The sequence below is a fragment of the Pseudomonas sp. IT-P4 genome, from assembly GCF_949767755.1.
Taxonomy (GTDB): domain Bacteria; phylum Pseudomonadota; class Gammaproteobacteria; order Pseudomonadales; family Pseudomonadaceae; genus Aquipseudomonas; species Aquipseudomonas monachiensis.
Map to the genome: position 1 here is coordinate 110,689 of NZ_CATKPX010000056.1, position 56,590 is coordinate 167,278.

General features: G+C 59.0%; 51 protein-coding genes (2 of these 51 running past the window's edge). 29 read left to right on the forward strand and 22 right to left on the reverse strand.

Annotated features, from left to right (window positions below; all coding sequences use genetic code 11):
• Positions 1 to 971, reverse strand: the 5' portion of a protein-coding gene (locus tag ACM6IT_RS21830) for a bifunctional DedA family/phosphatase PAP2 family protein (RefSeq protein WP_056728871.1). It extends 346 nt beyond the left edge of the window; only the first 971 of its 1,317 coding nucleotides appear in the window; the start codon lies at positions 969 to 971; its stop codon lies off the left edge, out of view.
• 158 nt (positions 972 to 1,129) lie between these two features.
• Positions 1,130 to 1,828 (reverse strand): DNA-3-methyladenine glycosylase, encoded by a 699-nt coding sequence (locus ACM6IT_RS21835; RefSeq protein WP_414918659.1) that lies wholly within the window; start codon positions 1,826 to 1,828, stop codon positions 1,130 to 1,132.
• A gap of 189 nt (positions 1,829 to 2,017) precedes the next feature.
• On the opposite strand from ACM6IT_RS21835, the gene ACM6IT_RS21840 reads away from it, so the two are divergent.
• From ACM6IT_RS21840 to ACM6IT_RS21900, 13 genes are all read left to right on the forward strand, one after another.
• The gene (locus ACM6IT_RS21840) at positions 2,018 to 3,289 is read left to right on the forward strand and encodes a glutamate-5-semialdehyde dehydrogenase (RefSeq protein ID WP_414914822.1); all 1,272 of its coding nucleotides are present in this window, start codon (positions 2,018 to 2,020) and stop codon (positions 3,287 to 3,289) included.
• A gap of 1 nt (position 3,290) precedes the next feature.
• Positions 3,291 to 3,980 carry a nicotinate-nucleotide adenylyltransferase gene (gene nadD, locus ACM6IT_RS21845; RefSeq protein WP_056728867.1) on the forward strand — a complete coding sequence of 230 codons (690 nt, stop codon included), beginning with the start codon at positions 3,291 to 3,293 and terminating at the stop codon, positions 3,978 to 3,980.
• 73 nt (positions 3,981 to 4,053) lie between these two features.
• Positions 4,054 to 4,548 carry a ribosome silencing factor gene (gene rsfS / locus ACM6IT_RS21850; protein ID WP_007975896.1) on the forward strand — a complete coding sequence of 165 codons (495 nt, stop codon included), beginning with the start codon at positions 4,054 to 4,056 and terminating at the stop codon, positions 4,546 to 4,548.
• 9 nt (positions 4,549 to 4,557) lie between these two features.
• The gene (gene rlmH / locus ACM6IT_RS21855; protein WP_008052376.1) at positions 4,558 to 5,025 is read left to right on the forward strand and encodes a 23S rRNA (pseudouridine(1915)-N(3))-methyltransferase RlmH; all 468 of its coding nucleotides are present in this window, start codon (positions 4,558 to 4,560) and stop codon (positions 5,023 to 5,025) included.
• A 10-nt stretch (positions 5,026 to 5,035) separates the two neighbouring features.
• On the forward strand, positions 5,036 to 6,931 hold the full coding sequence (mrdA, locus tag ACM6IT_RS21860) for a penicillin-binding protein 2 (protein ID WP_056728865.1): 1,896 nt from the start codon (positions 5,036 to 5,038) through the stop codon (positions 6,929 to 6,931).
• Between the two features lie 31 nt (positions 6,932 to 6,962).
• Positions 6,963 to 8,066, forward strand: a complete 1,104-nt coding sequence (gene rodA / locus ACM6IT_RS21865) for a rod shape-determining protein RodA (protein WP_056728863.1) — start codon at positions 6,963 to 6,965, stop codon at positions 8,064 to 8,066.
• 17 nt (positions 8,067 to 8,083) lie between these two features.
• Positions 8,084 to 9,094, forward strand: coding sequence for a lytic murein transglycosylase B (mltB, locus tag ACM6IT_RS21870; RefSeq protein ID WP_414918660.1), 1,011 nt, complete (start codon positions 8,084 to 8,086; stop codon positions 9,092 to 9,094).
• Positions 9,094 to 10,104, forward strand: a complete 1,011-nt coding sequence (locus ACM6IT_RS21875; RefSeq protein WP_414918661.1) for a septal ring lytic transglycosylase RlpA family protein — start codon at positions 9,094 to 9,096, stop codon at positions 10,102 to 10,104. The genes mltB and ACM6IT_RS21875 overlap by 1 nt, the downstream gene beginning before the upstream one ends.
• 185 nt (positions 10,105 to 10,289) lie before the next feature.
• Positions 10,290 to 11,447 (forward strand): D-alanyl-D-alanine carboxypeptidase family protein, encoded by a 1,158-nt coding sequence (locus ACM6IT_RS21880; protein ID WP_056728857.1) that lies wholly within the window; start codon positions 10,290 to 10,292, stop codon positions 11,445 to 11,447.
• Between the two features lie 83 nt (positions 11,448 to 11,530).
• Positions 11,531 to 11,806, forward strand: a complete 276-nt coding sequence (locus ACM6IT_RS21885) for a DUF493 domain-containing protein (RefSeq protein WP_056728855.1) — start codon at positions 11,531 to 11,533, stop codon at positions 11,804 to 11,806.
• Complete coding sequence (gene lipB, locus ACM6IT_RS21890; RefSeq protein WP_414918662.1) at positions 11,806 to 12,453, forward strand: lipoyl(octanoyl) transferase LipB; 648 nt, start codon at positions 11,806 to 11,808, stop codon at positions 12,451 to 12,453. The genes ACM6IT_RS21885 and lipB overlap by 1 nt, the downstream gene beginning before the upstream one ends.
• A gap of 25 nt (positions 12,454 to 12,478) precedes the next feature.
• A complete protein-coding gene (gene lipA / locus ACM6IT_RS21895; RefSeq protein ID WP_162130451.1) occupies positions 12,479 to 13,477 on the forward strand; it encodes a lipoyl synthase in 999 nt (332 codons plus the stop codon).
• Between the two features lie 174 nt (positions 13,478 to 13,651).
• On the forward strand, positions 13,652 to 14,602 hold the full coding sequence (locus ACM6IT_RS21900; protein WP_414918663.1) for a S66 peptidase family protein: 951 nt from the start codon (positions 13,652 to 13,654) through the stop codon (positions 14,600 to 14,602).
• A gap of 136 nt (positions 14,603 to 14,738) precedes the next feature.
• On the opposite strand, the gene ACM6IT_RS21905 is transcribed toward ACM6IT_RS21900, so the two are convergent.
• The 5 genes from ACM6IT_RS21905 to leuS form a co-directional block, all read right to left on the reverse strand.
• Entirely contained in the window at positions 14,739 to 16,061 is a 1,323-nt protein-coding gene (locus tag ACM6IT_RS21905) for a lytic murein transglycosylase (RefSeq protein ID WP_056728849.1), read from the reverse strand.
• Between the two features lie 61 nt (positions 16,062 to 16,122).
• On the reverse strand, positions 16,123 to 16,287 hold the full coding sequence (gene arfA, locus ACM6IT_RS21910; protein ID WP_056728848.1) for an alternative ribosome rescue factor ArfA: 165 nt from the start codon (positions 16,285 to 16,287) through the stop codon (positions 16,123 to 16,125).
• 130 nt (positions 16,288 to 16,417) lie between these two features.
• Entirely contained in the window at positions 16,418 to 17,455 is a 1,038-nt protein-coding gene (holA, locus tag ACM6IT_RS21915; RefSeq protein ID WP_223542018.1) for a DNA polymerase III subunit delta, read from the reverse strand.
• A gap of 39 nt (positions 17,456 to 17,494) precedes the next feature.
• Positions 17,495 to 18,100: an LPS assembly lipoprotein LptE gene (gene lptE / locus ACM6IT_RS21920; RefSeq protein ID WP_056728844.1), complete on the reverse strand. Its 606-nt coding sequence runs from the start codon at positions 18,098 to 18,100 to the stop codon at positions 17,495 to 17,497.
• A gap of 87 nt (positions 18,101 to 18,187) precedes the next feature.
• Entirely contained in the window at positions 18,188 to 20,794 is a 2,607-nt protein-coding gene (gene leuS, locus ACM6IT_RS21925; RefSeq protein WP_056728842.1) for a leucine--tRNA ligase, read from the reverse strand.
• 281 nt (positions 20,795 to 21,075) lie between these two features.
• On the opposite strand from leuS, the gene ACM6IT_RS21930 reads away from it, so the two are divergent.
• Positions 21,076 to 21,396: a hypothetical protein gene (locus ACM6IT_RS21930; protein WP_008052397.1), complete on the forward strand. Its 321-nt coding sequence runs from the start codon at positions 21,076 to 21,078 to the stop codon at positions 21,394 to 21,396.
• 105 nt (positions 21,397 to 21,501) lie between these two features.
• Positions 21,502 to 22,263, forward strand: coding sequence for a YdcF family protein (locus ACM6IT_RS21935; protein ID WP_056728841.1), 762 nt, complete (start codon positions 21,502 to 21,504; stop codon positions 22,261 to 22,263).
• A gap of 283 nt (positions 22,264 to 22,546) precedes the next feature.
• Here the strand turns inward: ACM6IT_RS21935 and ACM6IT_RS21940 are convergent, their stop codons facing one another.
• From ACM6IT_RS21940 to miaB, 6 genes are all read right to left on the reverse strand, one after another.
• Positions 22,547 to 23,575 (reverse strand): IS110 family transposase, encoded by a 1,029-nt coding sequence (locus ACM6IT_RS21940; protein WP_414918664.1) that lies wholly within the window; start codon positions 23,573 to 23,575, stop codon positions 22,547 to 22,549.
• 124 nt (positions 23,576 to 23,699) lie between these two features.
• Complete coding sequence (lnt, locus tag ACM6IT_RS21945) at positions 23,700 to 25,223, reverse strand: apolipoprotein N-acyltransferase (RefSeq protein ID WP_414918665.1); 1,524 nt, start codon at positions 25,221 to 25,223, stop codon at positions 23,700 to 23,702.
• 8 nt (positions 25,224 to 25,231) lie between these two features.
• Positions 25,232 to 26,071 (reverse strand): HlyC/CorC family transporter, encoded by an 840-nt coding sequence (locus ACM6IT_RS21950; RefSeq protein WP_027924283.1) that lies wholly within the window; start codon positions 26,069 to 26,071, stop codon positions 25,232 to 25,234.
• A gap of 5 nt (positions 26,072 to 26,076) precedes the next feature.
• The gene (gene ybeY, locus ACM6IT_RS21955; RefSeq protein WP_414914829.1) at positions 26,077 to 26,571 is read right to left on the reverse strand and encodes an rRNA maturation RNase YbeY; all 495 of its coding nucleotides are present in this window, start codon (positions 26,569 to 26,571) and stop codon (positions 26,077 to 26,079) included.
• A complete protein-coding gene (locus tag ACM6IT_RS21960; protein WP_056728837.1) occupies positions 26,564 to 27,571 on the reverse strand; it encodes a PhoH family protein in 1,008 nt (335 codons plus the stop codon). The genes ybeY and ACM6IT_RS21960 overlap by 8 nt, the downstream gene beginning before the upstream one ends.
• A gap of 215 nt (positions 27,572 to 27,786) precedes the next feature.
• Positions 27,787 to 29,115: a tRNA (N6-isopentenyl adenosine(37)-C2)-methylthiotransferase MiaB gene (gene miaB / locus ACM6IT_RS21965; RefSeq protein ID WP_414918666.1), complete on the reverse strand. Its 1,329-nt coding sequence runs from the start codon at positions 29,113 to 29,115 to the stop codon at positions 27,787 to 27,789.
• A gap of 136 nt (positions 29,116 to 29,251) precedes the next feature.
• Between miaB and ACM6IT_RS21970 the strand changes: the two genes are divergently transcribed.
• Complete coding sequence (locus tag ACM6IT_RS21970; RefSeq protein WP_056728833.1) at positions 29,252 to 29,581, forward strand: DUF1820 family protein; 330 nt, start codon at positions 29,252 to 29,254, stop codon at positions 29,579 to 29,581.
• Between the two features lie 198 nt (positions 29,582 to 29,779).
• On the opposite strand, the gene ACM6IT_RS21975 is transcribed toward ACM6IT_RS21970, so the two are convergent.
• The 4 genes from ACM6IT_RS21975 to ACM6IT_RS21990 form a co-directional block, all read right to left on the reverse strand.
• On the reverse strand, positions 29,780 to 30,334 hold the full coding sequence (locus ACM6IT_RS21975) for a tetratricopeptide repeat protein (protein WP_056728831.1): 555 nt from the start codon (positions 30,332 to 30,334) through the stop codon (positions 29,780 to 29,782).
• Between the two features lie 225 nt (positions 30,335 to 30,559).
• On the reverse strand, positions 30,560 to 31,843 hold the full coding sequence (gene hemL, locus ACM6IT_RS21980) for a glutamate-1-semialdehyde 2,1-aminomutase (RefSeq protein WP_056728829.1): 1,284 nt from the start codon (positions 31,841 to 31,843) through the stop codon (positions 30,560 to 30,562).
• A gap of 28 nt (positions 31,844 to 31,871) precedes the next feature.
• Positions 31,872 to 32,495 (reverse strand): thiamine phosphate synthase, encoded by a 624-nt coding sequence (gene thiE / locus ACM6IT_RS21985; protein ID WP_150726971.1) that lies wholly within the window; start codon positions 32,493 to 32,495, stop codon positions 31,872 to 31,874.
• 30 nt (positions 32,496 to 32,525) lie between these two features.
• Positions 32,526 to 33,323, reverse strand: coding sequence for a hydroxymethylpyrimidine/phosphomethylpyrimidine kinase (locus tag ACM6IT_RS21990; RefSeq protein ID WP_414918667.1), 798 nt, complete (start codon positions 33,321 to 33,323; stop codon positions 32,526 to 32,528).
• Between the two features lie 304 nt (positions 33,324 to 33,627).
• Between ACM6IT_RS21990 and ACM6IT_RS21995 the strand changes: the two genes are divergently transcribed.
• From ACM6IT_RS21995 to ACM6IT_RS22010, 4 genes are all read left to right on the forward strand, one after another.
• Entirely contained in the window at positions 33,628 to 36,012 is a 2,385-nt protein-coding gene (locus ACM6IT_RS21995) for a 7TM diverse intracellular signaling domain-containing protein (protein WP_414918668.1), read from the forward strand.
• Positions 36,013 to 36,086: 74 nt separating this feature from the next.
• Complete coding sequence (locus ACM6IT_RS22000; protein WP_414918669.1) at positions 36,087 to 37,736, forward strand: acyl-CoA dehydrogenase family protein; 1,650 nt, start codon at positions 36,087 to 36,089, stop codon at positions 37,734 to 37,736.
• A gap of 117 nt (positions 37,737 to 37,853) precedes the next feature.
• Complete coding sequence (amn, locus tag ACM6IT_RS22005; protein WP_177336502.1) at positions 37,854 to 39,353, forward strand: AMP nucleosidase; 1,500 nt, start codon at positions 37,854 to 37,856, stop codon at positions 39,351 to 39,353.
• A 70-nt stretch (positions 39,354 to 39,423) separates the two neighbouring features.
• Positions 39,424 to 40,059 (forward strand): pseudouridine synthase, encoded by a 636-nt coding sequence (locus tag ACM6IT_RS22010; RefSeq protein WP_056728822.1) that lies wholly within the window; start codon positions 39,424 to 39,426, stop codon positions 40,057 to 40,059.
• Here ACM6IT_RS22010 and ACM6IT_RS22015 read toward each other — a convergent pair.
• Complete coding sequence (locus tag ACM6IT_RS22015) at positions 40,054 to 40,263, reverse strand: DUF2788 domain-containing protein (RefSeq protein WP_007937369.1); 210 nt, start codon at positions 40,261 to 40,263, stop codon at positions 40,054 to 40,056. The two genes, ACM6IT_RS22010 and ACM6IT_RS22015, sit on opposite strands and share 6 nt — an antisense overlap.
• Positions 40,264 to 40,502: 239 nt before the next feature.
• The gene (locus ACM6IT_RS22020) at positions 40,503 to 40,982 is read right to left on the reverse strand and encodes an Lrp/AsnC family transcriptional regulator (protein WP_007937367.1); all 480 of its coding nucleotides are present in this window, start codon (positions 40,980 to 40,982) and stop codon (positions 40,503 to 40,505) included.
• A 450-nt stretch (positions 40,983 to 41,432) separates the two neighbouring features.
• Here ACM6IT_RS22020 and ACM6IT_RS22025 point away from each other — a divergent pair, with 450 nt between their 5' ends.
• Positions 41,433 to 42,476: a DUF6515 family protein gene (locus ACM6IT_RS22025; RefSeq protein ID WP_414918670.1), complete on the forward strand. Its 1,044-nt coding sequence runs from the start codon at positions 41,433 to 41,435 to the stop codon at positions 42,474 to 42,476.
• Here the strand turns inward: ACM6IT_RS22025 and ACM6IT_RS22030 are convergent.
• Positions 42,470 to 43,366, reverse strand: a complete 897-nt coding sequence (locus ACM6IT_RS22030; RefSeq protein ID WP_056728817.1) for a cation diffusion facilitator family transporter — start codon at positions 43,364 to 43,366, stop codon at positions 42,470 to 42,472. The two genes, ACM6IT_RS22025 and ACM6IT_RS22030, sit on opposite strands and share 7 nt — an antisense overlap.
• A 41-nt stretch (positions 43,367 to 43,407) precedes the next feature.
• Positions 43,408 to 43,827, reverse strand: coding sequence for a hypothetical protein (locus tag ACM6IT_RS22035; RefSeq protein WP_056728815.1), 420 nt, complete (start codon positions 43,825 to 43,827; stop codon positions 43,408 to 43,410).
• A 100-nt stretch (positions 43,828 to 43,927) separates the two neighbouring features.
• On the opposite strand from ACM6IT_RS22035, the gene hrpB (ACM6IT_RS22040) reads away from it, so the two are divergent.
• The 6 genes from hrpB (ACM6IT_RS22040) to hrpB (ACM6IT_RS22065) all read left to right on the forward strand — a co-directional run bounded on the left by hrpB (ACM6IT_RS22040) (position 43,928) and on the right by hrpB (ACM6IT_RS22065) (position 55,004).
• Positions 43,928 to 46,411: an ATP-dependent helicase HrpB gene (gene hrpB / locus ACM6IT_RS22040; protein WP_414918671.1), complete on the forward strand. Its 2,484-nt coding sequence runs from the start codon at positions 43,928 to 43,930 to the stop codon at positions 46,409 to 46,411.
• A gap of 88 nt (positions 46,412 to 46,499) precedes the next feature.
• Positions 46,500 to 47,990: a site-specific integrase gene (locus ACM6IT_RS22045; RefSeq protein WP_414918672.1), complete on the forward strand. Its 1,491-nt coding sequence runs from the start codon at positions 46,500 to 46,502 to the stop codon at positions 47,988 to 47,990.
• Complete coding sequence (locus ACM6IT_RS22050) at positions 47,980 to 49,887, forward strand: hypothetical protein (protein ID WP_414918673.1); 1,908 nt, start codon at positions 47,980 to 47,982, stop codon at positions 49,885 to 49,887. Before ACM6IT_RS22045 ends, ACM6IT_RS22050 begins: the two co-directional genes overlap by 11 nt.
• Complete coding sequence (locus tag ACM6IT_RS22055) at positions 49,887 to 51,935, forward strand: integrase (protein ID WP_414918674.1); 2,049 nt, start codon at positions 49,887 to 49,889, stop codon at positions 51,933 to 51,935. Before ACM6IT_RS22050 ends, ACM6IT_RS22055 begins: the two co-directional genes overlap by 1 nt.
• Position 51,936: 1 nt before the next feature.
• A complete protein-coding gene (locus tag ACM6IT_RS22060; protein ID WP_414918675.1) occupies positions 51,937 to 52,377 on the forward strand; it encodes a hypothetical protein in 441 nt (146 codons plus the stop codon).
• Between the two features lie 104 nt (positions 52,378 to 52,481).
• Positions 52,482 to 55,004, forward strand: coding sequence for an ATP-dependent helicase HrpB (gene hrpB / locus ACM6IT_RS22065; protein ID WP_414918676.1), 2,523 nt, complete (start codon positions 52,482 to 52,484; stop codon positions 55,002 to 55,004).
• A gap of 2 nt (positions 55,005 to 55,006) precedes the next feature.
• Here the strand turns inward: hrpB (ACM6IT_RS22065) and ACM6IT_RS22070 are convergent, their stop codons facing one another.
• On the reverse strand, positions 55,007 to 55,402 hold the full coding sequence (locus tag ACM6IT_RS22070; RefSeq protein ID WP_414918677.1) for a sigma-70 family RNA polymerase sigma factor: 396 nt from the start codon (positions 55,400 to 55,402) through the stop codon (positions 55,007 to 55,009).
• A gap of 458 nt (positions 55,403 to 55,860) precedes the next feature.
• On the opposite strand from ACM6IT_RS22070, the gene ACM6IT_RS22075 reads away from it, so the two are divergent.
• Both ACM6IT_RS22075 and ACM6IT_RS22080 read left to right on the forward strand, forming a co-directional pair.
• Positions 55,861 to 56,325, forward strand: coding sequence for a hypothetical protein (locus ACM6IT_RS22075; RefSeq protein ID WP_414918678.1), 465 nt, complete (start codon positions 55,861 to 55,863; stop codon positions 56,323 to 56,325).
• A gap of 23 nt (positions 56,326 to 56,348) precedes the next feature.
• Positions 56,349 to 56,590 carry the beginning of a metallophosphoesterase family protein gene (locus ACM6IT_RS22080; RefSeq protein WP_414918679.1) on the forward strand. The gene runs 487 nt beyond the window's last position, so only the first 242 of its 729 coding nucleotides appear in the window; its start codon is at positions 56,349 to 56,351; its stop codon lies beyond the right edge, outside the window.

Genomic DNA, 56,590 nt, shown 5'->3' on the forward strand with positions numbered 1-56,590 from the left:
CCGCTGGGCATGCTGTAGCTGGTGAGCGGGTCGCTCAACACTTCGGGGCGCACGCGGGCGAAAAAGTACTTGGTCGCGGTATTGGCCAGTGCCGTGAAGAGCAGCGTGCTGCCCGCGAAAATCGCGTGCTGCCATTGGCGCATCAGCAGCAGCAAACCGGTCAGTAGCGCACTGAACAGCAACATGTTGCGGAATTCGCCGATCAGCGTGAAGACCACCGCTACTTCATCCAGCAACGGTTTACGATGTTCCTGCACCAGCGTCATCACGCCTTGATCGAGTGCGGACAGGTGCGAATATCCGATAAACAGCCCCGCAAGAATCAGTAGACTCATCCCGGTAATGAACAATGTCGCGCGGCGATGCCGGCGCAGACTGCTGGTCGCGCTCAAGCCGACCATCAGAGCAATACTGCCGGCAACAACCCCGGCCTGGAGCCAGAAACCTTCGGGTAAAGGCAAGCGGATTGCCGCGCCCGTGGCCCAGCCAGGCATCAGATAAGCGACAGACCAACCCGCGCCGGCCAGCAGGCTGACAGCGAAGAAACGCGGGAAAGGCATGTCGCACATGCCGGCCACCATGGGCAGCATGGGCCGCAGGGGGCCGATAAAACGCCCGACCAGCAGGCTGGCGATGCCGTAGCGCTGGAAATATGACTCGGCCCCGGCGATCCATTCCGGATGATGGCGCAAGCCCGGCAGGCGCCGGATGTTCTGATGGAAGTGCCGTCCCAGAAAATACGAAATGACGTCACCCAGCACCCCGGCGACGAAACCCAGCAAGAGCGTCTCACTGAGCGTCAGCGCGCCACTGCCTGCCAGTACCGCCACGGCGAACAGTAACACCGTGCCGGGAACGATCAGCCCGGCAATCGCCAGGCATTCCACAAAGGCCACGATGAATACCGCTGCCGCCAGCCACTGCGGGTTGACCGCCAACCATCCGGTCACGCTATCGAGCCATGGGCCCATAAAAACCACTCCATCAAATGTTCAATTTTCTACTTGTAGGAGCGAGCCTGCTCGCGATAGCGCACTTTGAGTCAACAGTGATGTTGATTGTGCTGACCTCATCGCGAGCAGGCTCGCTCCTACAGGGGATTCCTTCAGTTTAAAAATCCGGATCAATCTCAGGTCAGCACAAAATAATCGCGACCTTCGACCTGGCCCCGTCGTAGCGGGTTGCGCGTGCAATAAGCCGCGTAGGCTGCATCGACGAAGCGGTACATCAGGTGTTCATCGCGCCCGTGGGGGATGCCCAGCCGCGTGGTCTGGATGATGTGGGCGGGCGTCTGGCCGACGTGTTCCACCAGCAGCACCTCATGATCGAAGCGTTTGGCGTCCCACACTGGAACCTTCAGGCCCAGTGCCTTGCACAGCAGGGTTTGCCCGGCGCAGAGTTTTTGTGCCGGGCGAGGGCGGCCCTGGGCATCGGGATTGTTCAATAGCATCTGTGCCAGGCTGGCAGGCCCGCTCAATTGATCGACCCACGGGTAGGCGGATTTGATCAGCACGGCGTTTCCTGGCCCCTGGGCACTGAAGTTCAGTGAATCGCCTCCCCGGGCGTAATACATATAGATGTGGCCGCCATCCAGAAACAAAGCCTTACGTTTTTCTGTGTAGCCGAGGGACGCGTGGCTACCCTTTTCTGCACAGTAATAGGCTTCGGTCTCGATGATCCTGGCGCTGAGCCACAGGTCACCAACCCGATGGCGAATGACTTTGCCCAGTAAGTCCCGGGCCAGAATTTTCGCGTCACGGTCGAAAAACGCGTCCGGGAGGCCCGTGGGCAGGCTCACGGCGGACGCTCGAACAGTCAGGTTGGACATGATGACCGGCATTTGTCAGGGCTGAATGAGTCGTGATGATAACAATTTGCAGCTTAATCCCGGCTGAACATCGGCAAATTGCCCTCCATTTCGACCATCCGCCTGTCACCGCTGTTAGTCAGTGGGCGCGACAGCTATAATCTGTCGCTTTACTCTTTACCAAGACCTAATCAAAGACCACGCCAGACCATGACTGAGTCCGTTCTTGACTATATGACCCGCCTGGGTCGCGCTGCCCGCGAAGCTTCCCGCGTGATCGGCCGTGCCAGTACCGCGCAGAAGAACCGCGCCCTGCAGGCCACCGCCAACGCGCTGGACGCTGCCCGCGCCGAGCTGACGGCGGCCAATGAACAGGATTTGGCCGCCGGTCGTGCCAATGGTCTTGAGCCGGCCCTGCTCGAACGCCTGGCGCTGACCCCGGCGCGTATCGACGGCATGATCGTCGGCCTGCGTCAGGTAGCGGCCCTGCCGGACCCGGTAGGCGCGATCCGCGACATGAGCTTCCGTCCGTCCGGTATTCAGGTCGGCAAGATGCGTGTGCCGTTGGGCGTGATCGGAATCATCTACGAGTCGCGGCCGAACGTGACCATCGATGCCGCGAGCCTGTGCCTGAAGTCCGGTAACGCAACCATCCTGCGTGGCGGTTCCGAGGCGATTCATTCCAATCGCGCCATCGCCGCCTGCATTCAGCGTGGCCTGGCCGAGGCCGATCTGCCGGCCGCGGTGGTGCAAGTGGTCGAAACCACCGATCGCGCTGCCGTCGGCGCGCTGATCACCATGCCTGAGTACGTCGATGTCATCGTACCGCGCGGCGGCCGTGGCCTGATCGAGCGCGTCAGCCGTGATGCCCGTGTCCCGGTGATCAAGCACCTGGACGGCATCTGCCATGTTTACGTGAGTGAGCATGCCGACCTGGCCAAGGCCCAGCGCATCGCGTTCAACGCCAAGACTTACCGTTATGGCATCTGCGGAGCCATGGAAACGCTGCTGGTGGATCAAACCGTCGCCAAGGAGTTCCTGCCGGCGATGGCTGCCCAGTTCCGCGAAAAAGGCGTCGAGCTGCGCGGTTGCGAGCGCACCCGGGCGATCATCGAGGCCGTGCCGGCCACCGAGCAAGACTGGAGCACCGAGTACCTGGCGGCAATTCTGTCGATCCGCGTGGTCGACGGACTGGACCAGGCCATCGAGCACATCAATCATTACGGCTCCCATCACACCGATTCGATTGTCAGCGAACACCAGGGCGACACCCGGCGTTTCGTGGCTGAAGTCGATTCCTCGTCGGTGATGATCAATACCCCGACATGCTTCGCCGATGGCTTCGAATACGGATTGGGTGCCGAGATCGGCATTTCTACTGATAAGCTGCACGCCCGCGGCCCGGTGGGCCTCGAAGGACTGACCTGCGAGAAGTACATCGTGGTCGGCGACGGGCAGCTGCGCGGACAGGAGCCGGTCTGACTTGGGCGACTTCGACCCGTCAGCCCCGGTCACTGCCAGCGAGCCAGCCCCTCGCCGCATTGGCGTGCTGGGCGGAACGTTCGACCCGGTGCACATCGGCCATTTGCGCGGTGCGCTGGAAGTCGCCGAAACCCTGGCCCTCGATGAGTTGCGCCTGACACCCAGTGCCAGGCCGCCCCATCGGGACAAGCCGCAGGTGTCGGCAAAAGACCGTCTGGCGATGGTCGAGTGCGCGGTGGCCGGTGTGGCGCCGTTGGTGGTGGACGCCCGCGAATTGCAGCGGGACAAACCGTCCTACACCATTGATACCCTGGAACTGATGCGCGCCGAACTGGCCGAATCCGACCAGGTTTTTCTGCTTTTGGGCTGGGACGCTTTTTGCGGCCTGCCCACTTGGCACCGCTGGGAAGAGTTGCTCCAGCATTGCCATATCCTGGTGTTGCAACGCCCGGATGCCGACAGCGAACCGCCGGATGCCTTGCGCAACCTGCTGGCAGCGCGCTCGGTGAGCGACCCGCTGGCCCTCAAAGGGCCGAGCGGACAGATTGCATTCGTCTGGCAGACACCGCTCGCGGTATCCGCCACCCAGATCCGTCAACTGCTGGCCAGCGGTAAGTCGGTACGTTTCCTGGTGCCCGACGCGGTCCTGGCCTACATCGATGCGCACGGTCTGTACCGTGCGTCGAACTGAATAGGAGTGCCTCAAGGCACGTGGCAACAACGTGTATTGAAGCGCCCGAACATACGAGCAAAACGAGTTTTATATGACGAGCAACAACGAAAGCAAAGTAAAACGCAAAGGCACATTCAAGAGTGCCCCGTTGCCGGAAAAGGTCCTCGCCGCCGAGCCGCCTAAAGGCGACGAGCTGGTCAAGATCGCCGTAGCCGCTCTGGAAGACGTCAAGGCCCAGGACGTGCTGGTGATTGATGTTCGCGACAAGCAGAGCATCACTGACTACATGATCATCGCCACCGGTACCTCCAACCGCCAGATCGGCGCGATGCTGGACAAGGTTCGCGAGGCCGTCAAAGCCCTGGGTATCAAGCCGCTGGGTGAAGAAGGCAAGGGCGACAGCGACTGGGTGCTGTTGGACATGGACGACGTGATCGTTCATATGATGACCTCCAACGCCCGTCAGTTCTACGACCTGGAGCGCCTGTGGAAAGGTGCCGAGCAGAGCCGTGCAGCCGATGGCAAGCACCACAGCCCTGAAGTTGGTCACGAGCACTTCAACAAGCTCAACAAAGACCAGGAATAAGGGACCGCTGTGCGACTGCGACTGATCGCCGTCGGTTCACGCATGCCCAAATGGGTGGAAGAAGGCTGGCATGAATATGCCAAGCGTCTTCCGTCCGAGCTGGCGCTGGAACTGGTGGAAATTCCGCTCAATACCCGTGGCAAGAACGCCGACGTGGCCCGTTTCATCCGCCAGGAAGGCGAAGCCATGCTGGCCAAGGTCGGGCCGAACGAGCGGATTGTCACTCTCGAAGTCCATGGCAAGCCCTGGAGCACCGAGCAACTGGCGGTCGAACTCGATCGCTGGCGGCTGGACTCACGCACCGTCAACTTCATGGTCGGTGGCCCCGAAGGGCTGGCGCCGGAAGTCTGTGCGCGGGCTGACCAGCGCTGGTCGTTGTCGCCGCTGACCTTGCCGCACCCGCTGGTGCGGATCCTGATCGGCGAACAGATGTACCGTGCCTGGACCGTGCTGTCCGGTCACCCTTACCACAAGTAGTTCTGCCCCCATGTCCCAGCCGATCCGCATCAAGGACCACGAAAAAGACGCCCGTCTGGTGCGTGGGCGCGTCGTGTTCGGGGCAATTGCGGTGGTAGCGCTGATTGGCGTACTGATCGCTCGCCTGTATTTCTTGCAAGTGATCCAGTACGAGTACCATTCGACCCTGTCGGAAAACAACCGCGTCCATGTGCAGCCGATTCCACCCACTCGCGGGCTGATTTTCGACCGCAATGGCGTTGTGATTGCCGACAACCGGCCCAGCTTCAGCCTGAGCATGACCCGCGAGCGCTCTGGCGATTGGCAGCAAGTACTCGACGTGATCGTCGAAGTGCTGGAACTGACACCCGAGGACCGGGTGATCTTTGAGAAGCGCATGCGTCAGGGGCGTCGGCCGTTCGAGCCGGTGCCGATCCTGTTTGAGCTGACTGAAGAGCAGATCGCGCGAATTGCCGTGAACCAGTTCAGGCTGCCGGGGGTGGAAGTGGTCGCGCAACTGGTTCGTCACTATCCCCAGGGCGCGCATTTTGCGCACTCGGTGGGCTACATGGGGCGGATCAACGAGAAAGAGCTCAAGTCTCTGGACCCGGTCAGTTATAGCGGCACCCATCAGATCGGCAAAACCGGCATCGAGCGCTTTTATGAGCCGGAGCTGCATGGTCAGGTGGGTTACGAGGAGGTCGAGACCAACGCTCGGGGCCGTGTATTGCGGGTGCTCAAGCGCACCGAACCGGTTTCCGGCAAAGACATCGTCCTGAGCCTGGACATCAAATTGCAGGAAGCCGCCGAAGCCGCGCTCGGCGGTCGTCGTGGTGCGGTGGTGGCCCTGAACCCGAAAACCGGCGAGGTGCTGGCGATGGTCAGTCAGCCGAGCTTCGATCCGAACCTGTTCGTCACCGGCATCAGCTCCAAGGCCTATTCCGAACTGCGCGACTCCATCGACCGGCCGCTGTTCAACCGCGTATTGCGCGGTCTGTACCCGCCGGGTTCGACCATCAAGCCTGCTGTGGCGATTGCCGGTCTGGATTCGGGCGTGGTGACGGCCTCGACCCGGGTGTTCGACCCCGGTTACTACATGCTGCCCAACTACGATCACAAGTACCGCAACTGGAACCGCACCGGTGATGGTTTTGTCGACCTCGACACGGCGATCATGCGTTCCAACGACACTTACTTCTATGACCTTGCCCACAAGCTGGGGATCGATCGGTTGTCGTCGTATCTGTCCAAGTTCGGTATCGGTCAGAAGGTTTCCCTGGACATGTTCGAGGAATCGCCGGGTCTGATGCCAACCCGCGAATGGAAGCGCGCGACCCGTCGCCAGGCATGGTTCCCGGGCGAAACGCTGATTCTCGGGATCGGTCAGGGCTACATGCAGTCGACCCCACTGCAACTGGCCCAGGCCACGGCGCTGGTGGCCAACAAAGGCATCTGGAACCGTCCTCACCTGGCCAAGACCATCGAAGGCGAGAAACCGGTGGATCAGAACCCGATGCCGGACATTATCCTGCGCGATCCGTCTGACTGGACCAAGGTCAACCACGGCATGCAGCAGGTGATGCACGGCGCCCGCGGTACCGCACGCAAGGCTTCGATCGGTGCGCAGTACCGTATCGCGGGCAAGAGTGGTACGGCCCAGGTGGTCGCGATCAAGCAGGGCGAGAAGTACGACCGCTCCAAGGTTCAGGAGCGCCACCGCGACCACGCCTTGTTCGTGGGCTTCGCCCCGGCGGACGATCCGCAGATTGTGGTGTCGGTGATGGTCGAGAACGGTGAGTCCGGCTCCGGCGTCGCCGCGCCAGTGGTGCGTCAGATCATGGACGCCTGGTTGCTCGACCAGAACGGGCACCTCAAAGCCGAATACGCCAGCCCTACTAGCGCGGAGGCCACGGCCCGTGATGAATAATTTTGATCGCATGCTCTCCAGTGAGGATGTGATGCGTCGCCGTGCGACGCTGCTACAACGCCTGCACATTGACGGCCCGCTGCTGATCCTGCTGCTGACCCTCGCCGCCGGCAGCCTGTTCGTGCTGTATTCGGCCAGCGGCAAGAGCTGGGATCTGCTGGGCAAGCAAGCCACTTCGTTTGGCATCGGCCTGGTGTCGATGATCGTCATCGCCCAGTTCGAGCCGCGATTCATGGCACGCTGGGTGCCACTGGGCTACGTGGTCGGGGTGATGCTGTTGCTGGTGGTGGACATCATGGGCCACAACGCCATGGGCGCTACCCGCTGGATCAATATTCCCGGGGTGATTCGCTTCCAGCCCTCGGAATTCATGAAGATCCTGATGCCGGCGACCATTGCCTGGTATTTGTCCAAACGCACATTGCCGCCCCAGCTCAAACATGTGGGCGTCAGCCTGATGCTGATCGGCGTGCCGTTCATTCTGATCGTGCGGCAACCGGACCTGGGCACTTCGCTGCTGATCCTGGCCGGCGGCGCATTCGTGCTGTTCATGGGTGGCCTGCGCTGGCGCTGGATCCTCAGCGTGCTGGCCGCCGCCGTTCCCGTGGCGATTGCCATGTGGTTCTTCATCATGCACGACTACCAGAAGCAGCGAATCCTGACGTTCCTCGACCCGGAGAGCGATCCGCTCGGTACCGGCTGGAACATCATCCAGTCCAAGGCCGCCATCGGCTCCGGTGGTGTGTTCGGCAAGGGCTGGTTGCTGGGTACCCAGTCGCACCTGGACTTCCTGCCGGAAAGCCATACCGACTTCATCATTGCGGTACTGGGTGAAGAGTTCGGCCTGGTGGGAATCTGCGCGCTGTTGCTGATCTACCTGCTGTTGATCGGCCGCGGCCTGGTGATTACCGCCCAAGCGCAGACATTGTTCGGCAAGTTGCTCGCGGGCAGCCTGACCATGACGTTTTTTGTTTATGTTTTCGTCAACATCGGTATGGTCAGTGGCCTGTTGCCGGTGGTGGGGGTGCCGTTGCCTTTCATTAGCTACGGAGGAACTTCGCTGGTGACGCTACTGTCAGCGTTTGGGGTTTTGATGTCGATCCATACCCATCGCAAGTGGATCGCGCAGGTTTGAATAAGGTGAAATTTTCAATGCAAGTAGTGCGTGGCTGGGCGACTCGATACGCGCCATGGGTCGGCCTGGTAAGCATCCTTGGCACCATGCAGGAAGCGTTGGCCGGCGACTACGAAGGCTCACCCCAGGTGGCCGAATTCGTCGGTGAAATGACCCGCGACTACGGTTTCGCCGGTGAACAATTGATGGGCGTGTTCCGCGAGGCCGAGCGCAAGCAGTCGATTCTGGACGCCATCTCGAAACCCGCCGAACGGGTTAAGCAGTGGAGCGAATATCGCCCGATGTTCATCACCGATGCGCGCATCGCCCGGGGTGTGGATTTCTGGCGTCAGCACGAAGCGGTGCTGGCCCGTGCCGAGCAGGAATACGGCGTGCCGGCCCAGGTGATTGTCTCGATCATCGGCGTTGAAACCTTTTTCGGCCGTAATACCGGAAATTTCCGGGTGATCGATGCCTTGTCGACCCTGGGTTTCGACTATCCTCCCCGTGCCGAGTTTTTCCGCAAGGAGTTGCGTGAGTTCCTGCTGCTGGCCCGTGAAGAGCAGGTCGATCCATTGACGCTCAAAGGCTCCTACGCCGGCGCAATGGGATTGCCGCAATTCATGCCGAGCAGTTTCCGCGCCTATGCGGTGGATTTCGACGGTGATGGCCATATCAACATCTGGACCAACCCGGACGATGCCATCGGCAGTGTCGCCAGTTACTTCAAGCGTCATGGCTGGGTTGCAGGCGAACCGGTGGTCAGCCGCGCCGATGTCCGTGGCGATCAGGTCGACGAAGGTCTGACCACAGGAATCGAACCGACGAAAACCGTCGGGGAGTTGCGAGCCCTGGGGTGGTCAAGTCATGATGCGCTGCGCGATGATATGCCGGTTACTGCGTTCCGCCTGGAAGGCGACAATGGCCCCGAGTACTGGATGGGCCTGAAGAATTTTTACGCGATCACGCGATATAACCGCAGCGTGATGTACGCCATGGCCGTACATCAACTGTCTGAACAGCTGGTCCAAGCACGGGGCGTCAAGTAATGCGGGCATTGCCTATCAATAAACCCCTGAAGCTGATGGCATTCGCCGTGCTGGCAGTGCTGGTCGCCAGTTGTTCGACCAGCCGCGCGCCAGCCCAGAAGACCAGCACCGCCGCCGTGCGCACGACGCCGGGGCTGGACATCAACCGCGCCCACAAGGATGGCGCGCCATGGTGGGATGTCGATGTTTCGCGCATCCCGGACGCCACGCCGACCCTGCATACCGGCCCGTACAAGGCCAACCCGTACACCGTGCTGGGCAAGACATACTTTCCGCTGCAAGAGTCCAAGACCTACGTGCAGTCGGGCACGGCGTCCTGGTACGGCACCAAGTTCCACGGTCAGAACACTGCCAACGGCGAAGTGTATGACCTGTACGGCATGAGTGCCGCGCACAAGACTTTGCCACTGCCAAGCTACGTCCGGGTGACCAACCTGGACAACAACAAGAGCGTGATTCTGCGAGTCAACGACCGCGGTCCGTTCTACTCGGACCGGATCATCGACTTGTCCTACGCTGCCGCCAAGAAGCTCGGTTACGCCGAAACCGGCACGGCGCGGGTCAAGGTCGAAGGTATCGACCCGCAGCAATGGTGGGCCGCCAAGGGCCGTCCGGCACCATTAATGCTCAACGAACCGAAAGTCGCGCAGAATAGCGCCCCGGTGATTACGGCTTCGGCCGGTACCGTTGAGCAATGGACACCGCCGCCGCAGCAACACGCCGCCGCGGTGGTGCCTGTGCAGCTTGATGCAAAAAAAAACGCTTCTGCATCAGCCTCTGGCCAGTATCTGCAGGTGGGCGCGTTCGCCAACCCGGACGCTGCAGAACTCCTGAGATCGAAGCTCAGCGGGATGGTGAGCGCTCCGGTGTTCATCAGCTCGATCGTGCGCAATCAGCAGACCCTGCATCGGGTTCGCCTGGGCCCGATCGGATCGCCGGGTGAAATCCAGCAGGTGCAGAATAGTGTCCGGCTGGCCAATCTCGGTTCGCCAAGCGTTGTGACTGAGTAATACGTAGGACTTGATTGACGGTTCATCTGCGGTTTTGGGGGGTGAACCAGGTTGTTGGCTCTTCGAAGAACAAAAGCCCGGCAAAGGGTGATTGGAGTGAGCAACTGAACACGCGATGACTCGTTAGAAAGTCATCTGATTAGTTTTGCCCTTGGGCAGTTTCCATTAGCGATTTCGAGAGACGGATGAACATCACCACCTTTGCCAAACGCCTGTTCCTGCTAGTCCCGCTGCTTCTCTCACCCGCCGCATTCGCGGTCGAGATGATGCCTTCGCCACCACAACTGGCCGCCAAGGCCTATGTGCTCATGGATGCCAGCAGCGGCAACGTGCTGGTCGAGAACAATGGTGACCAGCGTCTGCCACCGGCCAGCCTGACCAAGCTGATGACCGCGTACATCGCGACCCTGGAAATCCGTCGTGGCCAGATCGGCGAAAACGACCCGGTAACCGTCAGCGAAAACGCCTGGCGTACCGGCGGTTCGCGGATGTTCATCAAGGTCGGCTCTCAGGTCACCGTCAGCGACCTGCTGCACGGCATCATCATCCAGTCGGGCAACGACGCCAGTGTTGCGCTCTCCGAGCACATCGCCGGCAGCGAAGACGCGTTCGCCGACATGATGAACAAAACCGTTGGCGACCTGGGCATGACCAACAGCCACTTCATGAACCCGACCGGCCTGCCGAACCCGGAGCACTATTCGTCGGCTCACGACATGGCTGTGCTGGCTCGCGCGATCATCCACGAAGACCCGGCTCACTACGCGATCTACTCGCAGAAAGAGTTCTTCTGGAACGGCATCAAGCAGCCGAACCGCAACCTGCTGTTGTGGCGTGACAAGACCGTCGACGGTCTGAAAACCGGCCACACCGACGAAGCCGGCTACTGCATGGTGTCCTCGGCCGTACGTGATGGCATGCGCCTGATCGCCGTGGTCTTCGGCACCAATAGCGAAGTGGCCCGTGCCGCCGAAACCCAGAAGCTGCTGACCTACGGTTTCCGTTTCTTCGAAACCCAGACCTTCTACCAGAAGGGCACCGAGCTGGCTCAGGCTCCAGTCTGGAAAGGTTCCACCAACCAGGTCAAGGCTGGCCTGGCGCAAGACCTGACCATGACCCTGCCAAAAGGTCAGCTGAAAAAGCTCGCTGCCAGCATGACCATGAACCCGCAGCTGATCGCGCCAATCGCCAAAGGCGACGTGATCGGTAAAGTCGAAGTCAAACTGGACGACAAGGTGGTGCACAGCGCCGATCTGATCGCCCTGGATGGCGTCGAAGAGGGTGGTATCTTCCGCCGCATGTGGGATAGCATCCGTCTATTCTTCTACGGCTTGTTCAACTGATAGTGTGCACCTGCATGGCCCTGCGCTGATCCGGCGCGGGGCTTTGCCGTCGCCACGGCTTACGCTTACGAGGCCGTTACGCCATGACCGATACCGAAGTAAAGGCGCCAAAGATCGAGTTCCCTGCCAATGATTACCCGGTTAAGGTGATCAGCGACACCGGCGTGGGCAACAAGGACAGAATCATCGACATCGTCAGCAAGTACGCCAAGATCAATGATGAGCGTATTGACGAGCGCCAGAGCAGCAACGGCAAATACACCACGATTCAGTTGCACATCGTCGCGACGGACCAGGACCAGCTGTACAACATCAACAGCGAACTGCGGGCAACCGGTTTCGTGCACATGGTGTTGTGATGTCAGGCACGCTGGGCTTTCGTGAACTTGGCCAGATGGCTTACGAGCCGGTCTGGCACGCCATGCAACGCTTCACCAACGAACGCGGCAGCGATGCCGCCGACGAGATCTGGCTGGTGGAACACCCTGCGGTGTTCACACAGGGCCAGGCCGGCAAGGCCGAGCACCTGCTGCTTCCCGGTGATATCCCGGTGGTGCAGGTTGACCGTGGTGGTCAGGTGACCTACCACGGCCCCGGCCAGTTGGTGGCTTATCTGCTGCTGGACGTGCGCAAGCTCGGATTTGGCGTGCGCGATCTGGTCAGCCGGATGGAGCTCTGCCTGATCGACCTACTGGCCAGTTACGGTGTCACCGCCGTGGCCAAGCCCGATGCACCGGGTGTCTACGTCGACGGGGCGAAAATCGCCTCCCTGGGTCTACGGATCCGCCACGGCTGTTCCTTTCATGGCCTGGCCTTGAACGTGGACATGAACCTGGAACCGTTTCGACGGATTAATCCCTGCGGCTATGCCGGGCTGGCGATGACCCAGCTGAGCGATCACGCAGGATCGATTGAATTTGCCGAGGTAAGTGCCCGGCTGCGCGCGCAGCTCGTCAAACACCTCGACTATGCTGAGCAGACGACCCTGACGGGCGGAATCGACTGATATGACTACTGATGCAGTGCAAACCATGATCCCGACGCTCGATGTCTCCGAGCGCCCGGCCCCGCGTCCCAAGGTTGAAGCGGGCGTCAAGCTGCGCGGCGCCGAAAAGGTTGCACGCATCCCGGTAAAGATCATTCCCACCACCGAACTGCCGAAGAAACCAGACTGGATTCGTGTACGCATCCCGGTTTCGCCGGAAGTCGACCGCATCAAGGCCCTGCTGCGCAAACACAAGCTGCACAGTGTGTGCGAAGAGGCGTCCTGCCCGAACCTGGGCGAGTGCTTCTCCGGTGGCACCGCGACTTTCATGATCATGGGTGACATCTGCACCCGTCGCTGCCCGTTCTGCGATGTTGGCCACGGTCGTCCGAAGCCACTGGACGTCAACGAGCCGGAAAGCCTGGCCATTGCCATTGCCGACCTGCGCCTGAAGTACGTGGTGATCACCTCGGTGGACCGCGACGACCTGCGTGACGGCGGTGCCCAGCACTTTGCCGACTGCATCCGTGAAATCCGCAAACTGTCGCCGAACGTGCAGCTCGAGACCCTGGTCCCGGACTACCGTGGTCGCATGGACATCGCACTGGAAATCACCGCTGCCGAGCCGCCGGATGTATTCAACCACAACCTGGAAACCGTGCCGCGCCTGTACAAGGCTGCGCGTCCGGGTTCGGACTACCAGTGGTCGCTGACCCTGCTGCAACGCTTCAAGCAGATGATGCCGCACATTCCGACCAAGTCCGGCCTGATGCTGGGCCTGGGCGAGACCGACGAAGAAGTCATCGAAGTCATGAAGCGCATGCGCGAGCACGACATCGACATGCTGACCCTGGGCCAGTACCTGCAGCCGTCCCGCAGCCACTTGCCGGTGCAGCGCTTCGTGCACCCGGACACCTTCGCCTGGTTCGCCGAGGAAGGCTACAAGATGGGCTTCAAGAACGTTGCCTCGGGTCCGCTGGTACGCTCCTCGTATCACGCTGACGAACAGGCCAAGCTGGTCAAGGCCGAGCTGATGTCGTCCTGATCGACGCAATGAAATGAAAAGCGCCCGCACGGCATCCAGCCTCGCGGGCGTTTTTTTGCCTGGCCTACGGCAATGGCTGTTTTTTCCTGCAACCTGCGGGGCAACGGTTCCTCTTCTGTTTGTCCCCGTTCCTGACTACTGTGTGCTGAAGATTTCACGCAGGGAGATTCACGGATGACCGCTCGACCGACCCACACCCTTTGCCCTCATGCTCCCGTCCCGGCACTGCCGTCGGAAGGCATGATCGGCGTTATCGCACCCGCCGGTCCCGCGCCGCTGGACACCGACAAGGCGGTGCAATGGATGCGTGCCCGGGGTTATTCACTGAAATTGTTTCCCGGGGTCTACGAAAAAAACGGCTACCTGGCCGGGAGCGACGAAGTGCGACTGGGCGACCTGCATGCAGCGTTCGCCGACAGCGAGGTGGATGCCATCATCTGCCTGCGCGGTGGTTACGGCACGCCGCGGCTGCTCGATCGTATCGATTTTGATTTGCTGCGTGACAACGCCAAGCCGTTCGTCGGCTACAGCGACATCACCGCTTTGCATTTGGCGATCAGTCGTTATGCCGGCTTCGTGACCTTTCATGGTCCGTTGCTCAATGCCGATCTGCTGGGGGGCAAGCAAATACCTACCGAGTCTTCGTTCTTCAACATGCTGCGCGGGCAGGTGAGGGCGGGCGCGGTGCTGGCTCATCCAGTGGCTTACCCGCTGACCACGATCGAGCCGGGCGTGGCTCATGGGCGCTTGCTCGGAGGCAATCTGGCCATGATCGCCGCGACCATGGGCACGCCCTACGAGATTGATGCCGAGGGCGTCATTCTGTTGATCGAGGACATCAACGAGCCGCTGTATCGCATCGACCGGTTGCTGACCCAACTGCGGCTGGCTGGCACCTTGCACAAGCTGCGCGGCGTGTTGGTCGGGGACGTGGCGGGGGTTGAGGTGGCAGCGCTGGACAGGTTGCTCAAGCAGACCTTCGAGCCATTGAAAATTCCTGTGCTGTCCGGGTGGCGCAGTGGGCATTGCGACCCGAACCTGACGCTGCCCATGGGCGCATTGGTCAGGCTGGATGCCGGGAACAAGGAATTGGTGCTGGAGCAGGATGTGGTGATCAAGCGGTAGATATTCGTTGCCTGGTACTCAGTCTTCGTCGGAACGCCGCCCGGAGCAAGCCCGCTCCCACATTGGATCTGTGAATGCCACAAAATCAATGTGGGAGCGGGCTTGCTCGCGAAAGCGGTTCCAGGCATACGACAAACTATCGGTTACGCAATCCTTCCAGCAACTTGTGCGTCGGATACCCGTCCGCCGGCCAGCCAAACGACTGCTGGGCACTGCGGATCGCCTTGCGGGTATTGGCGCCGATGATCCCGTCGGCGGTACCGGCGTCATAGTTTTGCGCGCTCAGCAGGTTCTGCAGCTCGATCCGCTCGGTGCGGCTCAGAGGCAGGTCATCCTTTGGCCAGGTGCCGCTGATCAGGCCTGCGCCATTGAAGCGTTCCGACAGCAGGCTAACCCCCAAGGCGTAGGACGACGAATTGTTGTACTTGAGGATCGCACGGAAGTTATCGAGCACCAGGAAGGCCGGGCCACGGTAGCCAGCCGGCAGCAACAGGGCCGCGGACAACTGCTCGGAGCCTGCCGGGACCTGGCCGCCGTTGGGCAGCGTAACGCCCAGTTGGCGCCACTCGGCGACACTCTTGCGAATCGTGCCATCGGCCAGCACGTAGTTGAAGCCGCCCGGCAGCTGGACTTCAAAGCCCCACGGCTGACCTCTCTGCCAGCCGGAGCTTTGCAGGTAATGCGCGGTCGAGGCCAGGGCGTCAGCCGAGCTGCCCCAGATATCGCGACGGCCGTCGCCGTCGAAATCGACGGCGTGGGTGTTGTAGGTGGTCGGGATGAACTGGGTCTGGCCCATGGCGCCGGCCCAGGATCCGAGCATCTTCTCGGGTTCGATGTCGCCTTGTTGCAGAATTTGCAGGGCCGCGATCAACTGCGCGTGGGCGAAGCCGGGGCGGCGGCCTTCATAGGCCAGGGTCGCCAGTGAGTTGATCACCGACTTGCTGCCCTGGAACTGCCCAAAGTTGCTTTCCATGCCCCACACCGCCACCAGCGCCTGGCGATCGACGCCGTAGCGCTGCTCGATGCCTTGCAAGATGTCGGCGTATTGGTCGATCAGCGACTGGCCTTTGCGTACCCGCAGCGGCGACAAGGCGCCGTCCAGGTATTCCCACACCGGTTTTGCGAATTCCGGTTGGCTGCGATCGGCACGAATCACACTGGGATCGAAGCTGACATTGGCGAAAGCGCGATCAAACAGATCGGCGCGGATACCGGCGGCCAGGGCATCCTTGCGGAAACCCGCCTGCCATTCGGCGAAAGTCTGGGTCGGCTGGATGTCGAGGTTCTCACCGGTCGGAACCACTGGCGGAACAACCGCCGGGGCGGTGGCGACAGGAAGCGTCTGAAGCGGCTGAGCGTCGGCTGCAGTCGGTTTTTCCGCACAGGCGACAAGCAAAACTAGGCTGGAGGCAGCGATCAATTGGCGCAGGTGCCAACGACGGGAAAGACAAAAGGGCATGCACGGGTCCAGGGAATACGAATCAGGTACAGACCTTAACATGTCGAAGGGGTGTTCTGCTTTACGCAGCCAGAAAGTAAGAAGCCTCCCAGTTGTCAGACTGGAAGGCTTCGCGGCGGTAACTGCCTTTGCCCTTGGCCGGGCGTTCCTTGCGGCTGCGGAACAATGGCTGGGCGATGATGGATTTGGCCTTGTTGGGCCCATGCGCTGATGGCTTTTTGCTCATGATGATGCCTCGCAAGTGAGTGTTTTTTGCGGGGCAAATAATCGGCCGAAGTTCGGGATCTGTCTAGTCCCTACATTGTGTAGGACCTTTCATTGATCTTGATAGCGATGTGGTTTATGTGGCGAGGGGGCTATTCAGCGGGCAATGTCAGACGCTGCCCGGCCATCAACAACGTCAACCGGCTCAAACTCATCCACGGCGAACCGGCCGCCTGGCCTTTGATCTGGGCATCAATGCGTTGCGCTTCGAGCAGCAGTTGCGCCCAGCGTTGGGCCGAGTAGCGTTGCAGGGCCTTGCTCACCAACGGTTTACGTTTGTCCCAGACTGGCGGTTTGGCCTGGCTGAAGGCCTTGTCCAGGGGGGTGCCCTGGCTGTATTGCAGGGAAATATTGGCCAGCAGGCGCAACTCCCGGGCCAGGGCCCAAAGAATCACCGGCGGCTCGACGCCTTCACCGCGCAACCCTTCGAGCATGCGCAAGGCGTGGGCGGCTTCGCCATTGAGCACCGCATCGGTCAGGCCAAAGACATCGAAGCGCGCACTGTCTGCCACCGCAGCCTGCACGGTTTCAACGGTGATCTGACCGCCTTCGGCCATCAGCTTGAGCTTTTCGATTTCCTGGGCGGCGGCCAGCAAGTTGCCCTCGACCCGTGCCGCGATCAGCTCAACGGCGTCCTGGCTGGCGGAAAGCCCGGCCTGGGACAAACGTTGGCGGATCCAGCTTGGCAACTGGGCGACATCGACCGGCCAAATCTGCACGAACTGGGTCTGCGGCCCTTCGACCAGCGCTTTGCCCCACTTGGTTTTCTGCGCGCTGCCATCGAGCTTCGGCAAGCTGATCAGCAGCACGGTGTCCTCGGCCGGGCGCGAGCAGTACTCAATCAGCGCGGCAGCGCCCTTGTCGCCGGGTTTGCCGGAAGGCAGGCGCAGCTCCAGCAGGCGCTTTTCGGCGAACAGCGACATGCTGGCACCGGCTTGCAACAGAGTCCCCCAGTCGAAACTGGCGTCGGCGGCAAATACCTGGCGTTCATCGAATCCCTGCTGACGGGCGGCAGCGCGAACAGCGTCGGCCGCCTCCTGGCACAACAACGGGTCATCGCCGCTGATGATATAGACCGGCGCAAGGGCGCCTTGCAGGTGTTTGGCGAGTTGGGCGGGAGCGAGCTTCATAATAGAGGGCGAACGGGGCGCCTGGGCGCCCCGTAAGTCTTACTGCTGCGGCAGTTCGACAGGCGACTGACGCGGGGTTTGCGCCTCAGCCTTCTTTGCCGCTTCCAGTGCAGCGGCGTCAGCCTTGGCCCTGGCTTCGGCAGTCTGCTGCAACTGATCCAGTTGGCCTGGGGTCAGTTGTTCCAGGCGCAGCATCATGCGCTGGACCATCTCCCGACGGCCTTCTGTCCGGGCCGTTGCGGCTTCCTGGTCAGAGCCCACCAGGTTGTTGCCGTCGTGCATATAGATCTTCTGCACTTCAAGCTTGTCACTCAACAGGGGCAGATCGCCGCGACCGCGGATGTCGTAGCTCAGCACGGTGGTGACCTGGTACTCGCCAGCACGACCGGCGCCTGCGTAGCTGATGATACGCTGGCTTTCCTGCTCATTGGTCAGCACCAGTTTGTACGGAGCGCCGGTATAGACCTTGACGCCGCTGCCCTCCAGTGCCTGGCGCAACTGGGTAACGGTTGGGCCATAAGCGTTACGGGCGCTCAGGTCGAGCTCCTTGATCGCCAGTACATTGGTGCCGGTGCCGCGCAGCTGGAAACCGCAGGCGCTCAGCAGAACCGCGAGGCCCATCACCAGCAGATTGCGTTTGATCATCTTGTTGCTCCCCTTGAAACCATGTGGGCCGATCAGGCGGCCCGAAAGGTTTTACTCGGCGCCAGGCTCACCTGGCGCCTGATCCAATTAGCTGGCGACGATATTGACCAGTTTCCCGGGCACTACGATCACTTTACGAATGGTCAGACCGTCGACGAAGCGCAACACGTTCTCGTTGGCACGGGCGGCGGCTTCGACTTCTTCACGGCTGGCACTGGCCGGCATTTCGATGTGGCCACGCAGCTTGCCGTTGACCTGAATCACCAGTTGCAGGCTGTCCTGTACCAACGCGCTGTCATCCACCACCGGCCAGCCGGCGTCGATCACAGGTTCAGCGTGCCCCAGTTGATTCCACAGCTCGTGGCTGATGTGCGGCGTGATCGGAGCCAGCAGCAGTGTCACGGTTTCCAGGCCTTCGTGAATCAGGGCTCGATCCTGGTCGGTGCCTTGCGCGGCTTTTTCCAGTACGTTCATCAGCGTCATCACCTGAGCGATGGCGGTGTTGAACTTGTGGTTCTGGCCAACATCCTGGCTGGCTTGCTTGATGGCCAGGTGGATCGAGCGACGAACGGCTTTCTGCTCGTCATTCAGGCTGGCGACGTCCAGTTTGCCCGGCAGGCCCTGAGTGACGTGGGCTTGAGCCAGGCGCCAGACGCGCTTGAGGAAACGGTGCGAACCCTCTACGCCGGAGTCGGACCATTCCGCGCTCATGTCAGGTGGCGAAGCGAACATCATGAACAGGCGGCAGGTGTCTGCGCCGAACTGGTCGATCATCGACTGTGGGTCGACGCCGTTGTTCTTCGACTTGGCCATCTTCTCGGTGCCGCCGATTTCCACCGGCAGGCCGTCGGATTTCAACTTGGCGCTGATAACCTTGGCTTTGCTGTCACGCTCAAGCTCGACGTCCGCCGGGTTGAACCAGGTGTAAGCGCCATTGGCTTCGCGGCGATAGTAAGTCTCGGCGATCACCATGCCCTGGGTCAGCAGGTTCTTGAACGGCTCGTTGGAGCTCACCAGGCCTTCGTCGCGCATCAGCTTGTGGAAGAAGCGCGCGTAGAGCAGGTGAAGAATCGCGTGTTCGATCCCGCCGATGTATTGATCCACCGGCAGCCAGTGGTCGGCGGCCGATTTTTCCACCAGGCCGCCTTCAAAGTGCGGCGAGGCATAGCGGGCGTAGTACCACGAGGACTCGACGAAGGTGTCCATGGTGTCGGTTTCACGCTTGGCAGGCTGGCCGCATTTAGGGCAGCTGCACTCGTAGAACTCGGGCATGCGCGCCAGTGGCGAACCGGCGCCGTCGGGTACGACGTCTTCCGGCAGCACGACAGGCAGTTGATCTTCCGGTACCGGCACGTCACCGCAAGTGTTGCAGTGGATGATCGGGATCGGGCAGCCCCAGTAACGCTGGCGGCTGATGCCCCAGTCGCGCAGGCGGAACTGGGTACGCGAGGCGCCCAGCTCTTTCTTGATCAGCGCGACTTCGATGGCGTCGAAGGCGCCTGCGAAGTCGAGGCCGTCGAACTCGCCGGAATTGATCAGCGTGCCGTGCTCGCCGTAGGCGTCTTGCCATGGCGCCGGGTTGCTGTCACCGGAACTGGTCTGCACCACGGATTTGACCGGCAGGTTGTACTTGTGGGCGAATTCGAAATCGCGCTCATCGTGGGCCGGAACCGCCATCACCGCGCCGTCGCCGTAGTGCATCAGCACATAGTTGGCGACCCAGACCGGCAGTTTTTCCCCGGTCAGCGGATGTTCGACGAACAGGCCGGTCGGCAGGCCTTTTTTCTCCTGGGTGGCGACGTCGGCTTCGGCCACGCTGCCGCCCTTGCATTCAGCGATGAACGCTTGCAGCTCTGGATTGTTCTGTGCGGCCAGGGTAGCCAGGTGGTGTTCGGCGGCCACGGCGACGTAGGTCGCGCCCATCAGGGTGTCCGGACGGGTGGTGAAGACCTTCAGCGCGCCGGTTTCGCCGATGGAATCGACGTTGTACGGGAACTGCACTTCCATGCCGCGGGATTTGCCGATCCAGTTGCGCTGCATGGTCTTGACCTGTTCAGGCCAGCCAGTCAGCTCGTCGAGGCTCTCCAGCAACTCATCCGCGTAGGCGGTGATCTTGAAGTAGTACATCGGGATTTCGCGCTTTTCGATCAGCGCGCCGGAACGCCAGCCGCGACCGTCGATCACCTGTTCGTTGGCCAGGACGGTCTGGTCGACCGGGTCCCAGTTCACGGTGCCGCTTTTCTTGTAGATCACGCCTTTTTCGAACAGGCGGGTGAACAGCCACTGTTCCCAGCGGTAGTAATCGGGCTTGCAGGTGGTCACTTCGCGCGACCAGTCCACCGCAAGGCCCAGGCTACGCAACTGGGACTTCATATAGGCGATGTTTTCGTAGGTCCACTTGGCGGGCGCTACGTTGTTCTTCATCGCGGCGTTTTCCGCCGGCATGCCGAAGGCGTCCCAACCCATGGGTTGCAGAACGTTCTTGCCCTGCATGCGCTGATAGCGGGAGATCACGTCGCCGATGGTGTAGTTGCGCACGTGCCCCATGTGTAGCTTGCCGCTGGGGTAAGGGAACATCGACAGGCAGTAGTAAGTCTCCTTGCCTGGCTGTTCACTGACTTCAAAGGACTTTTGCTCGTCCCAGAACGACTGGGCGGCGGCTTCGATTTCACGGGGCTGATATTGTTCGTGCATGGCTACTTTTGAACTGAATAGGGGTGGCCTAATCCTCTTCAATGCAACGCTGGACGCTGATCACGCCGCATTGGCGTTTTCGATGTCCAGCCGAGCTGGAAGTGGAGTTACAGGAAGCGCCGTAGCATACATGACCGCGCTCTACCGAGGGAAACCCTGATTGCTGCCGCGCGTCTCGCGAAAACCGCCGCGAGGGCCGTTGGTCGCGGCGCTCAGCCGGTTTGTTCATGGAGGCTAAGCTCTAACTGGGGAGTTGGTCTTATCTTCCAATGAGGTGAGGGATGGTTGAGTCACAGCAAAAAGCTACGAAACCGGAGCTGTACGAAAGACTGATCGATCGTTTGGCCCTGGCCCTGGAAGCGGCAAGAACTGCTGGCCGGTTGCGTGACGTACGCCCTCTGGAGCTGGAACTGCGTGGCCTCAGCCCCGCAGAGTTTGCACTGGTCAAGGCGTATCTGGATCGCAGTGAGCGTGAGACGCACGGATGCTTGTCAGAGGCGGTAAAGCAACTCGACGCACCACGTTCGGCCAAGATCATCTGGCTCAAGGACAAGGTTCCCGGCAGAGACGCGGTAAAGGTCCGGTCTTTGCAGTTCAAGTAAGACGCAGAGCCATGCTCCATGGTTTTTTTGAAGCATAGTCCTCCTGTATTGATTGTCGCATCGCGCCAACCCACTTAGGCTTCGGGCATCTCCAGGAGATGCTCGATGCCTTTTCGTTATTTTTTAAAACAACTTCTTTTGCCCCCCGGCATTCTATTGCTGCTGCTTTTACTTGCCTGGTGGTTGCGCCGCTCAAGGCCAAGGCTCGCCGGTGTGTGCTTTGCGCTGGGGTTGGGTGGCCTTTGGCTGATGAGCCTGCCGGTGGTGGTGCAGTGGAGTGCCGGCCTGCTCGAGCGTGAGCCACCGCTGGCTCGCGGCGAATGGGCGGTGCTGGGGCAGCGCGCGGACGCCATCGTTGTCCTTGGTTCCGGGCGCGAGCGCGGTGACGCGGCCTGGGGCGCCGACCAGCCCACGGGTGTCGGCCTGGAACGCCAGCGGTTTGCCGCGCGGCTGGCCAAGGCTTCCGGCCTGCCGGTACTGACCAGCGGCGGCTTGCATTACGGCACCCCGCCAAGCGAAGCGCAGATGATGGCTGACTCCTTGCGCGACGATTTTGGCGTGACCGTGCGCTGGCAGGAAGGACGCAGTCGCACGACCTGGGAAAATGCCCGGTTCAGCGCCGAGGTATTGCTGCCACAGGGCATCAAGCGCGTGGTGCTCGTGACTCATGCCGGGCATATGCCGCGAGCGGTCTGGAGTTTCCGCAAGGCCGGGTTTGAGGTGGTGCCGGCGCCGGTAGGGTTTCTGGGCGGCGACAATGCGCGGCCACTGGGTGGCTGGATGCCGGAGTACAAGGCGATCTGGCAGAACGGGCAATTGATGAACGAGGCGGTGGGGCAGGTCGGTTATTCGTTGTTTTACCGGTAAAGATCAAAAGATCGCAGCCTGCGGCAGCTCCTACATCTATGGTTACCCCCTTTTCTGCAATACTGTTTTTGATGCGTGTTTGGCTTGCTTTCATCTATCCGGCGTCTGAGTGGGGTTGTGAGCCCCGCGCCTCGATGAGAATCGATGCCCGACGATCCTAATTAGTTTGACGGCCTTGCAGCCGTGTAGGAGCTCAGGGTTGTCGTCAGGCCGGTTGGCCGTTCACGTCATCTGTTATCCAGCATCGCAAAACCAGGTGGGTGGTGCTCGGGTGACAGCAGGGTCAGGCGTTCATTGCGTTTGGCCCTGCATCGAATTCAGTGTGGTGTGCCGCAATCGCCCAGGCGATCCTTGCGAACTTGTTGGCCAACGCGCAGACCACGAGATTGGAGTGATGGTGGGACGCCAATAGCCGGCGGACCCAGTCCGCCAAAGCGCCTTTCTGTCGCTCCAGGTGTATCAAATAAACACGGGCACACTGGATGAGCAGGCGTCGCTGGTTTCGATCACCCCGCTTGCTGATGCCCAGCAGAACGTTCTTGCCGCCCGTGGAGTGCTGTTTGGGCACCAACCCGATCGAGGCCGCATAACCCCGGCCGCATTTGAACTGTTTGCCATCGCCCAACTCGGCAGCCAGGACGGTGGAGGTGATCGGGCCGACACATGGCATGGTCATCAAACGCATCGACAGATCATCTTCAGCGGCTTGGCACTCCACGTTCTTGTTGAGCACCTGGACCTGCCCATCCAGATAATTGAAGTGCCCATGCAGCAACATCAGATTTTTCTTGATGCGTTCAGAAAATGAACTTGCCTCAAGCAACGCTGGAAGTTCTTTGATGGCCTTGAAGCCCGCGGCCAGGCTGACGCCCACCTCCAGCAGGGCTGCGTGAATCCGATTGACGGTCGCCGTGCGGTCTTTAATAAACGACTCACGTATTGAGTTAGACATGGCCAGCGCCTGCTGGGTCTGGTTTTTTGGCGGTACAAAACGCATCGTGGGCCGGGTCGCCGCCTCACAGATCGCCTCGGCATCGGCGAAGTCGTTTTTGTTGCTTTTCACGTAAGGCCGCACGAGATGCGGAGCAATGAGCTTGGGTGTGTGCCCCAACCCGGCGACTTCCTGCGCCATGAAGTGGGCGCCGCCGCAGGCCTCCATCACGACGGTGCAGGGTTCCAGGTTGGCCAGGTACCGTATGAGCGTCACTCGATTGAATTTTTTGCGCTGAATCTCGTGGCCGCGATCATCTTGCGCATGCAGGTGAAAAGAGTGTTTTCCCAGGTCGATGGCGGCGATAGCTACTTTGTTCATGGCAACGGTCTCCGATGAGCCCCCGGTGAAAGCTTAGTGGGCGATCACAGGGGGCGGCGGGGGTAGCCATTTCATTAGTTGGAATGCAATCCCCTGTAGGAGCTGCCGCAGGCTGCGATCTTTTCTAGACAGTCTTGGCCATCCGGCTCGCAATCAGCGCCCAGCCAAACAACAACACGCAGAGAATGAGCAATGGCCACGAGCGCCATTCCAGGTACGGCGTGAGGTTGTGCATCGGCACCACTTCGCCATACAGGATGCCGCGTTCGAACTGCGGGATCTGATCGGTAATCTGACCGAACGGGTTGATCAGGCCGGATACGCCGTTGTTGGTGGCGCGGATCATCCAGCGGCCGGCCTCCAGCGCACGCATCTGCGCCATCTGCAGGTGTTGCAGCGGACCGATGGAGGTGCCGAACCAGGTGTCGTTGCTGATGGTCAGCAACAGGTCACTGCGGGCGGCAAGGCTCGCGGCGAATTCCGGGTAAACCACTTCATAACAGATGTATGGCGCGATCTGATAACCCTTGGCTTGCAGCAGCGGCTGGTCAGCCGGGCCGCGAGCGAAGTCCGACATTGGCAGGTCGAAGAAGGCGATCAGCCCGCGCAGCACATCCTGCAGCGGAACATATTCCCCAAACGGCACCAGTTTTTGCTTGAGGTAAGTGCCGTCGCCTTCGCCGACAACGGTGATGCCATTGAAGAAGCGCTTCTCGTGGTGGACCTCCATGCGGACCGGGACGCCGGTAATCAGCGCCGATTTACGCTCGGCCGCGAAGCTGCCCATCATGTTCAGGTAACCCTCGGCGGACTCCTTGAGCACCGGGATTGCCGTTTCCGGCCAGATGAGAAGATCGGCGCGCCTGGAGCTGAAACTCATGTCGCGGTACAGCGCCAGTTGCGCGTTGAGCTGCGCCGGATCCCACTTCATGCTTTGTTCGATGTTGCCCTGAATGGCGGCGACGCTCAGTGGCGGGCCCGACGGGCTGGTCCAGGCGTGGTGCTTGAGCGCCATGCCGAGCAGCCATGGACCGAACAGCAGCAATGCACCGGCAGCGATGAAGCCTTTGCGCCCCGTGCGAACCAGGCGCAAGCCGTTGTAGATCAACGCTGCTGTCAGGGCCAGGGTGAAGGAAATCAGCCACATTCCGCCGATAGGCGCGAGCCCGGCCAGGGGGCCGTCGAGCTGACTGTACCCGGAATACAGCCACGGGAAGCCTGTCAGGAACCAGCCGCGGAAGGCTTCCTGGCCGACCCACAGCGCTGCGAAAGCCAGGGCGTCGGCCAGCGGCGCTTCATTTCGGCGCAGCCAACGCGCCCAGATCCAGGCGGGCAGGGCAAAGAACCAGGCAATCGCCGCCGTGAAGAGCAGCATCAGGAAACCGGCCAGCAATACCGAGGCGCCGCCGAAGTGGTGAATGCTGTAGTAGATCCAGCTGGTGCCGGCACCGAACAGGCCGAAACCGAAACACCAGCCGCGACCCAGTGCCTGACGTGGGCTCAGCTCGCGCAGGCCGGCATAGAACAGGCCGACGGCGAGCAGTGCCAGTGGCCAGATATCGAACGGCGCCAGGGCCAGTGTGGTGATTGCACCGGCCGCCACGGCCAGCAGGTTACCGGGCCAGCCGGGGCGGGTTGTCCAGCGCATTTCAATCCTTAGCGAGCAATGGGCGTCAGGCGAAGCAAGTGAATCCGACGGCTGTCGGCGTTCAGGATGCGGAAGCGGTAGGGGCCGATTTCAGTGATTTCGTTACGTTTTGGCAAATGCCCGAACGCGCTCATCACCAGGCCGCCAACGGTGTCGAACTCGTCGTCGGAGAATTCGCTGTCGAAGAATTCGTTGAAGTTCTCGATTGGCGTCAGGGCCTTGATCAGGAAATCACCGCTGGGCAGCGGCTTGATGTAGCTGTCTTCTTCGACGTCGTGTTCGTCTTCGATGTCGCCGACGATCTGTTCCAGCACGTCTTCGATGGTCACCAAACCAGCCACGCCGCCGTATTCGTCGATGACGATGGCCATGTGGTTGTGGTTGGCGCGAAACTCGCGCAGCAGCACGTTGAGGCGCTTGGATTCCGGCACGAAGGTGGCCGGGCGCAACAGGTCCTTGATGTTGAAGCTGTCGCCGTTTTCCTTGAGGATCAACGGCAGCAAGTCTTTGGCCAGCAACACGCCCATCACGTCATCGTGGCTTTCGCCGATCACCGGGTAGCGGGAGTGGGCCGAGTCGACCACGGCAGGCAGGAACTCGCGGGGTGTCTGGGTCGCCTTGATGCTGACCATCTGCGAGCGCGGGACCATGATGTCCCGGACCTGCAAGTCAGCCACCTGGATGGCGCCTTCGACGATGGCCAGCGCTTCGCTGTCCAGCAGTTTGTTCTGGTGTGCATCGCGCAGCAACTCCAGCAGCTCCTGGCGGTTTTTCGGCTCGTGGGCAAAAGCCTGGGTGAGCTTACCCAGCCATGACTTCTGCCCGTTGCTCGATCGATCTTCGCTCATAGCGATTACTCTGAATCCTTTGTTGTTTCGGTAGGGAGTGCGTCAGTTTCGTCGTCCGCGTACGGATCGGGAAAGCCCAGTTCTGCAAGCAACGTTCGTTCCAGTGCTTCCATTTCTTCGGCTTCCTCGTCATCAATATGGTCGTAACCAAGCAGATGCAAGCAGCCGTGAATCACCAGGTGTGCCCAGTGGGCCTTGAGTTCCTTGCCCTGTTCAGCGGCTTCGCGCTCGACCACGGCCACGCAGATCACCAGATCGCCCAGCAGCGGGATGTCGAGGAACTCATCCGGCACGTCGGCCGGGAATGACAAGACGTTAGTTGCGTAGTCTTTTTGCCGCCAGGTGTGGTTCAGCTCGCGTCCTTCGGCTTCGTCGACCAGACGAATGGTCATCTCCGAGTCGGCGGTGCGCTGGCGCAAAGCCAGCTCGCACCACTGGCGGAATTCGGCTTCGCCGGGGGCGTCGGCTTCGGTGGCGATTTGCAGGTCAAGCTCAAGCATCGCGGCGGCTGTCCTTGGCGGCGGCATCATCGGCCGCTTTGGTTTCGAAGCGCTCATAGGCTTCGACAATCCGCTGCACCAGTGGATGGCGCACGACGTCCTTGGGCTGGAAATGGGTGAAGCTGATCCCTGGCACATCCTTGAGCACTTCAATCACGTGGTGCAGGCCGGACTTGGTGCCGCGTGGCAGGTCGACCTGGGTGATGTCCCCGGTGATGACGGCCGTGGAGCCGAAGCCGATCCGGGTCAGGAACATCTTCATTTGCTCGACCGTGGTGTTCTGGCTTTCGTCGAGAATGATGAAGCTGTTGTTCAGTGTACGGCCGCGCATGTAGGCCAGCGGCGCGACTTCGATCACCTGGCGCTCGATCAGCTTGGCGACGTATTCGAAGCCGAGCATTTCGTAGAGCGCGTCGTAGAGCGGGCGCAGGTACGGGTCGATTTTTTGCGACAGGTCGCCGGGCAGGAAGCCGAGTTTTTCACCCGCTTCGACTGCTGGGCGAACCAGCAGGATGCGGCGAATCTGCTCGCGCTCCAGTGCATCCACCGCGCAGGCCACGGCCAGGTAAGTCTTGCCGGTACCGGCCGGGCCGATGCCGAAGTTGATATCGTTACCGAGGATTTCCTTCACGTAGCGCACTTGATTCAAGCCGCGTGGGCGAATCATGCCTTTCTTGGTGCGCAGGGCCACGGAGGGTTCGGCGGGGGAGTGGTTGTCCAACTGCTCGACGGCCGATTCCTGCAGGAACAGGTGCACCATGTCCGGCGACAGCTCGGTACCCTTGGTTTCCCGGTACAGGCGGCGCAGGAGATTTTCCGCGGAGGTGGTGTGTTTGGGTTCGCCGATCAGCTCGAACTGGTTTCCGCGATTGCGGATCTCGATGGTCAGGCGCTGTTCGATCAAGCGCAGGTGCTCGTCGAATTGCCCGCACAGATTGGCGAAGCGACGAGCTTCAAAAGGCTCGAGGATGAAACGATGTGGTTCTATAGGTGCGTTCAAGGTCGTATTTAGCCGCCCTGGGGCAATAGTGATGAATCAAGGATAGCGCCAGTGAGCTGGGTGCGAAAGCTCTTATATAGACCAAGTTAATTCACTGGCCTGGCGCTGTTCCTGTGGGAGCTGGCTTGCTCGCGAAGAGGGTGTCTCAGTCGACAATCATTTAACTGACACAGCGTTTTCGCGAGCAAGCCCGCTCCCACAAGGGGGATGCGGTGTTACTGGATCAGCGAGCCCCGCAGCGAGTGCGGCTGCGCGGCATCGATGTGCACATCCGCGAACTGGCCGATCAGGGTCGGATTGTCGCAGCGGAAGTTGACGATACGATTATTCTCGGTCCGGCCCTGCAGCTCGCCCGGGTCCTTTTTCGAGTAATCGGTCACCAGGATCCGCTGGATCGAACCGACCATTTGTCGGCTGATCTCGAAACCTTGCTGGTTCAAGCGATGTTGCAGTGCGTTCAGGCGTTCTTTTTTCAGCTCTTCCGGAGTGTCATCGACCAGGTCGGCGGCCGGAGTGCCCGGGCGCTGGCTGTAGACGAACGAGTAGGAAAAGTCGAAACCCACGTCGGCAATCAGCTTCATGGTTTGTTCGAAATCTTTCTCGGTCTCGCCCGGGAAGCCGACGATGAAGTCCGAACTGATGCAGATCCCCGGTACGGCGGCGCGCAGCTTGCGCAGTTTGGATTTGTATTCCAGCGCGGTGTGGTTGCGCTTCATCGCCGCGAGAATGCGGTCCGAGCCCGATTGCACCGGCAAGTGCAGGTGTTTGACCAGCTCCGGCACGTCAGCGTGGGCCTGGATCAGGCTGTCGGAGAACTCCAGCGGGTGTGACGTGGTGTAGCGGATGCGGTCGATGCCGTCGACCGCGGCGACCACGCGGATCAGCTCGGCCAGATCCGCCAGGCGCCCATCATGAGTCGTCCCACGATAGCCGTTGACGTTCTGCCCCAGCAGCGTCACTTCGCGCACGCCGTTTTCGGCCAGGTGAATGATCTCGGCAAGCACGTCGTCGAACGGCCGGCTGACTTCTTCGCCGCGGGTGTAGGGCACCACGCAGAACGTGCAGTACTTGCTGCAACCTTCCATTACCGACACGTAAGCGCTCGGGCCGTCGATGCGGGGCTCGGGCAAATGGTCGAATTTTTCGATTTCCGGGAACGAGACGTCAACTTGCGGCAGCTTGCTGCTGCGCGCGGCGTCGATCATTTCCGGCAGGCGGTGCAGGGTCTGCGGGCCGAAGACCACGTCGACGTACGGCGCGCGATCACGAATGGCCGCGCCTTCCTGGCTGGCCACGCAACCGCCGACGGCGATCACCATGTCCGGGTTGGCCAGCTTCAGTTCGCGCCAGCGACCGAGTTGGGAATAGACCCGGTCCTGTGCACGTTCGCGGATCGAGCAGGTGTTGAGCAGGATCACGTCGGCGTCTTCAGCGCGGGCGGTGACTTCCAGGGCCTGATGTTCGCCCAGCAGATCGACCATGCGCGAGCTGTCGTACTCGTTCATCTGGCAACCGTGGGTTTCGATGTAAAGCTTCTTGGCCATGGAATAGAGTCATCACGTGATTCAAAGAACCGCGCATTATAGGGAACATGTACCCAGGTTCCTACCGCTGCGCGTCCGATGGCTATGCTATAGTTCGCGCCCTCATTTTTATCCCCCGATGTGTTGCTCGCCTGCCATGACCAAACGTGAAGCTCCAATCTACAAGGTGATTTTCCTCAACCAGGGCCAGGTGTTCGAAATGTATGCCAAGCAGATCTATCAAAGTGATCTGTGGGGCTTTCTGGAAGTGGAAGAGTTCGTCTTTGGCGAGCGCACGCAAATGGTCGTCGATCCGAGCGAAGAAAAGCTCAAGGCTCAGTTCGAAGGCGTGGTACGCAGTTTTGTGCCAATGCATTCGATCGTGCGCATCGATGAAGTCGAGCGTATGGGCACACCAAAAATCAGCGAAGCCCGTGGCGCGGTCGGCAATGTCATGCCGTTTCCGATGCCGATGCCTGAGAAGTAAGCAGCTAGGGCTAGAGAGGCTTGTTGTGGCGAGGGAGCTTGCTCCCGCTCGGCTGCGAAGCAGTCGCAAGACCGAAATGCGCGGTGTGCCAGGCAGAGTGTGATTGCAGGATTTAGGGCCGCTTCGCGCCCCAGCGGGACGGTGCGGCGGTCCGACAAGCTCCCTCGCCACAACAAGCCACCCCGCAGTCAGAAGTGCTCAGGGCAGTGGCGCGAAAGGCGTACGCCCGTCAGCGCTTTGCAATTCCATCAAATATTTACGGAAAATTTGCCCGAGCACCTGGGTCGCAAGCTCCAGTTCTTCGCGGGGCATTTTCTCGGTGACTTCGTCGGCGGTGTCCAGGGCGTCTTCGGCGCCGTTGACCGCTGCCATCTTCAGCAGGATGTACGCCTGAACGTTATTGGCCGGCACGCCTTCGCCGTGGAAGAACATGGTGCCGAGTTTGAATTGTGCCTGGGCGTGGCCTTGCAGCGAGGCTTTTTCGAAATAGCTCAGGGCCTGATTGAGGTCGCGCGGCGTGTTTTTGCCTTCGTAGTAGAACTCACCCAACTCGTATTGCGCTTGCGCATCCCCTTCTTCCGACGCTTTCTGGCAGGCGGCGAGCGCCTGTTCCAGGTCTTGCGGCTGGGTATTGAGGGTGCAGCGACCCATCGCTGGGATTAACAACGAGTTGCCGCCTGCTTGTGCGTGCGTGAGCAGGGGCTGAAGAAGCAACAGGCAGCCCAGTGCAAGGGTGCGGCCGGTGCGGTTCATGGGAATCGACTTACCTCTGAAGGGCGCGCGGACCCATCGAGGGGATCCAATAAGCGCGCATTATGAAATAAGCAGGGCCAACCTTACAAAGTCTTTACTCGTTTTTCTGCTGCGCGGGAAATTTATCGCCCACTTTGCGGGGGATTATTGGCAGACGAGCAGGAAAAATCGTGGGAATGCCGGCGAAAGCTGACGCTGGCAAGGGCCAGCGTCAGCATTTGAGCGTTACTTCAAGGCCGCGAAGGCGCGCTCGGCGGCGTCCAGGGTCAGCTTCAGTTCAGCTTCGCCGTGGGCGATCGAAGTGAAACCGGCTTCGAATGCGCTCGGAGCCAGGTACACGCCACCTTCGAGCATCAGGTGGAAGAAGCGACCGAACAGGGCTGCGTCGCTGGCCATGACGTCATCGAAGGTGACGATGTCGTCGGCACCGCTGAAGTACAGGCCGAACATGCCGCCGGCCTGGGTGGTCACGAACGGAATGCCGGCCGCATCGGCGCGCTGTTGCAGGCCGTCGAGCAGGCGAGTGGTGTAGTCGGTCAGCTCGGCGTGGAAGCCCGGGCGGCTGATCAGGCGCAGGGTGGTCAGGCCGGCTGCCATCGCCAGCGGGTTACCGGACAGGGTGCCGGCCTGGTAGACCGGGCCCAGCGGGGCGATGCGCTGCATGATTTCGCGCTTGCCGCCAAAGCAGCCGACCGGCATGCCGCCACCGATGATCTTGCCGAAGGTGGTCAGGTCTGGCGTCACGCCGTAGTACGCCTGGGCACCGCCGAGGGCGACACGGAAGCCGGTCATGACTTCGTCGAAAATCAGCACCACGCCGTGCTTGTCGCACAGGGTCCGCAGGCCTTCGAGGAAGCCTGGTGCCGGCGGCACGCAGTTCATGTTGCCGGCCACTGGCTCGACGATGATGCAGGCCACGTCCTGGCCGACTTCGGCGAGCATGGTTTCTACCGCGTCGATGTCGTTGAACGGCAGGGTCAGGGTGTGTTTGGCGAATGCCGCCGGTACACCGGCCGAGCTCGGTACGCCTTGGGTCAGTGCGCCGGAGCCGGCCTTGACCAGCAGGCTGTCGGAGTGACCGTGGTAGCAGCCTTCGAACTTGATAATGCTGTCGCGACCGGTGAAGCCGCGGGCCAGGCGAATGGCGCTCATGGTCGCTTCGGTGCCGGAGCTGACCATGCGCACCATTTCCATCGATGGCACGAGGGAGCAGACCAGGTCGGCCATCTGCGTTTCCATCTCGGTCGGGGCGCCGTAGGACAGACCGTGCTCAAGCTGTTTACGCACCGCGTCCAGTACGTCCGGGTGACTGTGGCCGAGAATCATCGGACCCCAGGAACCGACGTAATCCACATAGCGCTTGTCGTCTTCGTCGGTGACGTAGGCGCCTTCGGCGTGCTTGAAGAACAGCGGCGTGCCGCCGACGCTCTTGAACGCGCGAACCGGCGAGTTCACGCCACCGGGAATGTGTTTCTGGGCATTGGCAAACAGGGTTTCGGAACGAGACATGATCGGGCTCTCAAATCAGATTTAAAGCTTAAATAGAAAACAATTCGTTGAAGGCGCGGGCGCGGCGGGTCACTTCAGCCGTGCTCTCGGCGCCGAACAGGCCATGCACCACCGCCAGCAGATCGACGCCATGGGCCACCAGTGGGGCGGCGTTATCCAGGGTGATACCGCCGATCGCGCAGATCGGCAGGTGCAGCTGTTTGCGGGCCTGGTCGAGCAGGTCGAGGCTGCAGGTCGGTGCACCGGGCTTGGTGTTCGAATTGAAGAAGCGGCCGAAGGCGACATAGCTGGCGCCTTCCTTGGCGGCCTGTTCGGCCAGTTCGAGCTGCGCGTGGCAGGTCGAGCCGATGATCGCCTGGCGCCCGAGCAGTGCACGGGCCGGGGTCAGCGGGCCGTCGGTCTGGCCCAAGTGCACGCCCACGTTCAGGCGTGCCGCCAACTCGGCGTCGTCATTGATGATCAACTGCGTCTTGTAACGTTCGCACAGCCCGCGCAAGGCTTCGGCCTCACGCAGACGGCGGGCTTCGTCGCTGCTCTTGTCGCGGTATTGCAGCAAGGTGACGCCGCCTTCCAGCGCCGCCTCCACGTACTTGAGCAACTTACCGTCCAGCAAATGGCTATCGGTAATGGCGTACAGGCCACGTAGTTTCATCGGACAAGCCTCACCGCATACGAATAGAAGTTACGAACAGAAATCCAGCGGCAAACGGCGCGGCACGAACTGGCCTTTGCCCAGTTGCTCGGCATCACGCAGGGTGCGCCACGTGTAGTTAAGCGCGGTCTGCACGGCGCTGGCGAGGTTTTCGCCCTGGGCCAGACGACCGGCCAAGGCACTGGCCAGGGTGCAACCGGAACCGTGATAACTGCCCGGCAAACGCTGGCAGGTATAGGTTTCGCGCAGGCCATCGCGGCTATACAGGCGGTTGTGGATTTCGGTTTCGTCGCCGTGGCCGCCGGTGATCAGCAGGTGTTTGACGAACGGCAAGAGTTTTTCAGCGCACTCGTCCGCGGTGCCTTCGGGCAGTTCGGCGAGGATGCGGGCTTCGGGAAGGTTGGGGGTCGCAATGATCGACAAGGGCAGCAGACGCTCGCGCATGGCGTAGCCGACTTCGTCCTTGCCCAGGCGTCCGCCGCCGCCGGCGCGCAGCACCGGATCGCAAACCATCGGCAAATGCGGGTGCGCCGAAAGCAGTTCGACCACGGTGTCGACCATTTCCAGGGAACCGAGCATGCCCAGTTTGACCGCCGCGACTTCGGAGTCGTTGAGCACGGCATTGGCCTGGGCCAATACCCACTCACGGTCAAGGACGCGGAAGTCCGTGACATTGACGGTGTCTTGCACGGTCAGGGCGGTGACGGCCGGAGCCGCATGGCAACCCTGAGCGAGCAGGGCTTCGATATCTGCCTGCAAGCCGGCGCCACCACTTGGGTCGTGGCCGGAGAGACAGAGGACAACGGGGCGAGAGCTGTAGATATTCATGGTGCGCGAGCTTACCACCAAACCTGTTTTCCGGGTGTTGTGGCGGTGTGTTTGGTCGATACATTGTGGCGAAGGGGATAGCACCCTTGCCTGGATGATTTTCCTGCCATTGATAATCGTTCAGTTATGTCGCTGAAATGCCCGTCCTAGAGCCTTTTCAGGAAAAATTTCAATGGTGTTTAATGGCCATCAACGGCTATGCTAGAGTGGATCCAAACCAATAACAGGTGATGCCGGTTTTACGTCTGCTCAAAAGGAATGGGGGGCTTCCTGACAGAACCGGACAGGCCACGCTGGGGCTTCAATGCGCTATTTGCTGATGTTGCTGTTGTGTTTGCCCCTCCTGGCAAACGCCGTCGAGTTCGATGAGTTCACTCAAAGCCTCCCCTTGGGCCGAACCCTGCAGGTCTATGAGGACGCAACTGGTCAGGCGACCATCGCGGATATCCGTGCGCAAGCGGCGGCCGGCAACTTCAAACCGCACCACAAGGACACGCTCAACGCCGGGTACTCGCGTTCGGTGTTCTGGCTGAAAATCGACCTGCATTACCGTCCGGCCAATCCGGCGGCGCAAAGGACCTGGCTGCTGGAACTGGCCTATCCGCCCCTCGATCGCCTCGATCTCTATTTGCCCGATGCGGCCGGCAACTATCAGTTGGTCAGTCAGACCGGCGATGCCTTGCCCTTCACCAGCCGCGAGATTCGTCAGAACAATTATCTGTTCGACCTGACGTTCAAGCCCGATCAGGCCGAAACCGTATTCATGCGCTTGCAAAGCGAAGGCTCGATCCAGGCGCCGGTCACCTTGTGGTCGAGCACCGCCTACCTCGAGGAGCAGCCCGTGCGCCTCTATGTACTGGGGCTGATCTACGGCGTACTGCTGGGGATGCTGGTCTACAACCTGTTCATCTACCTCAGCGTGCGCGACACCAGTTACCTCTACTACATCTTCTATATCGCCTCGTTCGGCTTGTATCAGCTGTCGGTAAACGGTGCGGCCGTGCAGTATTTCTGGCCGGACAATCCATGGTGGGCCAACGCCGCAACGCCGTTTTTCATCGGCTGTGCCGGGCTGTTCGGCAGTCAGTTCGCCCGCCGTTTCCTGCAAATGGCAACCCACAGTCGCTGGCTCGACCGCCTGTTGCTGGCGCTGGTTGGCTTCGGTGCGCTGGTGGTCGGCCTGTCATTGATGACCAGCTACGCCCTGGCCTTACGCCTGGCCACGGCCCTGGCGCTGACGTTCACCGTGGTGATTTTTGCCGCCGGGATCTTTGCCTGGTTGCGCGGCCTGCGGGTGGCGCGGTATTTCATCATTGCCTGGTCGGCGTTTTTGCTCGGCGGCATCGTCAATACGCTGATGGTGCTGGGTTACCTGCCGAACGTGTTCCTGACCATGTACTCCAGCCAGATCGGTTCGGCCATTGAAGTGGCGCTGCTGTCCCTGGCGCTGGCCGACCGCATCAACGCCATGCGCGAGCAGCAGGCTCAGACCCTGTTCGACGCCAGCCAGAAGCTTGAAGTCCTCAACCAGCAACTGGCCCGCAGTAACAAACTCAAGGACGAGTTCCTTGCCACCCTGACCCACGAATTGCGCACGCCCATGAACGGTGTGATCGGTTCGCTGGAACTGATGCAAACGGTCGAGATGGACCCGGAGCTCGAGCAGTACCAGCAGACGGCGTCTGGATCGGCGCGGGACATGATGCGCATGGTCAACGGCATCCTCACCCTCACCGAATTGCAGGCCGGCAAACTCAAGGCCTCGGCCGACACCTTCAGCTTGCGTGGCATGGTCGAGGCACTGCGCACGCAGTTCGAGGGCAATGCGTCGGGCAAGTCGCTGGACTTCAAGGTCGATGTCGCGCCAGGTGTGCCGGATCGTTTGCGCGGCGACAACGTCAAGATCGCGCAGTGCCTGGAATGCCTGCTGGATAACGCCATCAAGTTCACCAAGGTCGGCGGCCTGGCCCTGCGGGTGACCGGCAAGACCGTTGAGCCCGACCGGCTGGCGTTGACCTTTGCGGTGATTGACACGGGCATTGGTTTCACCGATTTGGGGGAGGCCACGATGTATCAACGGTTCTTCCAGCTCGATGGCTCGATGACCCGTGAATACGGCGGCCTGGGTGTTGGCCTGGCGATTTGCCGACAGTTGGTCGAGTTGCTCGGTGGACGCCTGACACACCGCTCCGAGCCAGGACGCGGCAGCCGGTTTCAGCTGGATGTGGAAGTCGGGCTGCCGGTAGTCGAGCGTCCGGTGACGCCATTGATGACCCGGGACTTTCCGCGCCTGCGCTTGCCTCAGGATTGTGCCGTGCTGTTGGTGGATGACAACGACATCAGCCAGTTGGTGATGCGCGGCATGTTGCTCAAGCTGGGCTTTCGCGTACGTACGGCCGACAGCGTCGATGCTGCTCTCGATCTCCTGCAGCGCGAAGTGTTCGACGCGGTGCTGGTCGATTGTCAGTTGCCGCTATTGGGCGGTGAGTCGGTGTGCTGCCGGATCCGCGCGTTACCTGGTTATGCCGAACTGCCGTTGTTCTTGATCGCCCTGAACGGTGACCGTGAGCGCTGCCCGACCGGCGCGGTGATTGATCACTTGAACAAGCCGGTGAAATTCGAGGAATTGCAGGCCGCGCTCTACCGCCGTGTACTTTGTTTGCAGCAGGGCGAAAGCGCCGGAAGTTAGGCGGATATGACACTTTGATCGGCCGAGGGGCGGTGATTAACTGATGTCAGTTGGCCGACCAAAGGAGCCCTGTCATGAACCTGCATCAGTTCGCCGAAACCCACGAAGTCACCAACCAGCCACCGTCACTGGACGGCGCCAACCTGTACCGCATCGATTTGCCGTTGCAGGAGTGGTCGCGGCGGTTCGGGGCCGGTTGGGCCGAGTCGCGGATCGACGCCTATGGCGCACTGGCCGGTGGCCCGTTGATGGAAGCCGGGTTCCTGGCCAATCAGAACAAGCCGGTGTTCAACAGCCATGACCGGTTTGGTCATCGCATTGACCTGGTGGAGTTTCACCCGGCTTATCACGAACTGATGCGTACGGCGGTTGAGCATGGCTTGACCTCTTTGCCCTGGGCTCATCCGCAGTCCGGCGCCCACGTGGCCCGCGCTTCCATGACTTACCTGCACAGCCAGGCCGAGGCCGGCAGCGGCTGCCCGTTGACCATGACCTTCGCCAGCGTTCCGGCCATGCGCCTGCAACCGGACCTGGCGCAAAAGTGGCTGCCGAAAATCCTCGCCACCGAATACGACCCGCGTAATGTCGGCATGGCCCACAAGGCCGGGGTCACCATCGGCATGGCCATGACCGAGAAGCAGGGCGGCACCGATGTGCGGGCCAATACCACCAAGGCGTATCCGGTCGGTGCCAGCGGTCCGGGCCAGGCCTATGAACTGGTTGGGCACAAATGGTTTTGCTCGGCGCCGATGTGCGACGCCTTCCTGACTCTGGCGCAGACCGACAAGGGCCTGACCTGTTTCCTGTTGCCGCGCCATCGTCCGGACGACACGCGCAATCAGTTCTATATCCAGCGCCTGAAGAACAAGCTCGGCAATTGTTCCAACGCCTCCAGCGAAGTGGAGTTCCGTGGCGCACTGGCGTGGATGGTCGGTGAAGAGGGCCGTGGCGTTCCGACGATCATCGAGATGGTGGCCATGACCCGCTTCGATTGCATGGTCGGCTCCAGTTCACTGATGCGCCAGGCGCTGACCCAGGCCAGCCATCACTGCGCTCATCGTTCGGTTGGCGGCAAACTGCTCAGCGAACAGCCATTGATGCAGAACGTGCTGGCGGATCTGGCGCTGGAAAGCGAAGCCGCCCTGGCCTTGAGCCTGCGCATGGGCCGGGCGCTGGATCATCTGGACGACTCGCAGGAAGCCAAATTCGCCCGGCTGGTGACGGCGGTGGGCAAGTACTGGATCTGCAAACGGGCGCCGGCGATGATCAACGAAGCGGCCGAATGCATGGGCGGTGCGGGTTATGTCGAAGACAGCATCCTGCCGCGCCTCTACCGTGAGGCACCGGTGAATTCGACCTGGGAAGGCTCCGGCAACGTGCAGTGCCTCGATGTGCTGCGTGCCCTGTCGAAAGAACCGGGTGTGCTCGATGCACTGTTCAGCGAGTTGGGCGATGGCCATGGCGACAAGCGCCTGGCTGCACACATCAATCAATTGCAGGCGGCCTTCAAGGACACCAGCGACATTCAGTACCGTGCCCGGCAACTGACTGAGGACATTGCCTTGGGGCTGCAGGCGAAGTTGTTGCTGGAAGCCGGGAATGCGGTGGTCAGTGATGCGTTTATTGCCAGTCGACTGAATGGTGGCGGCCGGGTGTACGGCGCATTGCCACGCGGGCTGGATGTGGAAGCGATTGTCGCTCGTTCGACTCCACAAGGCTTCTGATCGGTCAGAAGATCGCAGCCTGCGGCAGCTCCTACGGGTGCACGACGAGCCCTTGTAGGAGCTGCCGCAGGCTGCGATTTTTTTTGGCTGTTCCCGTGAAGCGACGATGCAGGCAAGATGAAGGTCTGCAAGTCAGAACACAGGATGCTGATCGTGACCGAAGCTTTTATTGTCGTTCAAACCGCCGAGCAAGCCGTGGACCGGCTCGCACACTTGCACAATCGTGCAACCACCGCGTTGAGCCAGGCGCTCAAGCGTTACCTCAAGGATCGCGTCGAGCCCGATGCCGAACAGCGCTCGATGTTCCGCTATCCCGAATTGCGCCTGACCTACCACTGCCAGGGCGAAGTCCCGCAGACCACCCGTGCCTACGCCAAGGTTCAGTTGCCTGGCACCTACAGCGTCACCGTCACCCATCCCTCGGCTTTTCGTAAATACCTGCTTGAGCAGCTCGTTCCGTTGATGCACGACTTCACCGTGACTGTGGAAGTCGGTGTCAGCCAGCAGAACATTCCGTATCCGTATGTGGTCGAGCAGGGCGATGAGCTGGCGGGTTCCGGTGTCACTGCCCCCGTGTTGGCGCGGGTGTTCCCGAGCACTGACCTGTCGGCGGCGACCGATGGCATTGCCGATGGTCTGTACGATTGGGAAAACACCGATCCGCTGCCCCTGGCGCTGTTCGATGCCGCGCGGGTGGATTTCTCCCTGCGCCGACTGGTGCATTACACCGGCAGCGACTGGCGGCACGTGCAGCCGTGGATTTTGCTGACCAACTATCACCGCTACGTCGACCAGTTCATCGTCCATGGCCTGGAGCAACTACGCAGCGATCCGCGTTTTGTGCGCATGGTCCTGCCGGGCAACGTGATCATCGAAAAGAGCATGGATCACGGCGAAGCCTCGGCGATTGCCGCCGGGGTGGTCTGGCACCGCTACCAGATGCCGGCCTATCACCTGATCGCCAGCGATGGCCACGGCGTGACCCTGGTCAACATCGGTGTCGGCCCGTCCAACGCCAAGAACATCACCGACCACCTGGCTGTATTGCGTCCGCATTGCTGGCTGATGATCGGTCACTGCGGCGGCCTGCGTCAGTCGCAGACCATTGGCGATTACGTGCTGGCCCACGCCTACATGCGTCGCGACGGCATTCTCGACCGGGTGGTGCCGCCGAACATTCCGATTCCGGCGTTGGCCGAAGTGCAACTCGCGCTTCAGCAGGCGGCGGCCAACGTCACCGGCGAGAAGGGCGACGAACTGAAGAAGCGCCTGCGTACCGGCACTGTGCTGACCTACGACGACCGTAACTGGGAGCTGCGCTGGGCGCAGGAACGGCCGCTTATCAACCTGTCCCGCGCCGTGGCGGTGGACATGGAAAGCGGCACGATTGCCGCGCAGGGTTATCGTTTGCGGGTGCCATACGGCACGTTGCTGTGCGTTTCGGACAAGCCGCTGCACAGCGAAATCAAGCTGCCGGGCTCGGCCAACGCCTTCTACGAGCGCGCGGTCAGCCAGCACCTGAAGATCGGTATCGAGGCGGTGGATCTGTTGCGCACCGAACTCAACTCGCTGCACTCGCGCAAGCTGCGCAGCTTCGACGAGCCGCCGTTCCGCTGATTTGTCGATGGTCATTTAACGGTCGGGCTACTAGCATTAGCAGCCCTGACCGTTAGATGTTGTTTTGCCCATGTCGCGTCCATCTCGTCCACCTTCCCGCCGCCCTGGCGCGAAACCCTCTCCTTCAGCCCCGCGCCGTGTCGCCAAGGCACCACCGGCCGAGCCGAAGCTGATCCTGTTTAACAAACCTTTCGATGTGCTGACGCAATTCAGCGACGGCGAAGGGCGCGCGACCCTCAAGGATTACATTGATGTACCGGGAATCTATCCGGCCGGACGGCTGGACCGCGACAGCGAAGGCTTGTTGCTGCTGACCAACGACGGCCAGCTTCAGGCGCGGATCGCCGACCCGAAACACAAGCTGGCCAAGACCTATTGGGTACAGGTCGAGGGCGAGCCGAGCGCCGAGCAGTTGCAGCGCTTGCGTGACGGCGTCGAATTGAATGATGGCATGACCTTGCCCGCCGAGGCGCGGCAACTGGACGAGCCCGAGCTGTGGCCGCGCAATCCGCCGGTGCGTTTTCGTAAAAGCGTGCCGACCAGCTGGCTGGAGTTGGTGATTCGCGAAGGGCGCAACCGACAGGTGCGGCGCATGACCGCTGCGGTCGGGTTGCCGACCTTGCGTCTGGTGCGGGTCAGGATCGGCGACTGGACGATCGAGGGGCTCGATCAGGGCCAGTGGAAGGAAGTGCCGGCGCGCTTATAACGTGCCGGATTCGATCAGGCCGATCACCACGCTCTTGATCACGAACGCCGCCACGCCCAGGCCCAGCACGAAGAACAAAATGAACGAGCCGAAGCGCCCGGCCTTGGACTTCTTCGCCAGATCCCAGACGATGAAACCCATGAAAATGATCAGGATGCTGACCAGTCCGGTCATCATCCATTCTTCGAATACGGCAGGATCCATCGAACATCTCCAGCGCGGGCGTGGCTAAAAGGGCGCGGGGAGTATACGCCTCAGCGAGTACGCACTGTATTGACCTGCGTCGGTGTGTCGCAGTCATTCGTCGCCCGGTCTGACAACCGACCTGCTCTTGTAGGAGCTGCCGAAGGCTGCGATCTTTTGATTTTGCTGCTAAGAAAAGATCAAAGGATCGCAGCCTCGTTTCACTCGACAGCTCCTACAGGCGCCTACAGAAGTGCTACTCAGCTACGCAGATGAGTCAAAGGCAGTTCGGTGCTGTTCAAAACCTGATTCAACACAAAACTCGAGCGCACGCTGGTCACGCCTTCAATCCGCGTCAGATGCCCCAGCAACAGTTTCTGGTAGTGATCCATGTCCGGCACCACGACCTTGAGTTGATAGTCGGCATCCATCCCGGTCACCAGGCTGCATTCGAGCACTTGGGGCAGGGTGCGGATGGCCGCTTCGAAATTCTCGAAACGCTCCGGCGTGTGACGGTCCATGCCGATCAGCACGTAAGCGGTCAGGCTCAGGCCGAGCATCTTGCGGTCGAGCAGGGCTACCTGGCGGGAAATGTAGCCGTCGTCTTCCAGTTGCTTGACCCGCCGCGAACACGGCGAAGGCGACAGGCCGATGCGCTCGGCCAGCTCCTGGTTGGAGATGCGTGCGTCGCGCTGCAATTCCGCCAGAATACTCAGGTCGTAACGGTCGAGCTTGCTCATCAAACGGTCCTTTGTCGTAACTATTGCGGAGGATTATGTATCCGGGGTTAAAAATTGCGCAAGTGATGTTTAATTCAGCAATCTTCGCAATCCTCTGCCGGCGCTCCCGGCCTATTCTTATCACCAGAATCACTGCTCGGACAAACAGTCCAGTGCGGCTCGCCGAATCAGGCCCGCCGCGGTCGCCACCCCCACCGGGGATGTGCCGGCCCCCGAGCTACACACTGTCCAGAAGACGGCGTGAGGTGAGCCGACGCCACAAGTGTCGAGCCAGGACGAAGTTCTCTAAGGGGAGGCCGACGGGTCTCCCCTTTTTCTTGCGTGGAATTTGCTGCCGTGAATTAAAGAGCAGGCCTCAATAAATAAGTTGCGTGACTGATAACCTGTCGCAGAACCGGCCACTGCTTTCCCAGTCTTATGTACAGGCCCTTACCCGCAATGAGGAACAGCATGAAATCGCGCATCTGGCGTTTGGCCGGTGTTGGTTTGTTGTGTGTCAGTGTCTCTGCGCAAACGATGGCTGATGAGCAGCAAAATCGTGGCCATGATGGCGGGCAACACGGCCAGGGTGGGCATCAGGGCGATAACCAGGGCCATGGTGGCGGCAACCAGCCACATCCGCAAAACGGCCAGCAGCAGAATCAGCCCCGTGCGCAGAACAACGACAATCGCCAGTACGAGCACAGCGGCCAGGATCAACGTCAGGACAATGACCAGAGGCAGAGCCGCCCAGCACCGGACTACAACAGCCGGGTGCGCTCGCCGCCGCCTCCGCCGCAGATGCCGGCCACTGACATGCCGATCCAGCCACGCCCCGACACCGTGGGCCAGACCCGGGAGCCGCCGCACGGTTACGACCAGAATCAACCGCGTCGCAACGATTACAACAAGCACTGGAATGGCTACATAGGCGCGCCGTCCAATGACACGCATTGGGAGGGGCGTCCGAGTGGGCGCGGCAACGGCTGGGGGCCTGGTCCCAAGTATCGTCCCGGCCAGGTGATCGACCGTTTCCCCGAGCGCGACTACCGCGTGCCTTACCGTGGCATGGATTATTACTATTCCGGTGGCTACTGGTATCGCCCGCTGGGCCCGCGTTACGTGGTGGTGGAGCCACCGCGGGGGATTCGTGTCAGGTACCTGCCTGATTACGCCGAGCAGGTGTGGATCGGTGGGGCGCTGCTGTTCCTGGCGGCAGGTTCCTACTACGCCTATCAGCAAAGCACTCAGGATTACGTCGTGGTCGAACCGCCGGTTGGCCAATCGCAACCTCCAGCCGGCAACAGTGGTTATGACGTGGAGGCCTATCCAGCCAACGGTCAGTCGCCGGAACAGGTCAGTCGGGATGGTTACGAGTGTTATCAATACGCGGTGCAGCAGAGTGGATTCGATCCACGAACCGCCACCTACCAGCCAGACCCGTCGGTGGTGCAAGCCTACCGACAGGCCCAGGGTGACTGCCTGAGCAGTCGCGGTTATCAGGTGACTTACTGATCCCGGGCGGCTTTTACCACTTCCTGCGGGTCGGCGTGCACCAGCACTTCGGCCCGCGGGTAGGCGGTGTGAATCGCCGCGGCAGCCTGATCGCTGATGCCGTGGGCCACTGACAGCGTCAGTTCCCCCGGCAGCTCCAGATGCAACTGCACGAACCACTGGTTGCCGGAGATCCGTGTGCGCAGGTCATGGGCCCCCAACACGCCGGGCACGCTGCACGCCAGTTCCAGCATGTGCTGGCTGACCTCCGGCGGCAGTTCTTCATCCATCAACACCGCAAAGCTTTCCCGGGCGATCTGCACTGCGCTCCAGAGAATGTAGGCAGCGATGCCCAGACCGAACCAGGGGTCGACCTGGTGCAGTCCAAACCCGGCGAACACCAGTGCGATCAGAATGCTGCCGTTGAGCAACAGGTCCGAACGGTAGTGCAGCGAGTCGGCCCGCACGGCGTTGGAGCCCGTGGCCTTGATCACCCGATGTTGCAGCGACAGCAAGGCCAAGGTCAGGACGAGGGAGAAGACAATCACGCCGATACTGATCCACGGCGCGCCGACCGGTTCGGGATGTTTGAGTCGATCATAGGCCTGCAACGCGATCAGTACCGCACTGCCGCCAATGAACAGCGCCTGGGCCATGCCCGCCAATGACTCGGCCTTGCCGTGTCCGTAGCGATGATCATTGTCGGCGGGGCGCAGGGCGTAATGCACCGCCAGCAGGTTGAGCAATGACGTGACACCGTCGAGTGTCGAGTCGGTGAGCCCGGCGAGCATGCTCACTGAGCCGCTCAGCCACCAGGCGATGGCTTTGGCGACGATCAGGATGCACGCCACCGCCACCGAGGCACGGGTCGCCAGCCGCAGCAGGCGGGCGTGTTCGGAGCTGGAGGTCATAGGGGCCATCGTTCCTTGAAGAGTCCTTTCGTGCGTAGGGATTACGCGGCGGGTTGCAGGCCGAACATCGCCAGTTGTTGAGAGCTGCCTTTACTCTGGATCAGGCGTGGATCGTCCAGCGGGAAGCTGCGGCCCAGTTCGCTTTCCAGAATAGTCTGCAACTTGCGGTTATCGACCTTGCCGTCGGGACCGATAGCGTCCTTGAGTTTTTGCGGGTCGACCTGGGCGGTCTTGCCTGGCTCGAAGTAAATCGCGCCGGTGGCGAAGTCCACGGCAAACGCAATCAGGCCGGGGATGATGTAGAACAACAGGCCCACGGCGTCGAGCGCGGCGATGGCCGGGTCGATCTTGCCTTCGATCTGGCCACGTCGATCCGGGTAGAAGATCGACCCGCAGGCGGTCACTTGAGTCAGCAAGGTTGCGACCAGAACACCGCCAATCAGGCGAAAGGGAGCACGCATATGAAATCTCCTGAGTAGAACGCCAAGAACGTTACTGGTTAGAGCCCAGACTACGCCAAACAGTTCGCCGTTATACTCGCCGCTCTGTTTTGGAGCCAGCATGATTTCTTTGCCGATCGATGAAGTTTTACCCGCCCTGCGTGAAGCCCTCGCTACACGCCACGAAGCCGTGCTCGAAGCGCCGCCCGGCGCCGGTAAAACCACCCGCGTGCCTTTGGCCTTGCTCAACGAGTCGTGGCTGGCCGGTCAGACCATCCTGATGCTCGAACCCCGCCGGTTGGCCGCGCGCGCAGCGGCTGAACGGCTGGCCAGTGAGCTGGGGGAGAAGGTCGGCGAAACCGTGGGTTATCGCATTCGGCTCGACAGCAAGGTCGGCCCCAACACCCGTATCGAAGTGGTCACCGAAGGCATCCTCACCCGGCGTTTGCAGGATGACCCGGCGCTCGAAGGCGTGGGTCTGCTGATCTTCGATGAATTTCACGAACGCAGTCTCGACGCTGATCTGGCGCTGGCCCTGAGCCTCAATGGCCGCGAACTGTTCCGTGACGATCAGCCGCTGAAAATCCTCTTGATGTCTGCCACGCTCGAAGGCGAACGCTTGGCCGGGTTGCTCGACGACGCGCCGATCCTGCGCAGCGAAGGGCGCATGTACCCGGTGGCGATGCGCTGGGGGCGGCCGTTCCAGGCCGGTGAATTCATCGAGCCGCGTCTGGTGCAGACCATCCTCGAAGCCTTGGACGACGAGACCGGCAGTGTGCTGGTATTCCTGCCGGGGCAAGCAGAAATCCGCCGCGTGCATCAGCAACTGGCCGATGCCTTGGGCGAAAACACTCAGGTCCTACTGTGCCCGTTGCACGGTGAACTGGACCTCGCGGCGCAACGGGCAGCCATCGATCCGGCACCGGCGGGCAAGCGCAAAGTGGTGCTGGCCACCAACATCGCCGAGACCAGTTTGACCATCAATGGCGTGAGGGTCGTGATCGATGCCGGGCTGGCGCGGGTGCCGCGTTTCGACCCCGGCAGCGGCATGACCCGTCTCGATACCCAGCGCATTTCCAAGGCCAGCGCCACCCAGCGCGCTGGCCGGGCCGGGCGACTGGAACAGGGCGTGTGTTATCGCTTGTGGTCCCAGGACCAGCACGAGCAACTGGCGGCCTATGGCAGTGCGGAAATACTCTCGGCGGACCTCGCCGGGCTGGCCTTGCAGCTTGGTCGTTGGGGCGTGACGCCCGGGCAACTGGTGTGGCTCGACGTGCCGCCGGCCGCCGCTTATGCACAGGCTCAGGATTTGCTCGAACGCCTGGGGGCGCTGGAAGGGGAAGCGCTGACCCGCCATGGTCAGGCCATGGCCGAACTGCCGGCGCATCCGCGCATCGCGCATTTACTGTTGCGTGGCCAGGCGCTGGGGCTGGCGGACATGGCCTGCGACGTCGCGGCACTGCTCGGCGAGCGCGATATCTTGCGCGGTGCCGGGGCGGACTTGCACAGCCGACTGGCGCTGCTGTCCGGCGAAGAGCGTGCTGCACGCGGCGCGCAGGGCGGGGTGCAGCGCGCACGGCAACTGGCGCGGCAATATCGTGGTTACCTGCGTGGCAAAGCCTCGGAGCCGGTCAGCGATCCCGACCATCCACGCTGGCTCGGCGCCTTGCTGGCGCTGGCCTATCCCGACCGGGTCGCACAACAACGGCGCGCCGGTGGCGCGGAATACCGTTTGGCCAACGGACGTGCGGCACTGTTCGCCGAAGCCGACAGCCTGATGAAGCAAGCGTGGCTGGTGATCGCCGATCTGGGCAGTCGCCAGGGCCAGCGTGAGGAGCGGATTTACCTGGCGACGGACTTCGATCCGGCGCTCTTCGATTCAGTGCTGGCCGAGCAGGTGCGCTGCGTCGATCAACTGGATTGGGATGAGCGCGAGGGCGTGCTGCGGGCCGAGCGTCAGCGCAAGGTTGGCGAACTGATCCTCAGCCGCGAGCCACTGACCGGCCTCGACGAAACCGCCCGTAGCCAGGCGCTGGTGAACCTGGTGCGGCGCAAAGGCCTGGAGCTGTTGCCGTGGACCCCGGAACTGCGTCAGTGGCAGGCGCGGGTCGCCTTGTTGCGGCAACTGGACCTCGCCGCCAAGGGCGAGAGCGAGTGGCCGGATGTCAGCGACGCGGCATTGCTCAAGAATCTGGAACACTGGCTGATGCCGTATCTGGGCAAGGTTTCTCGGCTCAGTCACTTCGCCAACCTGGACTTGTCGAGCATCGTCCACAACCTGCTGCCGTGGCCGCTGCCGCAACGGCTGGACGAGCTGGCACCGCATCATTTGAGCGTGCCTTCGGGGTCGTCGATTCGTCTGGACTACAGCGAACAGCCGCCGATTCTGGCGGTGCGATTGCAGGAGTTATTCGGTCTGGCCGAAACCCCGCGCATCGCCGGCGGCCGGCAGGTGGTCAAGCTGCACCTGTTGTCCCCGGCAAGGCGACCGGTGCAGGTGACTCAGGACCTGGCCAACTTCTGGCGCAGCACCTATGCCGAGGTGAAGAAGGATTTGAAGGGGCGGTACCCGAAGCTATCACGCAACGTTCCCCAAGTAGCCTAATCGCGCAACGATCAAGCATTGACATTTTTATTGAAAATCAATCACTTAACGTTCATCATTGACGCTTCTGCTTGGGTGGGGTGTCTTGGTGGCTGCTTTCGAAAATCTGGCTCATGTAGGCCGGTTGGTTGTAATACCGCAAGTTCGTGAAGCTTTTGCGGATCTTCATTTCGGTCAAGAGCCAACTGGTTCATTACCTGTCACAATTAATGGCGTCGATAGTTCAGTTCATGGCTACCAAGTAAGCGAGTTGCTGGGTGACGCAATATCTCGAAGTATTTTCAATCTACCGTTTTTGTTTCATCGCAATGGTGAGCCTTGGATTGAAGCTAACTCATACATACTTAATCTTGTCAGAGACAAGCACTCGAAAAGTCGCCCAACAGATGAGGCAAGACGTAAAGCAAGTCGACTGCTTGATTATTTGATTTTTTGCGAAAGCAACAATATTAATTGGCTTGATTTTTCGGGAAAGCGGATAACTCAAAGACCAACCTATCGGTATCACCGTCACCTGATAGACATGCCGGAGCGCGGTGCGCAGGTTGCTAACCAGTATACAGGAGTTGTGTATGGCTTTTACAAGTTTGTATCGAACAACTGGCATGAAATTGATATTACACGTGTTGATACCGTGCGTGAGATCAATTTTTATGTAGAAAATGCATACGGAATCTCTAGAGAAATCACCGTAGAAAAACGAAGCCAGACCCAAAGCTATAATAGAACAAAAAATGTGCCGATGGGGTTTGTAGACGATGAAGGTGAATGTTTAAGACCTTTAGCAAACGTGCAACTTGCAGAGCTCATAAATATTATCGAGTTGGATAGCTGGAGCGCTCAAGAACGCCTCATCATACTGTCCGCTGTGATGACGGGAGCCAGAAAACAAACCGTTTTAACTCTCCGCGTTAAACATGTTGAGGCTTTGGAGAAAAGCAAGCTTCAGTCCGATGGGTCTTATCTTCTAAAAGCTGGGCCTGGAACAGGAATTGATACAAAAAATAGTAAACCTCAGACTTTACACGTGCCAAAGCAGCTGGCCGAGGACTTGATAACATACGTCAGAAGTCCCTATGCCAAAAGGAGGCGCCAGAAGTTTCAAGCTGCCTATGCGTTGAAACACCCGGAGCTTGTACCAATTGCCGAGGATGAGATGTACGTATTTATTTCGGAGCAGAACAATTGCTATTACATGGCATCTACCGACCCTCGCTACCCTTTTGCCAAATCTAGGCCGCTTGGTGCGGTGACAGACACTCTAAAAAAGAAAATCATGCGTAGTGCTTCCTCAGAATTTCCAAAGGATTTCACGTATCACTGGCTGAGAGCTACATTCGCATATCAGTTGTACCAGCGTTTAACGCCAAGGCTTAAAGATGGAACCTTGCAACCTGGTGATGAAATTTCGATTATACAATCGCGCTTGCACCATGAGCGGCGAGAGACAACGGAAAACTACTTGAAGCTCTTCACTATGATTCCTGAAAAAATTCTCGCTCAAGAAGATTACGAGGATGTCTTGTTCAAACTTTCTACCTATAGTGATCTGATTTTGGTAGACAATAATGGCAAATAACCTAATAGCTAGAGAACTCCAGGTTATTGATTTATCGTACATGGGTAACCAGGCAGACATCCTGCACCCAGAACTCCTAGCACTCAAGCTTTCTCATCGGGTTAGTCCGTTCGATGTAAGTGTCTGCGCGTACACTGTTCGAAGGCGAGTGCGAGTTGGTAAGCACCATGGTGGATATACGGTTGACCCGAAATCGCTTGTCCCAAGCAGAAAAAACCTCATAGTCGCTCTGCTAGATGGCTATTATATTAGGGGGCTAACGTCCAAGAGCATCGAAACCGATTTTAAGTACGTTGATTACGGCATCCTCTGGTGCGACGCGAACGGGCATAGTGATGTATTTTGTAACCCTGAAGCAGCCAGAGTCACATATTTAGACTACACAAACTTTCTGTTTCAAGAGATTCTTAAACCGGATGGTATAGCTCCCTTAACCGGTCAGCAACGACAGCAAGCTCTAAAGCGGACACTACAGCTCCAGTTTCCTAACGATTACGGATATATCGTGGCGGGAGTTTCGCACATAAAAGTTAGAAAAGAAGGTTTAGAGCCTCCAGAGGATGATGATGTAAAAAAGTATATCGATATCGTTTTGAACATTGCGCTGACTTTTTCTAGGTTCTTAGTGAGCGTAACTCCATTCCCAATGCGATTTGAAACCAAGGAATATCATACTCATTTTTTTCCTGGCACTGGAAGGTATATTACGCCCTATTCAGAAAGTGAGTATGGCTATTCCGCGTATAATTATCGCGACGGTCGGCTCTTAACACTTGAAGAACTGCGACAGGCCAAACCAAAAACTCGGTTGGCAGATCACCGCGAAACTCTTGACCGTGCCCAAAAACTCATCGACAGCTGCAATGCTGACTCCCATCATCTGTTCAGAATGCGTCTTGCCGCTCTTGCTATGCGAGCATTTACTTGCCTGATAAACCTTGTTGTAGGTGCGAACTCGGGGGAGGTAATAAATTTTCTTTACGATGATGCGGTTGGGCTTGTTAAATCACCGTTAAAAAAAGAGCTGGCCGCCACAAAGTTAAGGGCAAAAGGATTGACGGTCACGTATTCGATTGGACGCGGCCCGGGGATGCAACTCCTGCGTGAATACTTAAAATTTCGAGACTGGATCCTTGACGGCTACGAATGCGAGTACCTATTTTTCAATGTGCTGGATAGATCGGGGCGTTCTTCGACCGAGTTCGAAATCCTAGAAGGTAATTTCTCGACGAAGTTTTATAATCAACTCCAAGGTGTTTTCGTTCCTGAGGATTCAAAGAATATTCCTCCGCAGCTTGTGAGGAAATTCAAAAGCCTCACGCTACACCATCTCAAACACTCGCCGCTGTTGGTGAGTGCGGTAATGAATCACAGTGAGCGTACAAATGCTCAGTCATATTCCGGTACAACCGTAACCAATCAGAAAGCAGAATTCGGAAATTACTGGGCAGCAGTGAAAAAAGCTGCCGAAAGAGTCAAAAACTCAGACCGGAAAGGGGTAACTTCAATCGCGGTTGGTCACTGTGACGAGATGAACAACCCAAGCAAAGACATCCCCGTTGTAGCGATTGAGCCTGATTGCAAAACCCAGTACGGATGCTTGTTCTGTATTCACTATGTTGTTCACTCTGATGAGTCTGACATCCACAAGCTGATGAGTTTCCAATATGTGATCGACGCAATCAGGGAGAATGCGCCGAATTTTGAGTATTCGGAAGAAACGTTTAAGGACGTGGCGATTCGCATAGACGCTATTCTCGATGCAATTTCTGAGAGGTCGGATGCGTCAGCTGATTTGGTCAACTCAATGAAGAAAAGAGTTTTTGATTTGGGAAGACTTACTCCGTTCTGGGAGAGACGCCTCCAGCGTTATGAGAAAATGGGGATTTATATTTAATGGCCGAGTTCTTTGAAAACCTAGACAAGGGTATTCTAAATTTTGAAGCTACATCGCTCATTCCAGTCGATCCTACATGGCGACCAGCGGATGATTTTGTTATTTGTCGGGATTCGAACGGAAAGACCACAGCTGCGTATGGGGGGGCTAGATGGGATCTGAATCCTATTCGTTTGAGAGCAAACACAGTTGCATTGATTAGTTTTAATACAATTTTTAAAAAAACAGCAGCTGATCAAAAACCTCTTATTCAAGAGGTGAGATATCTCTTGTTTTGTTTGCTGTTCTACGTCGACAGCGGCCAGCTCGGCAGAATTAGTGCGAGTATGGTTTATCAGTATTTCATGACTTTGCGTACTGCTGCTCGCTTTTGCTACAATATGAAAGACAATCCGCTAATAGGCGTTATCAGTCTGCAGGAGTTGTTCACTAATCCGGCGTATCTGAACGCCTACAGGCATTGGATGGATAAGGCCGAGATAGGCGGGACTCGACGAAAATTGACTGGCTCCCTGATTTCCCACATGGTCGCCATTGGTGAGGAGCGGCTAGGATACAAACTTCACGGTGTTTTCGATCTCGATTTTGGTGGGGATGAAGAAGCTCAGCAACACCCTGTAATTCCTACTCGGATTTATCTTGATGTCATCAACTCTTTGGGCGACTGGATGGATGTACTTTATATCCACAAGAATCCTCTTGAGCGTTTCTTGAAATGCTTTGAGCATGAAGGCTATGGATACACCGTTAACCATCAGAAAGTAGTTAATAAACATGTATCGGTGTTTCAGCCAGAGTTTGATCAGGCAATAAAGAAGCATAAACTGAAGAAGGTTTTTACTGGTGACTTATCCTGCGAGGGCCGGGGCGTCCTCTCATCAGCTATCTTAAAGATTCAATGGATTTTAAAAACAGTCATACACGTTTACACGGGTATGCGTGATCAAGAAGTGATGCGATTACCTTATAAGTGTCTCGCACAGGAGGAGGTCGTTGCCGCTACTGAAGATGACGAAGGCTCCATTCGTGATAAACCTATGATTGTTAACGTGATTTCTAGCACAACAAAATTCACGGGATACCGCAAGTCCGCGGCCTGGTTGGCGACAGATGAGGTCGTCCGGGCTGTGGAAATCGCCCGCGCCATTTGTCGCGCAATCTCCCATCTGTTCGGGGTAAATCACGAGGATATGCCGCTATTCCTCAATCCTGCGATTATCAATAGGGCTGATACGAAGATCGGTGTTCCGATTTGGAACGATGTATCCAAACCTCAGTGTTTGCTGACCAGTTACATCATTCAGGCAAATGACCTGGAAGAGTTGCAGGCCAGCGATCCCACTCGTGACTTTGCAAGCGATGATCGTTTCAAAGTTGGAATGCCTTGGCGGCTTACCAGCCACCAGTTTCGCCGTTCACTGGCTTTTTACGGAAGCAGCAGCGGCTTCATTTCCCTTCCGAGCCTTCGCAAACAGTTTAAACATTTGACCACTCAGATGACCCGATACTATGCGAATAATTTTGAAAGGCTAAAAACTATTTTTGGCTATTACGATGAAAAATTGGGCGATTTTGTTTTGCCAAAGAACCATGTCCTGTTTGAATATCAGACAGGTGTGCCCATGAATATTGCCTATGACCTGCTATCTCACGCATTCGGTGATGAGACTCCGCTATTTGGAGGCGTTGGTAGCTACATCTCGAACCAGCGTGGAAAAATGGCTAAGGGTGACATTCATCTCGTGGATCTGAGAGAAGAAACTGAGAAGCAAGCTGAAGATGGAAAGATCTCCTATCGGCCAACCTTTTTGGGTGCGTGTACCAAAACCGGTAAGTGCGAGACTTATCTTCTAGGCGAAATCACCCCCTGCTTGAGTTGCAAGGACGGGATCCTTGAGAAGGACAAACTGGAGAGTGCGATTGCCGATGATGAAGCAGATCTGGCTCTGTACGAGCCTGGTTCTGGCGAATATCAAGTGATTGAGACGGAGTTGCTCAGCTTGAAGAAGTTCCACCAGCAATTCATTCCCGTACATGAGGTCTATTGAAATGGCAGGTAGTGGAATTAAAGCTTGTGAGGACGCTTTCGAGCGTCTGAAAGTGGGCAAACCAAACCTCGCGGTTCATGTGGGGCTAGATCCCTCCAAGATCACTGCAGGAATCGTCAGCTTTGAAGCGGGTTTTGATCGAGGCTATTTGAAGAAAAAGCGCCCCAGTCATCAGCCGCTGATTGCGCAAATAGAAGCTTACCGCATCAGTTTTGGAACTGTGAGTGCCTCTAAGTCGCAGCAGATTAAGCGTGCAAATGAAAAGGTGGACAAGGCTCGTAGCGAGCTTGAAATTGTCCAAGAGCAGCTTTATCAGGTCATGACACAGAACGTCCAACTCGTCGAAAGGGTTCGATTCTTGGAAGTCCAAGTGAAGCAATTTAACAACGTTACCGAGATCAAGTCTGGCTCTAAACATCGGGAAACTCGGGAAACCACTTAAGGGCCAGTCTTGGGCGCTGCATTTGCGCGAGATCAGATAGCTGTTCAGACATGCAGCGTATTCACTGACCACCTTATACTCGCGTTCTATTATTCGGAGTCAGCATGAGTACGTTGCCAATCGAGGCCGCCCTGCCGGCCCTTCTAGACGCGTTGAGTAATCGTCATGAGGTCGTCTTACAGGCGCCTCCCGGAGCCGGTAAAACCACGCGAGTGCCGCTTGCCCTTCTTGGCGAGGAGTGGCTGAAAGGGCAGACAATCGTGATGCTAGAACCACGACGTCTCGCTGCCCGTGCTGCAGCGGAACGTATGGCGAGTGAGCTTGGCGAAAAAGTCGGTGAGACCGTAGGCTACCGCATCCGCCTAGATAGCAAAGTTGGGCCGAAAACGCGTATCGAGGTCGTGACCGAAGGAATACTTGCTCGCAGACTGCAAGAGGATCCGTCACTTGAAGGTGTGGGTCTGGTCATCTTTGATGAATTCCATCTTCGCAATCTTGATGCGGATTTGGCCTTGGCACTCACGCTCAATGGCCGCGAGATGCTGCGAGACGATGTCCCCCTTAAGGTGTTGCTAATGTCCGCAACGCTTGACGGAGAGCGACTCTCTCGATTGCTCGACGATGCCCCTATCGTCACCAGTGAAGGTCGTATGTACCCGGTTACGACGATCTGGGGAGCTCCGTATCAATCAGGCGATTATCTTGATCAGCGTGTAGTCTCGACATGCTTGGATGCTTTGGAGGAACAAGGTGGAAGTCTCTTGGTGTTTCTACCTGGGCAGGCCGAAATACGACGAGTACACCTGTCTCTGAAAGATCGCCTAGGGGATCTAGTAGAAGTTTTGCTGTGTCCTTTGCATGGAGAGCTCGAGCTAGCTGCACAACGAGCTGCGATTGATCCACCTCCTGCAGGGAAGCGAAAGGTTGTGCTGGCTACCAACATCGCTGAGACCAGCGTGACTATCGAGGGTGTTCGAGTAGTTATCGACTCGGGACTTGAACGCGTGCCTCGATTCGACCCGCGCAGCGGAATGACCAGATTGGACACGCAGCGGATATCGAAGGCGAGCGCGACTCAACGAGCGGGACGTGCGGGTCGTCTCGAGCCAGGTGTTTGTTACCGGCTTTGGTCAGAGGCTCAGCACGATCAACTGCCAGCCTACGGTAATCCTGAATTACAGCAGGCTGACCTTGCTGGGCTAGCTCTGCAACTGTCCAGATGGGGTGTCCTTCCTACTGATCTGAAATGGTTGGATGTCCCGCCTGCAGCTGCCTATTCCCAGGCCTCTGACCTTCTCGTTCGCTTGGGGGCTCTGGGTGAGGATCGGAAGCTCACAAAGCATGGCCAAGACATGGCGGAGTTGCCGGCGCATCCGCGCATAGCCCATCTGCTACTGCGAGGTCATGCGTTTGGCCTTGGGCATCTTGCATGTGATATTGCCGCTCTACTGGGGGAACGTGATATTCAGCGTGGCGCCGGTGCAGATATCCACAATCGCCTCGCAATCGTCTCTGGAGAACAGCGTGCCGAGCGTTCCGAGCAAAGCGGTGCGCAACGTGCTAGGCAGCTTGCCAAGCAATACCGTTCTTATCTGCGCGGCCCCATTGCCAACCCGGTGACAGATCCTGAGCATCCACGGTGGGTGGGAGCTCTATTAGCCCTCGCATACCCCGACCGTGTCGCTCAACAACGTCGCGCTGGTGGTGCTGAGTACCGTCTCGCCAATGGCCGCGCAGCCATGTTTACCGAAAGCGATGTGTTGATGAAGCATTCATGGTTGGTGATCGCTGATCTGGGTAGTCGCCAAGGCCAGCGTGAAGAGCGCATTTATTTGGCGGCGGACTTCGATGAGGAGCTGTTCAACTCAGTTCTAAGGGAGCAAGTCCGTCAGGTGGATGAGCTGGAGTGGGATGAGCGAGAAGGCGTGCTTAGAGCAGAGCGGCAGTTGAAGGTGGGGGAGTTGGTGCTTTCCTCCGCACCTCTGGCAAATCTTGATGACGGAGCTCGCGTCCAGGCGCTGATCAATTACATCCGGCGCAAGGGAATTGAACTCTTACCTTGGACTCCAGAATTGCGCCAGTGGCAAGCGCGTGTAGCACTTCTGCGTGATCTGGATTTGGAGAAGGGGAGCACAAGTGATTGGCCAGATCTTCGTGACCAGGTGCTTCTGGAATCTCTAGGGGAGTGGCTTGCCCCATACATCGCAAAAGTAACCAGGCTCAGCCACTTTGGTCAGCTCGATCTGTCATCAATTTTGCGCAACCTGCTTTCCTGGCCACTGCCGCAGCAACTCGATGCGCAGGCCCCCCAAACAATCTCGGTGCCCTCAGGATCGAATATTCGAATCGACTACAGCGAACGGCCTCCCGTACTGGCAGTGAAGCTCCAGGAGTTGTTTGGCCTTGCGGACACACCGCGCATCGCCAACGGACGTCAGGTGCTCAAGCTTCACTTGTTATCGCCAGCGAGGCGTCCTGTGCAAGTCACCCAGGACTTAGCTAACTTCTGGCAGTCGACGTATGCCGAGGTTAAGAAAGACCTCAAGGGCAGATATCCTAAGCATTTTTGGCCAGACGATCCCTTGATCGCAGAAGCCACCGCTAGGGCTAAGCCGCGAGGTACATAGACTCAATGACTAACGGCGGACTCAGCGTCTGAATGCCAGATTTTATGGACGGTTGAAGCAGCCATCCCGAGTTTCAAAGATGTCTGCTTTTGCGTCATGCCTTCGGCTTTGCAGGCAAGCACAGCTTGAATTCTCTCGGTAGGTATCGGTCGCTTGCCGGATCTACCAGTTATTAGATTATCGCCTTCAAAATGGCTCGGTAAGCTGGAGAGCACCCCCAAGGCTTCAAGCTTTTTCATCTCTGTCTGCAGATGGGTAATGAACGCAGCGAGAGATTCTCGACGCTCGTAACTGGATGCCATCGCCAACAAAGCAATGGGATCGACATCCAGTCGTGCGCTGATGCGCTCGAGCATATCCAGTGTGATGTTGGATTTCGCGTGCTCAACATTGTGCAAGTGCCGGGCTTCCACTGCGCCGCCTAGTTGCTCTTGAGACAGACCGCGAGCTGTCCTAGTCGAGCGTAGGATTGCTGCCAGCGTTGATCGCGAAGGCATGAGTGCTTCCCGCAAAGGGAAGGATAAGGCCACATTGATCAATTCCTATCCATGCAATATAGTGCGCGATTGAGGATTTCCGGTATGATGACTACGACCGCACCATACATGAGCTGAGGGGCAGATTACGGCTCCCTTTGATATCAGCGGTGTAGCGCCGGTTTGTCAATTTATAGGCTAAATCGCTGAAGTACGTTGCTTCCGAACCTGCGCAGGTCGGGCTGACAACGGTCTTGTGTCTTGCTCGTGCGCCAACACCTTGCCACTAGGAGTCAGCGTGAGACCTCCTATCTTCGGATGGGTTACCGGCCCGTTGTATTTCGAGCTACAGCACCGCACAACGAGGAAAAAGTCGCGAAATGTTTATTACTCATGAGTTTGATTTGGACAGCGGCCAAGGCTCTCATGGCCCTAACCGTACTGCTTGGAGAATGGTGCAGTTTGAATCTGTGGATCCTTTTTATTACGTAACCGTCCGCTTCTATGAAGGGAGCAAGCACCGCACCAAGAAGGTGATGCCAGCGAACGTGTCCATGCTGTCCGATGTGCTCGAGGCACAAGATTCAACATTCTCAGTGGAGGAGGTTCAGGTCGTGACCTCACCTCGACTGAACGGAAGCAATTCAGTACGTATGGAAAAGCTAATTAGCCTGTTCGTCGGATACGACCAAAACGGTAAGCGCGTCTTATTGCTTCACAAAGTTGCGAGCGGAGCTGTTTACAGCAGTGCTGCAGATATTCTCGACGCTCGTTCAGTCATCGACATTCGCATGATCTACGAGGATATGCAGGCTGCTCATCCAGCAGCTCAGGGATGTGCGTAGCACTGAACTACACGGTGGCTCCGATGAAGCTTCAAATCTATTCAGATCTGCACCTTGAATTTGCTCGATTCGATTCCGCCTCAAGCGATGCGGACGTAGTCATTCTCGCGGGTGACATCGATTTGAAATCACGAGGAGTGAAGTGGGCAAACGATACATTCCAGTGCCCAGTAATCTACGTGTGCGGAAATCACGAGCACTACGGTGGCCACATTGATCACACGTTGCGCAAGATGAAAGAGGCGGCGTTACCCCATGTGCATGT

Excerpts from the sequence above, each read along its gene's own strand:
- ACM6IT_RS21835 (WP_414918659.1), bottom strand. The coding sequence starts at position 1,828 with ATGTCCAACCTGACTGTTCGAGCGTCCGCCGTGAGCCTGCCCACGGGC.
- ACM6IT_RS21840 (WP_414914822.1), top strand. The coding sequence starts at position 2,018 with ATGACTGAGTCCGTTCTTGACTATATGACCCGCCTGGGTCGCGCTGCC.
- rsfS (WP_007975896.1), top strand. The coding sequence starts at position 4,054 with ATGACGAGCAACAACGAAAGCAAAGTAAAACGCAAAGGCACATTCAAG.
- mrdA (WP_056728865.1), top strand. The coding sequence starts at position 5,036 with ATGTCCCAGCCGATCCGCATCAAGGACCACGAAAAAGACGCCCGTCTG.
- rodA (WP_056728863.1), top strand. The coding sequence starts at position 6,963 with ATGCGTCGCCGTGCGACGCTGCTACAACGCCTGCACATTGACGGCCCG.
- mltB (WP_414918660.1), top strand. The coding sequence starts at position 8,084 with ATGCAAGTAGTGCGTGGCTGGGCGACTCGATACGCGCCATGGGTCGGC.
- ACM6IT_RS21875 (WP_414918661.1), top strand. The coding sequence starts at position 9,094 with ATGCGGGCATTGCCTATCAATAAACCCCTGAAGCTGATGGCATTCGCC.
- ACM6IT_RS21880 (WP_056728857.1), top strand. The coding sequence starts at position 10,290 with ATGAACATCACCACCTTTGCCAAACGCCTGTTCCTGCTAGTCCCGCTG.
- ACM6IT_RS21885 (WP_056728855.1), top strand. The coding sequence starts at position 11,531 with ATGACCGATACCGAAGTAAAGGCGCCAAAGATCGAGTTCCCTGCCAAT.
- lipB (WP_414918662.1), top strand. The coding sequence starts at position 11,806 with ATGTCAGGCACGCTGGGCTTTCGTGAACTTGGCCAGATGGCTTACGAG.
- lipA (WP_162130451.1), top strand. The coding sequence starts at position 12,479 with ATGATCCCGACGCTCGATGTCTCCGAGCGCCCGGCCCCGCGTCCCAAG.
- ACM6IT_RS21900 (WP_414918663.1), top strand. The coding sequence starts at position 13,652 with ATGACCGCTCGACCGACCCACACCCTTTGCCCTCATGCTCCCGTCCCG.
- ACM6IT_RS21905 (WP_056728849.1), bottom strand. The coding sequence starts at position 16,061 with ATGCCCTTTTGTCTTTCCCGTCGTTGGCACCTGCGCCAATTGATCGCT.
- arfA (WP_056728848.1), bottom strand. The coding sequence starts at position 16,287 with ATGAGCAAAAAGCCATCAGCGCATGGGCCCAACAAGGCCAAATCCATC.
- holA (WP_223542018.1), bottom strand. The coding sequence starts at position 17,455 with ATGAAGCTCGCTCCCGCCCAACTCGCCAAACACCTGCAAGGCGCCCTT.
- lptE (WP_056728844.1), bottom strand. The coding sequence starts at position 18,100 with ATGATCAAACGCAATCTGCTGGTGATGGGCCTCGCGGTTCTGCTGAGC.
- leuS (WP_056728842.1), bottom strand. The coding sequence starts at position 20,794 with ATGCACGAACAATATCAGCCCCGTGAAATCGAAGCCGCCGCCCAGTCG.
- ACM6IT_RS21930 (WP_008052397.1), top strand. The coding sequence starts at position 21,076 with ATGGTTGAGTCACAGCAAAAAGCTACGAAACCGGAGCTGTACGAAAGA.
- ACM6IT_RS21935 (WP_056728841.1), top strand. The coding sequence starts at position 21,502 with ATGCCTTTTCGTTATTTTTTAAAACAACTTCTTTTGCCCCCCGGCATT.
- ACM6IT_RS21940 (WP_414918664.1), bottom strand. The coding sequence starts at position 23,575 with ATGAACAAAGTAGCTATCGCCGCCATCGACCTGGGAAAACACTCTTTT.
- lnt (WP_414918665.1), bottom strand. The coding sequence starts at position 25,223 with ATGCGCTGGACAACCCGCCCCGGCTGGCCCGGTAACCTGCTGGCCGTG.
- ACM6IT_RS21950 (WP_027924283.1), bottom strand. The coding sequence starts at position 26,071 with ATGAGCGAAGATCGATCGAGCAACGGGCAGAAGTCATGGCTGGGTAAG.
- ybeY (WP_414914829.1), bottom strand. The coding sequence starts at position 26,571 with ATGCTTGAGCTTGACCTGCAAATCGCCACCGAAGCCGACGCCCCCGGC.
- miaB (WP_414918666.1), bottom strand. The coding sequence starts at position 29,115 with ATGGCCAAGAAGCTTTACATCGAAACCCACGGTTGCCAGATGAACGAG.
- ACM6IT_RS21970 (WP_056728833.1), top strand. The coding sequence starts at position 29,252 with ATGACCAAACGTGAAGCTCCAATCTACAAGGTGATTTTCCTCAACCAG.
- ACM6IT_RS21975 (WP_056728831.1), bottom strand. The coding sequence starts at position 30,334 with ATGAACCGCACCGGCCGCACCCTTGCACTGGGCTGCCTGTTGCTTCTT.
- hemL (WP_056728829.1), bottom strand. The coding sequence starts at position 31,843 with ATGTCTCGTTCCGAAACCCTGTTTGCCAATGCCCAGAAACACATTCCC.
- thiE (WP_150726971.1), bottom strand. The coding sequence starts at position 32,495 with ATGAAACTACGTGGCCTGTACGCCATTACCGATAGCCATTTGCTGGAC.
- ACM6IT_RS21990 (WP_414918667.1), bottom strand. The coding sequence starts at position 33,323 with ATGAATATCTACAGCTCTCGCCCCGTTGTCCTCTGTCTCTCCGGCCAC.
- ACM6IT_RS21995 (WP_414918668.1), top strand. The coding sequence starts at position 33,628 with ATGCGCTATTTGCTGATGTTGCTGTTGTGTTTGCCCCTCCTGGCAAAC.
- ACM6IT_RS22000 (WP_414918669.1), top strand. The coding sequence starts at position 36,087 with ATGAACCTGCATCAGTTCGCCGAAACCCACGAAGTCACCAACCAGCCA.
- amn (WP_177336502.1), top strand. The coding sequence starts at position 37,854 with ATGAAGGTCTGCAAGTCAGAACACAGGATGCTGATCGTGACCGAAGCT.
- ACM6IT_RS22010 (WP_056728822.1), top strand. The coding sequence starts at position 39,424 with ATGTCGCGTCCATCTCGTCCACCTTCCCGCCGCCCTGGCGCGAAACCC.
- ACM6IT_RS22015 (WP_007937369.1), bottom strand. The coding sequence starts at position 40,263 with ATGGATCCTGCCGTATTCGAAGAATGGATGATGACCGGACTGGTCAGC.
- ACM6IT_RS22020 (WP_007937367.1), bottom strand. The coding sequence starts at position 40,982 with ATGAGCAAGCTCGACCGTTACGACCTGAGTATTCTGGCGGAATTGCAG.
- ACM6IT_RS22025 (WP_414918670.1), top strand. The coding sequence starts at position 41,433 with ATGAAATCGCGCATCTGGCGTTTGGCCGGTGTTGGTTTGTTGTGTGTC.
- ACM6IT_RS22030 (WP_056728817.1), bottom strand. The coding sequence starts at position 43,366 with ATGACCTCCAGCTCCGAACACGCCCGCCTGCTGCGGCTGGCGACCCGT.
- ACM6IT_RS22035 (WP_056728815.1), bottom strand. The coding sequence starts at position 43,827 with ATGCGTGCTCCCTTTCGCCTGATTGGCGGTGTTCTGGTCGCAACCTTG.
- hrpB (WP_414918671.1), top strand. The coding sequence starts at position 43,928 with ATGATTTCTTTGCCGATCGATGAAGTTTTACCCGCCCTGCGTGAAGCC.
- ACM6IT_RS22050 (WP_414918673.1), top strand. The coding sequence starts at position 47,980 with ATGGCAAATAACCTAATAGCTAGAGAACTCCAGGTTATTGATTTATCG.
- ACM6IT_RS22055 (WP_414918674.1), top strand. The coding sequence starts at position 49,887 with ATGGCCGAGTTCTTTGAAAACCTAGACAAGGGTATTCTAAATTTTGAA.
- ACM6IT_RS22060 (WP_414918675.1), top strand. The coding sequence starts at position 51,937 with ATGGCAGGTAGTGGAATTAAAGCTTGTGAGGACGCTTTCGAGCGTCTG.
- hrpB (WP_414918676.1), top strand. The coding sequence starts at position 52,482 with ATGAGTACGTTGCCAATCGAGGCCGCCCTGCCGGCCCTTCTAGACGCG.
- ACM6IT_RS22075 (WP_414918678.1), top strand. The coding sequence starts at position 55,861 with ATGTTTATTACTCATGAGTTTGATTTGGACAGCGGCCAAGGCTCTCAT.